Raw genomic sequence first — 57,115 nt, 5'->3', positions numbered from 1 at the left:
GCATTGATCACATCAGCATGGGTGGTGTGCATGCCATGCGGGAAACCCGGGTAAATCTTTAATGTACTGTTTTGCAGTAACTCATCCTGTAATAAGGCGGCGGCTTTGTAGGGCACCACCTGATCGTCATCTCCCTGTAATACCAGCGTCGGCACGGTGATGGCTTTTAAATCTTCGGTCTGATCGGTTTCAGAGAAGGCTTTGATTCCGTCGTAATGGGCTTTGGCACTGCCGATCATCCCCTGACGCCACCAGTTTTGAATCGTTCCCTGGGAAACCTCAGCACCCGCACGGTTGAAGCCATAGAAAGGGCCGGAAGCCACATCAAGGTAGAATTGGGCGCGATTCGCCGCCAGCGCGGCGCGGAAGCCATCGAACACCTCCAGCGGGGTGCCGTCAGGATTATTGGCCGTTTTCAGCATTAACGGCGGGACGGCACTGATCAACACGGCCTTGGCAACACGCCCCTGCGGCTGACCATATTGGGCAACATAGCGGGCGACCTGACCACCGCCCGTCGAGTGGCCAATATGTACGGCATGATGCAGATCGAGATGTTCCGCTACCGCTGATGCATCTGCCGCGTAATGGTCCATGTCATGTCCTTCACTGACCTGGTCCGAACGGCCGTGACCACGACGATCGATTGCAATGACCCGAAAACCTTGCGCCAGAAAGAACAACATCTGGTTGTCCCAGTCATCTGCCGTTAACGGCCAACCGTGATGGAAAACAATCGGTTGCGCCTCTTTGGGTCCCCAGTCTTTAAAGAAAATATTCACGCCATCTTTTGTCGTTACAAATGCCATAGAACAGACTCCTCATTGATTGAAAAGCGACTTAAGGCCTGGGGAAGGTGCGTTATTTTCCCCCGCGAAAGTATAGTCAGAGAAGCCTGTTGTTGTGGGGCAATGCGCATGTCCCGGCGGCCTTAGTTGCCGTCTGGCTTAAGGCTTTTTCATTTTTTTATCAGTGAGTTATCAGGAAAGGGGCACGGCTCAATTTGTACACCGGCGATGCGGTGTTACCGGGTGTATTTCACCAGCTCAGCGCCAGGTTCGATATGATTCACATAGCGTTCGCTGTCGACTTTCCAGGTTGCTCCCGCTTCTTTCGACTGCATCACCACGCGGGCGGCAGCATCATCCAGCAGGGTACTCCGTGACGGAGCGCTTTCTGCGGTTGTGATCCACGAAAATAGCAGGGCAAGTGTGGCGATAAAAATATTGAACGATTTCATGATGAGTTCCTGTGCGATTAATCAGACATGCAGGCTTGGCTGCGATTGAACAAATTGTAGACACAGAGAGGCGCTAACAAAATAGCGGATGCCTGGCGAACTCCTTCAGATAATTTGAATGAAGAACCGATCATGATGGCGGCGCGATCAATTATATCTTCGTATAACTATCCCTCTGTATAACTTACTTTTTTCCCCACCCCCTCGGATAATTGATCCTCTTCTCAAGGGGGATAAATGAACATCAGAAGATTGGCGCTATTGGCACCGTGGGTTTTCATTGGCAGCCACGCATCCGGGGCTGAAATTTATAATAAAGACGGCAACAAATTAGACTTATATGGCCTCGTTTCCGGCTTGCATTATTTCAGTGATGATAAAAGTCAGGATGGGGACCAGTCGTATATGCGCGTGGGCTTCAAAGGTCAGACGCAAATTACTGACCAGCTTATCGGCTACGGACAATGGCAGAGCCAGTTCAACACCAATCAGGCTGAAAGTGAAAGCGATTCGATGTTCACCCGCCTGGGATTCGCCGGGCTTAAAGCCGGTAAATATGGCTCCTTTGACTATGGGCGCAACGTCGGCGTGTTATACGACGCACTCAGCCTGACCGACATGCAGCCTGAGTTTGATGCCCTGACTTACAATACCGATCAATTTATGTTCCGCCGTGGCAATAGTTTGGCGACCTACCGTAATAGCGGTTTCTTTGGTGCCGTTGAGGGACTGGATTTTACCCTGCAATATCAGGGGAAAAATGATGGCGGCGGAGAACCCGGTGCGCGTGATGTGCTGCGTCAGAATGGCGACGGCTACGGCATGTCGGTGGCCTGGGCGTTTGGTGATGGTTTTAAAGCGGTCGGTGCTTTCACCCATTCTGACCGTACCAGCGAACAAAACAGCAATTCCAGCGGGATTATGGGGCGGGGCGCACATGCCGAGGCTTACTCGGCCGCACTGAAATATGATGCGCATGGCCTGTATGTCGCCACCATGTACACCCAGGCGTATAACGCCTCACGCTTCGGATCGCGCAGCGGTTCTGACATTTATGGCTATGCCAACCAGTCACAAATCTTCGAAGTGTTTGCGCAATACACCTTTGATTCTGGCCTGGTGCCTTTTATTGCCTATAACCAGGCACGCGCCAGCGATCTCGGCCAGGCGGGCAATGGCAAGATGTATGGCAATCAGGATCTGGTGCGGTTTATCGATTTCGGTACCTCCTGGCTGTTCAATCAAAATATGCTCGCCTATGTCGACTACAAGCTGAACCTGATTGATAGCAGCGATTTCACGCGCGCCGCGGGGGTCTCGACGGACGATGTCCTCGCTGTCGGCCTGGTCTATCAGTTTTAACCTTAAGGAGAGAATGATGAAACTTGTCACATTGACTTGCAGCCTGCGTAGCGGTTCGGTGAATGCCGCCATTGCCAGCACCTTGCCGGAACTGGCCCCTGAAGGGGTGGTATTTGAAGCGCTGGGATCGCCAGGCGAATTCCCGCATTACAGCATGGACACCGAACTGGCCGGTTTCCCGACGGCGGTGGTTGCCATGGCTGAACAGATCAAGCAGGCCGATGGTTTGGTGATCATCACGCCGGAATACAACCACTCGATACCGGGCTTGCTGAAAAACGCGCTCGACTGGCTGTCACGGGTTAATCCCCAACCACTCGCCGGGAAACCGGTGCTGATTCAGTCTGCTTCGCCGGGCAAATTAGGCGGGGTACGCGCGCAGATCCATCTGCGACAAATTCTCGGCTATTTCGATGCCAGGGTATTGAACAAACCTGAAGCCATGATCGGTGATGTGGGTCATAAGGTGATCGACGGTGTGCTGGTGGATGAAGACACCAAACGCTTTTTATCGCGCCAACTGGTGGCCTTTACCGAGTTTGTCGGACACTGATCTTCCTCTGTTCCGGGTTATGTTGGTGCATAACCCGGGATTTCCTGCCCCATATTGGTTCAATCTCGCCTCCGCTGTTCAACACTGTCGTCTCTTTTTAACACGAAAAATCAGACGTTATAAAATTGGCACGTTTAGTGCTTATACATTGTTGAACAAACAACACCAGAGGCTCCACTATGAAAACGATGTTACGCATGGCCTGTCTTGCCGCACCTGTGTTTTTCAGCGTGGCCCAGGCCGCCACCCTTGTGCCAGGCAGCCTGACCATTGGCTCTGATCTGACCTATCCGCCGTACAACTTTCTCAAACAGGATAAACCTGCAGGCTTTGACGCCGAGTTTATTGACCTGATCGCCTCATCCATGAAGCTCAAGCCGGTGGTGAAGGACACCCGTTTTGCCAGCCTGATTCTGGGACTGAAAAGCAACAAATTTGACGTGGTCGCTTCCACACTTTATGTCACGCCAGAGCGCGCGCAGCAGGTGGATTTCCTGCCTTATATGAAAACCGGTGGCTCGTTGCTGGTGACCGCCAGCGCCAGCTTTGCCCCACAAACACCGGAAGACCTGTGCGGCAAGCGGGTGGCATCGATTAAAGGGGGAGCGTGGATCGCCCGCTTAAATAAGGTGTCTGTCGATTACTGCCAGCCGAAAGGATTGGGCGCGATCTCTGTACGTGAATTCCCAACCTCGCCGGAAGCCACTCAGGCGCTGTTGTCTGCGGCTGTGGATGTGCAATACGAAGATGCTGCGGTAGCCAAAGCCACCGTCGAGAAAACCGGACAACGTTTGAAAATCTCTTCGCATCAGATGATTTATCCGGTAGTGGTCGGCTTGGCGGTAAATAAAGACAATCCGCAGCTGTTAAGTGAACTGAAAGCCTCATTTGCGCAGAAGGTGAGTGACGGCAGTTACCAGGCGCTGTTGCAAAAATACAACCTGCAAATGCCGGATGCCGAAGAAAGTGCCAAAGCATTGGCAGGCACGCTGTAACACGGGTTAGCACGGGAGGAAAAGCATGCAATTTGACTGGCCTTACCTGATAAGTTTATTTCACTACGCAGACTTCTGGCGGGCCAGTTGGCTGGTGGTACAACTCAGTGTGCTGACCTGGTTAGGCGGAATCGTACTGGGCCTGGGCGTAGCGCTGGCTAAACAGTCGCGTAATGCGGTGCTGCGCAACGCGGCGACCTGCTATATCTGGCTGTTTCGCAGTTTGCCGCTACTGGTGCTGCTGATTTTTATCTTTAACCTGCCACAAATTTTCCCGGCGACCAGCGGCATGCTTTCCAATCCGTTCGCCGCCGGTCTGCTGGCGCTCATCATCAGTGAAACCGCCTATATTGCCGAGATTCACCGTGGCGGCTTGCTATCGGTGCAGCGTGGACAGTTTGAAGCAGGCAGGGCGTTAGGACTCAACACTGCCCAGATTCGCTTGAGCATCATCATCCCACAGGCATTGCGCATCTCACTGCCCACGCTGGTGAATGAGTTTATCACCATCGTGAAAATGACCTCGCTGGTGTCGGTGATCTCGCTGTCGGAAATTCTGATGGTGGGCGAGCGTCTGTACACCGACAACTTCAAGGTGATGGAAACCCTGCTGGCGGTGGCCTGTTACTACGTGCTGATTGTCACCCTGTTTGAACGTCTTTTTGGCTGGCTGGAACGGCGCTGGGATGTGCAAAATCGCACGCCGACACCTTTCGATGCTGACCAGGCGCGGGCCAGTTTACCGCCGCCGTTGACGCAGACACGTAAAAGCCATAGCGCGTCCGCCAAACCCATTCTGCAATTGACTGGCCTGAGCAAAGCCTTTGATGGTAAGCCGGTGCTACGCGATATCAATCTCAGCGTCCAACCCGGTGAAGTGATCTCGATTATTGGCCCTTCCGGCTCAGGCAAAACCACGCTGATCCGCATGGTCAATGGCCTGGAGAAGATGGATCAGGGCAGCGTTGAACTCCTTGGTCAGGAATTTATCCGCGCCGGGCAACGTGAGAATGCGTTGCCTTATCGGGCACAGATCACCCGGCTGGGTATGGTCTTTCAAGGCTTTAATCTGTTCCCGCACAAAACGGTGTTAGAGAACCTGCTGTTAGCTCCGCGTCTGCACAATCTCGATAGCCGGGCGGATCTGTATCAACGCAGCCTGGCGATGCTGGATAAAGTCGGCATGCTCGAACATGCCACCAAGTATCCGCATCAGCTATCCGGCGGACAGCAACAGCGGGTCGCGATTGCCCGTACCCTGGTGATGAAACCGGCGGTGGTGTTATTTGATGAACCCACTTCCGCACTGGACCCTGAGCGTGTCAGTGAAGTGTTGCAGGTGATTGAAAAGCTGGCAGAGGAGGGGATTACCATGCTGATCGTCACCCACGAGATGAAGTTTGCTTTTGCCATTTCCGATCGTGTGGTGTTTATGGAGCAAGGGCGCATTGAAATTGATGCCTCACCGGCTGAAATTCGCCAAATGCGCGATCACCGAATTTTCCGCTTTATTGACGATATGGCCACGGCCTGAGGGAAACGCATGAAAGGTTCCGCAGGAGAAAATCGCACCTTAACGATTGAAATTCCTGAACATCTTGATTTATCCGGCTTGCCTGCATTTGAGCGGATCTCGATTTTGCTGCGCGAAAATATTATCAGCGGCAACCTGGTCGCCGGACAAGCCTTGGCGGAGATCGAACTGGCGGCGTTATGTGATAGCTCACGTAACACGCTACGCGAAGCACTGCGTTTTTTACACGGTGAAGGGCTGGTGAATTATCACCAGAATCGCGGGGTGTTTGTGCGTCAGCTCGATAAACGCGATGTACGGGACATCTTCAAAGCGCGTCGCCACCTGGAAGTGCTGGCGCTGACGGTTAATAGCCCGATCAGCGATTTTCATCTGGCACGTATGGCGCAACATCTGGATAACGCCGCGCAAGCGGCAGCAAATGAGGCGTGGCGGAGCGTGGGTACGCATAGCCTGCGTTTTCATCAGAGCATCGTGCAGATGCTGGGCTGCGCCCGGTTTAATGATTTCTTTAGCGTGCTACTGGCGCAGTTACGTCTGCTGTTTTGCAGCGGTGCCGGGGAGCGTGATTTTCAGCTGCCGTGGATAGCGCGCGATCGCGAAATCCTCGCCTTGCTGAACCAGCAACAAACTGAAGCGGCATGTGGTGCGCTGATTGATTACCTCGATTACTCGGAGCGGCAACTGACCGCCGCCTTTAGTCATCCTATTTCTTATGGAGAATCATACTGATGTCGAATTATCCTGCTGCTTATCAGAGCACATCCGGCTCTGCGTTGGATGTTGATCGCACTTTCTATCAGGCGTTGGCCGAAGGGCCACGCGAGTTGACGGCATCCCACCTGATCCCCATCCGCACCGGTTTTGCCTGGGAAGTCCCGGCCGGACATCTGTTCCGTATCACCACGCCGGAAGGCCCGCAGGTAGGGGATTTGAACATCTGGAACCGCCGCGATCCGCGCGAAAGAATGTGGGTTTCCCGCACCCGTCAGCTGCAACGTGCACATCTATCGACCTATGATCGCCTGTGGTCCAATTTGCCGTTTATTCGTCCTATGGCAACCATTACCGCAGATTCGCTGGCCGATTACGGTATCGATAGCGATGGTGGGCGCGTGCACGATCTGCTGGGAACACGCTGCGATCCGTATGTGAACAAGCTGCTAACTGGCGAAGATTTTGATTTCCATTGCCATTCCAATCTGGTGCGTGCGGTGCAGCCGTGGGGGCTAACGGAGTTTGATGTTCACGATGTGATGAACGTTTTCCAATGCACCGGCCTGAATGATGATGACCAGTATTTTATGAAAGCCTGTCCGGCGAAAAAAGGTGATTACCTTGAGTTCTTCGCTGAGATTGATTTGCTGTGCGCGCTGTCAACCTGTCCGGGAGGCGATCTGTCGTTACCCATGTGGGGCGATGAAGCAGAGGACACGCTGAAGGTTTGCCGTCCGTTGGGCGTGGAAATCTATAAACCGCAGGCAGAGTTACTGGCAAACTGGACACCGTCAGTGTCACCGGATTACCGTGGCAATCATGGGATGCAATTGAAGCCGGTGAGTTGGTAATTGTCCCGGAAGAAGAACCAGCGCTTGAAGCTGGTTCTTTAACATAACTCAGATTTCTGGCCCGATGATAAAATACGATTGATGGCGCATAATGTATATTATGTTAAATAACATGCCCGGCTAACCCCACAATACCATCCCCTCCGGTAGCGGCGCGATTTATCGCGCGGTTCTGACGCCGGTGCTGAGAAACCTGCGCGATAAATCGCGCCGCTACTCGCCGCAAGTTCTCAACACTTCTGCTGATTTGTTAACCTAACAATGTTTGCATCAATAAGTTCAAAGCATCACGCTTTTGAGACTCATCATCTGGCTGCAGCAATAGATTCATTGTTTGATCGTTCAATTTTAGGTCAAAAAGTTCGATTCCCAACCAGCCTGATGACCAAAAATCTATAGTTCCAATTTTGTTCTTCCCTTCAAATTCAACACGCTCAAGATCTCCAAGATCGCCATTGCTGAAAGAACTATACTGAAGTTCATAGTTATCAAGTAGTGGAGCAAATTCATTTCTAAAAGCAACCATCTTCATGCTCAAACTCCAGCTATTTCTGATCAACAACCGTGCTGCTAGCGGCATTAGGCAATAAACTCCCCCTACTCCCCATCCCAACCCGCGTGCTTTAGCACGTTGTTATCCGCCGCCGCTACGTGAAAACTCACCGCCATTCCCCCCGCGCGTCTCGCAGAATTCACGTAGCGACGTCTGTGTTTTAACGGCATGACGATACATCGTTATGATTCTGCCGTTGCATCAAAAATGACGTACAACTTCCGCATTGGTGTGTCCATCACCCAAGTCCCCTGGGTATTGGCGGCGAAAAAAAAAGTATCACCCGGTTTAAAGGTTAAGGTGGCTTCGCCATCAGGCGTGAAGCTGCCAATACCTTCGAGGAAATGCATAATTTCCGCCTGTTTCACGCCACGACGATAACTGCCAGCGGTGCAGGCAAAGATACCGCTGTCGATATCTTCCTTGCCGGGAATCACCGTCTGCAAGCCGGAGAGTTGAATAGCATCGGTGCCAGGTACCCCTGCAACGCTGCCCCAATCTTCTAACGATTTAATCGATGCCGGTTGCGCTAATTTTTGCACTTTCATGTTAAAAACCACCTCGCTTTCATATTGTTAGGCTCCATCCAGCATAAGCAATACGTCAGATCGTTGAGGTGAGTTTTAACGCGTCAGAAGAAACTTTTAGCGGTATTTTCGCGCAGGTTTAGCAGAAACTGTTGTCTGATAAACAAGCCATTGCCGCCTGGCGATGGCTTGTTCCTGTAGTTACAGCGAAGAGATCACATCAGTACGTAAGTTGATGATGTGCTTACGAATCGAGGCGAGGCTTTTTTCCCGGTCGCCTTCACGCATGGCATTCAGCAGATCAAGATGCTCGGCATGATTCTCCTGCTGTCGGTGCAGTGGGCTGTGCAGGCGAAACAGACGAACATTAACACGCAGCCCCTTCAGAACCTGTGCCAACACCAAGTTACCGCTGGCTTCGGCGATGGTGTTATGCAGCTTTTCATCGAAGCGCCAATAAAGATGTTCCTGTTCGGTTTCGCTGGCAATCAGTTCCTGCAACTCTTTAATCAGGCTATCGAGGGTTGCAGCACCGATTTTATCCAGCGCTTTACCCACCGCTTCCACCTCCAACACCTCACGCAGTGCCATGGTATCCAGGTACTCTTTGATATCGATGGTGCGCACGGTGTAGGAACGGGCACCCCGCCTTTCCAGCAGATTTTCACCGGCCAGTCGCACCAGTGCCTCGCGCATTGGCGTGCGCGATACCTGTAACTCTTCCGCCAGGCGCGACTCCAGCATTTCACTGCTGCCGGGGATCTTGCGCTCAAGAATTAGCTCTTTCAGCAATGCATAGACCTGTTCAGACAGACTGGCTGATTTCATATACAACGGCTTCGCAGCCATAATCGCAGCAAGAGTGTGATCCTGATAGTCAGTCATCTTCACGCGGTTCCCAGGAGTAAAATTGGTTGTGAGTTTACCGGATTATCCTCTCGCAGGGAAAGGCACAGCACAGGGCAGAAACGTCCCGCTGCCGGTACGGCCCTGATACTCGCCGTCAGACCAGACTGTTTCCCCGCGCGAAAGCGTGATGGCGGGCCACGCCTGCACCCGTTTGCCCTCATACGGGGTATGATCGGCATTGGTGTGCAACTCGCTGTGAGTAATGGTTTTATCGAGATCGGTATCCCAAATCACCAGATCCGCATCGGAACCAGGAGCAATGCTACCTTTCTGCGGATAAAGACCGTAGAGTTTTGCCGGGGCGGTGGCCGTCAAATCAACAAAACGCTGCGGCGAGATGCGATTTTGCAGTACCCCTTCACTCATCAACAGCGGCAAACGCGTTTCCAGCCCGGCAATGCCGTTCGGCACCAGGTCGAAAGAGGCATTGTCGCCGTGCAGTTTCTTGCCGCGCGGATCATCAAAATTAAACGGACAATGATCCGAGGAAAAAATGGTAAAGGTGCCATTGGCTAAGGCATTCCACACGGCATTCTGGCTATCGGTATCACGCGGCGGCGGGCTGCAAATACATTTCGCGCCATGGAAACTGTCATCAATACCCAAGTCTTCGGCGGTGAGAAACAGATACTGCGGACAGGTTTCGGAGAAAATATTGATCCCCTGCCCGCGCGCCCAATAAATCTGTTCAATGGCGGCGCGGCTGGAGACATGTACCAACAAGATCGGCACATCAACCAACTCTGCCAGCGAAATCGCGCGATGCGTGGCTTCGCGCTCACCAATCGGTGAATGTGCCAAGGCGTGATAGCGCGGAGCGGTTTTACCCTGCTTTTTCAGCCGTTCGGTCAGCCAACTGATGCAATCATCATTCTCGGCGTGAATCATGGATATCGCACCCGCCTCACGTGCGGCTTCCAGCACATTGAGGATGTGATGATCGGTCAATTTTAACGCATCGTAAGTCATGTAGATCTTAAACGAGGTATAACCCTGCTGAATCACCTCGGGGATCTCGTCAATCACCGCCTGGCTGGCATCGGTAATAATGACGTGAAACGCGTAGTCGATACAGGCTTTGCCCTCGGCGCGCTGATGGTAAGCGGCGATCGCCTCCTTCAGGCTCTGCCCCTTAAATTGCATGGCAAACGGAATGACGGTGGTGGTGCCACCACAGGCAGCCGACCGGGTGCCACTGATAAAGTCATCCGCGCCTACCGAGCCATCGGTCGAGGGTTGATCGAGATGGCAATGGGCATCGACCCCTCCCGGCGTCACCATACGGCCCTCTGCATCGATCACCTGCTGCGCCAGCGCCGCATCCAGCTCGGCAGCAATCACACTGATGCGGCCATTATTAATACCAATATCACCACGATAGCGCTCAGATGCCGTCACGATGTCGGCATTTTTCACAATTAAATCATAGGATTTCATGGCTGCGTCTCCCTGGTATACGCGCTGGACACTTCTTTAAAGCTCGGCTGCGCCGGTTCGCTGGTGTGTGTGGCACTCTGGTAGGCTTTGGCGTAATGACGCTCGATCTTGCGCTGAATAAAGTCCCACAGCGTAGTGAGCAGCAGGTAATAAGTGGCGGCCACCATAAACAGCTCCAGTACCATGAACTGTTCCTGCATCAGGATCTGCGTGCGGCGTAATAACTCCTCGACCGAAATCACCGAGGCAATCGAGGTGGTTTTCAATAATCCGTTAAAGCTATTGCCCAGTGACGGCAGGATTAAACGCATGGTTTGCGGGAAAATCACATAACGCGCCACATTGAGATGATTGAAGCCGAGCGCTTTGGCAGCATTGATTTGCCCTTTCGGCAACGCCTGCACGCCACCGCGAATGATTTCTGCCAGATAGGCGGCCTCATTCAGCACCAACCCCATCACCACCGCTTCAATTACGGTAAAGCGGATGCCGATTTGTGGCAGGCCGGTATAGATGATAATCAACTGCACCAGTAATGGCGTGCCGCGAAAAACCCAGATATAAGCCCGTGCGATCTGATTAATCCAGGACCAGGGCGAGAGCCGGGCAAAGGCCAGTAAGATTCCCAGTACCAGCCCGCCAGCCATACCCGCCAGGGTTAACAGGACGGTATTCACCGCCCCCATAAAAATGAAATAGTTGGTGAGATAATGGAAGTACCCTTCCCAGCTCCAGCCCTGAATCATAATGAAATTTCCTTTACTTAAGAGTTGGGACCCTGAACACTAAAGGTTCCGGTGATCATCTTCGCGCCATACTTATTGAACAGCGCAGGCAAACTGCCATCGGCGTTCATCTGGTTCAGCACTTTGGCAGTGGCATCAGCCAGATGAGCATCTTTAAAGGCAATCGCCACCGGCGTCGGTTCAAGGCCAGAAATCACCTGTTTAAACATCCCTTTGTGCTGATAATCTGCTGCGACCGCATCAATACTGATCACCGCACTCACCTGCTGTGCACGTAAAGCCTGGAAGGCGACGGTGAAGTTATCAAAGGTATGGATATCAACCGGTTTGAGGCCTTTGGCCTCCAGCTCTTTGCTGATCTTACGGATGGTGGTCTCTTCAAAACCGCCGATTTCCACCCCAATACTTTTGCCCGCCAGATCCTCGACTTTCTGAATCTTGCCGCTGTCGGAAGGGACGACAGAGACGCTGATGGCCTGGCTTTCATACGGGATCATGTACATCATTTTGGCGCGCGCCGGGGTGAAGAAAATGCCGGTGTTGATCATGTCCCAGCGGCCACCTTGCAGACCGGGCACCATCGCGGAGAATTCGATGCGGGTATAGTCAGGTTTCAGGCACAGGCGTTTGGCAATTTCTTCGCCCAACTCGATACGCATCCCTTTTAATTGCCCTTCACCGTCAACATATTGCAGCGGTGGCAGTGTCGGGTTGGTAGACATTTTTAACTCACCTGCCGTCACCAGCGTTGCGCCTTGCACCGGGGTACAGGCGGCAAAGCTGGTCTGTGCCAACAGGCTACCGGTCAGAAGAGACGCAGCCGCTATCAAGGTTAATTTCGCGTTCATTTACATTCTCCGAATAAATAAAGATCAGGCCGGTTATCAGTGCTTGAAGCTGTTCAGCACGTTGAGTTTTTCTAATTCATGACGCAGCACTTGCTCTAAATCACTGGCGAGCGGCAGGCGCGGCGCGCGGGGGATGCCCACCTCCAGGCCCATCATCGCCAGACCCGCTTTGCTGGCCGCGACGTAATGTGGCCCGCCAACGGCACGCACCACGGGTAAGATTTTGTGATACAGCGCCAGCGCTTCATTGCGGTCGAGGCGATCGGATGCGGCTTCAAACATTTGCGCGCATTGCGCCGGTAACAGGTTTGAAGCCACCGCCACCCAGCCGCAGGCACCCAGCCAGAAGGATTCGTAACCGAGAATGCCAGCAAACACGTTCATACGGTCGCCGCACAGCTCGATGATGTCGCGCACGCGGGTTACCTCAAGGGTGGACTCCTTGATATAGCTAACGGTGTCGATCTGCGATAAACGCGCCACAGTTTTCGGCAGCAGGTCGACGTTGGCGGTGGCCGGGTTGTTGTAAATCATGATCGGAATCGAGATAGCCTCACCGACGGCACGATAATGGGCAAACAACTCGTCTTCATTCGGGCAGCTGTAAAACGGAGGGATGATCATCACGCCATCCGCGCCCATCGCTTCGGCTTCTTTACTTAACTCAACACATTCCGGCGTCCATTCCGCACCGGTTCCCATCAGCACCGGGACACGCCCTCTTGCGGTGCGAATCACCGTTTCGGTGACCAGTTGTCGCTCTTCACGCGTCATGGATAAAAATTCACCGGTACTACCCAGCGGGATAAGCCCATGAATTCCCTGTTCAATTTGCCAGTCGACTAATTTTTCCAGGGCTGGCACGTCAATTGCTAAACCATCCTGAGTGAAAGGGGTAATCAACACCGTATAAGTACCGCGAAACGCTGCCATATTGAGTTCCTTAAGAAAATACTTGATGCATACCGTTTGTATACCGTATACATACTGTATACACAAGCGTTGCTGGATCACAAGCGTTATGGAACTCAAATCACCAAATATCACCCCTGCGGGCGACAGCCTGACCATCTGGTTCGATGGCAAAGCCGTACCGGCACTGCCTGACGAAACCATTGCTGCCGCCCTTGCGCGGCAAAATATTGTGGCGATCCGCGAGGAGACACCGGGCGTAAAACGCGGCTTATGGTGTGGCATGGGTGCGTGCTACGAATGCGTGGTGCAGGTGGATGGCAAAGCATCACAACGTAGCTGCATGACGCTGGTGCAGGACGGTATGCAGGTGCAGAGCCAACGCGCCACTCAGCCCCCTTCAGCATCATTAGCGCCGCCACCGCACAACATCGCCCCGGAAACGCGCGAGTGTGATCTCCTGGTGTTGGGGGCCGGACCTGCCGGACTCTCCGCCGCACGCATCGCCGCCAGCGCAGGCGCAACGGTGCTGGTGATTGATGAACGCCCGCAAAGTGGCGGCCAGTTTTTTAAACCGCTGGCACCCTCCCATACCTTGCATGGCAAAGCGCCGCAGCAGTGGCGCGATGGCGAGAAGTTGCTCATCGCGACGCAGGCCGCCGGGGTGGAGATTCTGCAACAGGCCACGGTGTGGGCCGCCTTCTCCGCGCAGGAAATCGGGGTGATCTGGCGCGACCAGTCGTTATTAATTCGTCCTAAACAACTGATCATCGCCACCGGTGCCTATGAGCGTCCGGTCCCTTTTCCCGGCTGGACCTTGCCCGGCGTGATGACCACCGGCGCAGGCCAAACGCTGGCAAAAGCCTATCGGGTGATCCCGGGCGAAAACGTGGTGGTGAGTGGCAACGGGCCGCTCAATTTACAATTTGCCGCCGAGCTGGTTGCCAGCGAGGGTAAGGTGGTTGAGGTGCTGGAACGCGCCGCGAAACCCGGTATTCGCTTGTTACGCCAAATCCTGACCATGAGCAAACTGGCCCCCGAGTTATTGCTGAAGGGCCAGCACTACCTTGCTGTCCTGAAGAAAAACCGTGTGCCGGTCAGTTGGGGCTATGAAGTGATCGCTGCTCACGGGCAGGAACGCCTCGAACGCATCACCGTGATGCAGGTGGATGCAGCCGGGCAACGCATTCCCGGCTCCAGTCGCGAGATCCCATGCGATGTGCTCTGCCTGGGGCACGGTTTTATCCCCGCCACCGATTTAGCGCGCTCCCTGGGGTGTGAGCTGCAACTCGCCACCACGCCTTTCAGTACGCCGCTGATCAAAACCGATGAAGACGGTGCAACCAGCCTGCCAGGCGTGTACGTGGTGGGCGATGGTGCACGGCTGGGTGGTTCGCAGATTGCCCAGACGCGCGGTCAATTGGCTGGTTACCGCGCCCTCAGCGCGCTGGGGAAAACGGTCAGCGACAGCGATATCCGTCAGTTAAAAAAGCAACTTGCCCGAGCGACATCATTCCAACAAGCGCTGTGGCAGGTTTATCAGGCCCCCCCGGTCAGTCTGCAAACGCAGCCGGATGACACGGTAATTTGCCGTTGTGAAAACATCACCCTCGGCAGCTTGCGCAGTGCTATCCGCCAGGGCATCGATACTCCGGCGGCGCTGAAACGGAACCTGCGTGCCGGGATGGGGTTATGCCAGGGGCGGACCTGTGCCGGGATGGTGGCGCAGTTAGTCAGCGAAATGACGGGCCGTCACCAGCATACCGCTGGATTCTATGCCCCACGCTTCCCGGTACGACCGGTGCCCATTGCTGCCCTGACCTTTGAGAAACAGGAATGGGGCGGACACAAACCGGCCATTACCCCGAACCTGGCGCGCCCGGTCGAAAACGCCGTTTTAGCGCTGCAAAAAACCGAGGTGCTGGTGATCGGCGGTGGCGTGATGGGCAACTGTCTCGGCTATTACCTTGCCGCTGGCGGTGCAGATACCCTGGTAGTAGAGCGTGACGACATCAATTTACAAGCCTCCGGTGCCAACGCGGGGAGCCTGCATGTCCAACTGCTGTCATTTGATTTTGGTGCCAAGGCCGAGCAAGGCGGTGGCCCGGCCGCTCAAACGCTGCCACTCGGGCCGCTGTCGGTGCGGCTCTGGCAGGAACTGGAAACGGCAAGCGGCGAGTCGCTGGAGATCAAAATTACGGGCGGGCTGATGGTGGCCGAAACCGAGCAAGAGATGCGCTTCCTCGAGCAAAAGATCGCGCTGGAGCGCCGCTATGGCATCGACGCTACCCTGCTCGATGCCGCTGAACTGGCGCGGCTTTCCCCTCACCTGTCCCCGCAGCTGATCGGTGCTGAATTTTGTCCGATGGAGGGCAAAATCAACCCGCTGCGCGCCACTTACGTGGTGAACAAACTGGCGCGCGCTCAGGGAGCACGCTTCCAGCGCGGTACCGATGTGATGGCGATTGAACGGCTGCCGCACGGTGGCTATCGGGTGCAGACCAGTCGTGGCGTGATTGAAGCGCAGCGCGTGATAAACGCTGCCGGAGCCTGGGCGGCCAAAGTGGGTGAAATGGTCGGTATCAACGTGCCGGTGAAAGGTGCGCCGCTGCAAATGATCGTCACCGAGCGCGCCGTGCCACTGGTGGATCATCTGATTGCCCACGCCGGACGTCATCTCAGCCTGAAGCAGACCGCCCACGGTAGTTTATTAATCGGCGGTGGCTGGAGCGCACAATTTAACCCGGCCATGCGCCTGAATCAGCCCTCACGCGACAGTATTGAAGGCAACTTATGGGTTGCCAATCGCGTGCTGCCCGCCCTGAGCGGCCTGCACATGGTGCGCAGCTGGGCTGGGATGAATATCAATATCGATGGTGCCCCGATCATCGGTGACGTTCCCGGTCTGCCCGGTTTTTACAACGCCGTCACCTCTAACGGTTACACCCTGTCGCCGGTGGTAGCTCACAGTCTGGCGCAGTTAATTTTGCGCGGCAGCAGCGACATCGATCTGTCGCCTTTCCACCTTTCCCGTTTCGATAATCACAGGACCGCAGTCAATGAGTAAACAACGTGTCGCCACATGGATTGAAAGCCACTTCGCCCAACAGGTCGCCATGCTACAACGTCTGGTGCAGACGCCTTCCGATAATCCGCCGGGCGATTGCACCCCACATGCGCTGGTGACCGCGCAGTTGCTGCGTGACGCCGGGCTGGAGGTCGAGGCGTATAGCGTGCCGGATGAGGTGGTGCAGGCCGCGGGCATGCGCAGCGCCACTAACCTGATCGTGCGTCATTGTTTTGGTCCCGGGCCGACGGTGGCGTTGAATGCTCATGGTGACGTGGTGCCACCGGGCGGCGGCTGGAGCAAGGATCCTTATGGGGCCGAGATCGAAAACGGCTGGCTGTATGGTCGCGGCGCGGCGGTGTCAAAATCGGATATCACCACCTACGCCTATGCTCTGCTGGCGTTGATTCACAGCGGTGCGGCGTTAAACGGCACCGTTGAATTGCATATTACCTATGATGAAGAGACCGGCGGTGCTACCGGACCCGGCTGGTTGCTGGATCAGGGCATCAGCAAACCCGATTACGCAGTGTGCGCGGCACTGAGCTACTTTGTCGTCACCGCGCACAATGGTTGTCTGCATCTGGAAATTGCCGTGCGCGGGAAGTCCGCCCATGCCGCCTTCCCGGCCAGTGGCTGTGACGCCATTGAGGCCGGTAACCGCTTAATGACCGCGTTGTATCACTATCGCGATACGCTGGCGCAGAAACATTCTGCGGTGGTCGGTATCGACTCTCCCACGCTGGTGATTGGCCTGGTTGCCGGTGGCATCAATACCAACGTGGTGGCCGATAATCTGGTGATCCGTCTCGATCGCCGCATTATCCCGGAAGAACAGCCGGAAGCGGTCGAAGAGGAGTTGATGGCGCTGATTCGTGAGGTTGAACAGCAGCTCACTGGTATCACCTGTGATGTGAAACGTATTTTACTGGCACGTCCGTTCACCTCATCGCCCGCCAGTATCGAACTGGCGGAAATTTTCAGCCAGCAGGCCGCCGCCATCTTGCAGGAACCGATCCCGTTGGTGGGCCTGCCGCTGTATACCGATGCCCGCTTGTACAGTGCCGCAGGCATTCCGACCATTATGTACGGTGCCGGCCCCCGCAGTTTCCTTGAGGCTAACGGCCATCGCGCGGATGAACGCGTACACCTGGATGATTTACATCGCGCCACGCAGATTGTGGCAAATAGCCTGTTAACCCTTTTGCAGGAGAAATCTGCATGATCGCCATTGATAATCTGTCGAAATATTATGGTCAGCTACCGGTGCTGAAAAACTGCACGCTGAATATTAAGAAAGGCGAAGTGGTGGTGATTTGCGGCCCATCCGGCTCCGGCAAATCGACTTTAATTAAATGCATCAATGCGCTGGAACCGTTTCAGCGTGGCGAAATAAATGTTGATGGCATGAAATTAAGTGATAAAAAAACCAATCTCACCACCTTACGTCAACAGGTCGGTATGGTGTTTCAGTCGTTCGAGCTGTTTCCGCATATGACGGTGATGGATAATTTGCTGGTGCCGCAGATGCGGATTTTAAAACGCAATCGTGTTGAGGCATTAAGCAAAGCGCAGGAGTTATTGCAGCGCGTCGGGCTGGAACGCCATGGCCACAAATACCCGGCACAGCTTTCGGGCGGGCAACAGCAACGTGTGGCGATTGCCCGCGCGCTGGCGATGAACCCGAAAGTGATGCTGTTCGATGAGCCAACCTCGGCGCTGGACCCGGAGATGGTCGCCGAAGTGCTGGCGGTGATGGCGGAGCTGGCAGCGGAAGGCATGACCATGTGTTGTGTCACCCACGAACTGGGGTTTGCGCGTAAGATTGCCGATCGCGTTATCTTTATGGATGGCGGCGAAATTATTGAAGATGCCGAGGCAGAAACCTTCTTCACCGCACCGGCCTCGCCGCGTGCGCGGAACTTCCTCGATCAGATCATCCAACATTAATCAGCACAAGGAGCAACATGAAAGCACGCCACTTGCAGGAAAACTCGGTACGGTACTTTCTTGAAGTGGTGCGCTGCGGCTCGCTGAGCCTGGCGGCACAGAAACTGAACGTCGCTGCGTCAGCGATCAGTCGCCAGATCAGTGGACTGGAGGACCGACTGGGGGAAACCCTGTTCGAACGCCGCAAGGAAGGGATGATCCCCACCGCCGCCGGTGAACTGCTGGCGGCGTGGGCGATCCGCACACAGCTGGAAAGTGAGAAAGTGCTGCACGAACTGGCGGAACTGAACGGGTTACGTAAGGGTGAAGTGCGTATCGACAGCTCTGCGGGTTTTAGCGTCGATTTTTTGCCGATGATGATCGCATCTTTTCGCCGTCACTATCCCAATATCCACTTTCGCCTGCATGTCACCCATGCCGAAGAGGTGGTACGACGGCTGCGCGAGGGAGAAAGCGATCTCGGACTGACCTTCAGCCAGATCCCGGAAGAGAATATCCATGTCGCCTGGCGGTTGCAGTCACGGCTGGTGGCGGTGATGCCGCCGGATCATGTGCTGGCTAAGCGCAGCGGTCTGCAATTGTCGCAGCTCAGCGGCTATCCGCTGGGGCTACCGGAACGTCCGATTATGTTGCGCCGCCTGTTCGATGCCTGTTGTAGCCGTCTGGGCATCAGCATCTCCCCGGTGTTTGTCACCAACTCCATCAGCGCCCTGCTGGCCTTTGTGCGTTATGAACAGGGCGTGGTGGTGGCTTCTGAAATGACCGTGCGTGAGTATATTCGTGCCCACAATCTGTGTGCCGTTCCGCTGGTGGGCCAGGATCTGCACGGTATCAATATTGAACTCAATACCCTCGCGGGACGCAGTTTACCCAAAGCGGTGACGGCGTTTATCGATCATTTTATTCGTGAAATGGACGCTTCGCCGTTTATTTCTGCCGTCACATCATAACCTCACCTTATTACTGATGCGCCTGAAGTGGGCTAGTTAAACCTTTAAGGATAACCATAGCTTATCAATGGGTTATCTTTGCCTTTTTGATATCACTGACGTGAAAAAGTTGAAATGGTGATAACCCTGAACGCATGGCAGGATGAATTTCCGTTGCGAAATTCAATTCACCGGTAATTAAGGAACAGCCATGCGAGATTCATCGTTCTACCGGCATTGGGTGGTTATTTTGCTGTATATCGCCTGGTGTATTGCTTTTATCGATCGCGTTGTTTTGAGTATGGGCGCACCGGCGCTCTCCGCTGAAATGCACCTCAGCCCGTCCGAGTTGGGTTTGGTATTAAGCGTGTTCTATTTTGGCTTCTGGTTGATGCAACTGCCGGGCGGCTGGCTGGCCGATCGTTATGGTGCCAAGGTGGTGGTGATTATGGCGATTGGCTTCTGGTCATTGTTCACCCTGCTGACCGGGCTGGCCTGGTCGCTGGCCTCGCTGCTGGTGATTCGCCTGCTGTTTGGTCTGGGTGAAGGAGCCTTTCCCTCAGCCGCCATCAAGAACGCGGCGGAAAACTACCACGCGGAACAGAAACCCAAAATCACCTCGCTGCTGGTCTCATCAAATTACATCGGCAGTATGATCGCCCCGTTGTTGATTGCCCCACTGCTGCTGCATTTCCACTGGCGTCACACCTTTATGCTGATTGGGATTTTGGGATTGGTGTTTGTCCTGATATACAGCCTGACAGTCCGTAACACCCCGGTCAGCGATAGCCAGCAACGTCAACGTATCAACCTGAGCGACGTCAAAAGCGTGATGAAGCATCCGCTGTTATGGAAAATCGCGGCGGTGTGGTTTGGCCTCAGTCTGATCAATAAAGGTCTCGACTCGTGGATGCCGGTTTATCTGATGACGGAACGCCACCTTGATCTCAAAGCCGTCGGTATCTTGTTGCCGATCCCCTATCTGATGGCGGGCATCGCTACCGCCATCGGCGGTTGGGTGATGGTGAAATTCTTTAATGGCCGCGAGAACCTGATGCTGCTGTTCAGCGCATTATTTACCGCCATTGCCATCGGCTGCATGTACCGCGCCGAAACCCTCACTGGGGTGATCGTCGCGCAGGCGTTTACCTATTTCTTTAAATCGTTTGTGCTGGCGATTGCTGTGGCGCTGCCCACCAAAATTCTGGCCCCGCGCATGGTCGGTTCGGGCATTGGGGTGATCAACTTCGGCGGCCAGGCAGCCGGATTTATCGCACCGCTGGCGATCGGCCTGATGGTGCAACATTTCAGCTTCGGGTCGGCCTTCCTGTTCCTGATGGGCGCGGCGCTGTTCTCAACGCTGATGAGTCTGACAATCCGTACCGAGAAAACCAATACCCAAGTCATCGTGCCGGCTCCATAGCGGCGTAATATAAAGGAACTGACGATGGAAACGTTATGTGACCTCCCGGCGAGCGAAGCCCGTCGATTGATTGGGGACAAAAGCATTGCCCCCAGTGAGTTACTTGAAAGCTGCATCACCCGTATTGAACAGGTCAATCCGGCCATCAATGCCATGGTCGCCTGTGATTTTGCTGCCGCGCGTGCCAACGCGCAGGCGCAGGATAAGGCTGTTCTGCGCGGCGAACCGCTTGGCCCGTTGCACGGTTTACCGCTCGGCGTCAAAGATATGATTGATGCGGCGGGTCTTCCCACCACCTTTGGCAGCGTGGCGAAACGCCATAATCTCGCGCAACAGGATGAACGTCTGGTGGCGGTGCTGCGCGCCGCCGGAGCCAATGTGGTGGGCAAAACCAACGTCCCCGAATGGGGTGCGGGCGGCAACTCACGCAACGCGGTGTATGGCACCACCGGCAACCCGTTCGATACCACCCGTTCGGCAGCAGGATCATCCGGCGGCTCAGCCGCTGCGCTGGCCTGTGGCATGGTATCGCTGGCCACCGGTTCCGATACCGGCGGATCACTGCGCAATCCGGCGGCGTTTAATGGTGTGGTGGGCTTCCGGCCCACGGCGGGATTGATCCCGGCGGAAAAACGCGGCTGTGCCTGGTTGCAAATCTCCACCCTTGGGCCGATGGGGCGCACGGTGGATGATGCCGCGCTGATGTTGAGCGTTATGCAGGGAGCAGACGCCCGCGATCCGCTTTCCCACGTGGTGCCGGGACGTCAGTTGCGCCAGCCGCAGGAGTTTTTCCCGCTGCCAACGACCGATTTGTCGTCATTGCGTCTCGCCTGGAGCAGCGATTTTGGCTTCGCGCCCACCGAACAGGGCGTGGCAGACAGTTTTCGCCAAAAACTCACCCATATCACCCCGTTATTTGCCCGGGCCGAACAGGCGACACCCGATTGTCAGGGGGCAAATGAAGCGTTCGAAACGCTGCGCTCGCTGCTGTTTCTCACCGGTACCCGTGAGTTGTATCAGCAGAACCCTCACCAGGTGGGCGAGAATGTCCGGATGAACATTGAGGAAGGCTTGCGCTACAGTGCTCTGGACATTGCCCATGGTCTGGATCTGCAAACCCAGCTATATCGCCGTTGGGAAGCCTTTTTCCACGACTATGATTATATGGTGTCACCGGCAGTCACCATCAGTCCGCGCCCGTGGACCGAACTGTATCCGCGCGAAATCAATGGGCAGCCAACCCGAACCTACTATCACTGGCTGGCGTTGGCCTATGTCACCTCGCTGGCCGGACTGCCCTCCCTCTCCTTACCGCTAGGCAAGGATGCACAGGGCATGCCGTTTGGTTTACAGATCATCGGCAAACGCGGTGATGACAGCGGCGTGCTGCGCGTGGCAAAAGCACTGGAACAGAAATTTCAGCGAACCAGCCAGCTGGCGCGGCCAGTGCCGGACATTGCTGCATTGCGGCAGGCCGCGCCTATTGCCAGCATGGCGGATTTTTATCTCCCTTTAGGTCAGTAAACGAGGATCGTATGAATTTACCTTTTTCCAAAGTCCGCCTGGTCGGCGACCAGGTGTGGTTATCCGGCGTGATCGGTTTCGAAGCCGATGGCTCGCTGGCGGCGGAAGTCAGTCGCCAGACTGACCGCGTCATGGCGACCATCGAAGCCACTTTGCAAGAACAAGGCTGTACCCTGGCAGATATCTTCTCCTGTACCGTTTATCTGACCGACGCGGACCTGTTCGCTCCCTTTAACCTGGCTTACGCGAAGTGGTTTAGCGATCCGTTACCGGTGCGCACCACGGTACTGGCGGGGTTAGTGTTGCAGGAAGCCCTGCTGGAAATGACTGTGGTGGCGCAGAAACCCAAAACGGAGTGAGTCGATGGCCCATGATGTGTTAGTGCTGGGCGCGGGGATGGTCGGCGTTAGCTGTGCCCTGCACCTGCAACAGCGCGGCTACGATGTCGCGCTGCTGGACCGGCGCGATCCCGGCGAAGAAACGTCTTACGGCAACGCGGGGATTATCCAGCGCGAAGCGGTGCATCCTTACGCCTTCCCGCGTGATATCAAAACCTTGTTTAGCGTGGCGGGCAATCGCCGTCTTGATGTGCGTTATCATCCGCGCGCCATCCCGGCGCTGGCCGCGCCGCTGCTGCGCTACTACGCGCGTTCGGCACCCCAGGCCTATGCCCCGATTGCGGCGGCTTACGCCTCACTGATCGCGTTATCCATCGACACCCATGAGGCATTGCTTGCTGCCGCAAACGCCCGACATTTGTTGGGCGAACGCGGCTGGTTAATGCTCTTTCGCACTGATAAACAGCGCGATGCCGCGTTTCACGATGCTGACAAGCTGCTGGCGCTGGGGGTCAACCATCGCAAACTGGATGCGACCCAATTGCGTGCCACCGAACCCGCCCTGCGGGCTGATCTGAGTGGCGCGGTCTACTGGAGCGACCCGCTGACGGTGCGCGATCCGGGCGCGCTGGTGCAAGCCTATGCGGCCTTGTTATTTGCTCGTGGTGCCGCCTGGCATCAGGGCAATGCACAGACGTTGCAGCCGACCGCTGACGGGGGCTGGCAGGTACAAAACCAGCATGGTGAAGCCGTGAAAGCGCGTCAGGTGGTGGTGGCGCTCGGTCCCTGGAGTCCGCAGTTAACCGGCGATTTTGGCTATCGCCCCCCGTTATTCGTGAAGCGCGGTTACCATCAGCACTTCCAGCCGGTTGCCGGAGCCACTCCGCGTCACTGGATGCTGGATGAAGAACGCGGATATCTGGTGGCACCGATGGCGCGTGGGCTGCGTATCACCACCGGCGCGGAACTGGCACATATCGATGCGCCCGCTACCCCCCATCAGCTCAAGGCCGTCACACAGGTGGCGCGCCAACTGATCGCGCTGGGCGATCCGGTTGAAGCACAACCCTGGAAAGGGGCGCGTCCCTGTATGCCGGACATGAAACCGGTGATTGGTGCCGTGCCGGGTCAGACTGGCATGTGGTGTGCCTTTGGTCATGGTCATCAGGGGTTCACCCTCGGCCCGGCTACCGGGATGTTGCTGGCAGAAATGATGCATGGCGAACGCAGCAGCATTGCGATGGAGCCATTTAGCCCGGCAAGGCGTTTTTGATCACACGCGTCACATCCCTTTCAGCAATTCGCGCAAAATATTCCTGACCCCGGCCACCGCCGGGTCTCTCAGGCTGTCAGTACGCCAGGTCAACTCAATGGGATATTCGGGTAAGGCAACCGGACAGCGGAAGAGCTGCAAATCAAACATCGCCGCCATTGCCTGAGCGGCATGGCTGGGTAACGTCACAATCGAACGCGAACCTTTGATCAGATAAGGCACCGCCGAAAAGTGGGTCGCCGCCGCTTCAACCGTGCGTTTCAGGCCCAGCTCAGCCAGCACTTCATCAACGATCCCCACCACGCCCCCCGAAGAGATCAGAATATGTTGCAGTTGGGTGTAGTCACTCAGCGTCAATTCACCCGCTGGCGGAGTAAAGTCGAGCAAACAGGCGTAACCACTCACCCCCACTAACTCTTTACTCAGCGCCGCCGAATGACCACTGCCAGCGGTCACGGCCAAATCAACCATGCGGTTCATCAACATTCCGCTGACGATGCGGCTGTGAATTTGCCGGAAAATCAGCCGCAAGCCGGGATATGCCAGTGCGACACGGTTGATCAGCGGGCGTGCCAGGGCAATTTCATACTCGTCAGACCAGCCCAGCACCAGCGTTCGGCCATCAAATTCCGCCCGCTCACGCTGCGCCAGCGCCAGGCTCTGGCGGCAACGATTTAGCGCTTCGCTGACGATGGGTTTTAACTCCTCGGCGCGGCGGCTGGGACGCAACCCCCGCCCGGTGCGATCAAACAGGTGATCGCCATAAATTTTCCGCAGCCGGCCCAGCGCAGCACTGACGGCAGACTGGGTGATCCCCAGACGCAGTGCGGCCCGGCTGGCGCTGCCCTCTTCATACAGGGCTTCGAATACTTTGAACAGATTCAGGTCAAGCGACTCGATATTAATTTGGTTCATATCTGTTAGTCGGTAAGCAGGATTGATTCATAGTACTACACCAAGGTATATCTTGGCTTTATTTCCCCGCTCACAGGTAATTGGCCATGACAACCTCAACCGTGGCGGTGCTACAAATTGGCTCCGCTCCTGAAGGTAAAGCACAGACGTTAGACAAAATTTTGTCTTACGAATCCCAGATTATCGCCAGCCAGGCGCGCCTGGTGGTGATGCCTGAAGCCTTGCTCGGTGGCTACCCCAAAGGGGAAACCTTCGGCACACAACTGGGCTACCGCCTGCCGCAAGGACGTGAAACCTGGGCGGAATATTTTGCCAACGCCATCGATGTGCCGGGTCAAGAGACCGAGGCGCTGGCCGCACTGGCACATCGCACCCAGGCCGCGTTGGTGATCGGTGTGATTGAACGTGAAGGCAGTACCCTGTATTGCAGCGCGTTGTTTTTTGAACCTGAAAGCGGTCTGGTGGCAAAACATCGCAAGCTGATGCCAACCGGCACCGAACGCCTGATTTGGGGCCAGGGGGATGGTTCCACCTTGCCGGTAGTGGATAGCCAGGCCGGACGCCTTGGTGCCGCCATTTGCTGGGAAAACCATATGCCGCTGCTGCGTACTGCCATGTACGCTAAAGAGGTGCAAATCTGGTGTGCCCCCACGGTTGATGAACGTGATGTGTGGCAGGCATCGATGCGCCACATCGCCCACGAAGGGCGTTGTTTTGTGTTGAGCGCCTGCCAGTTGCAGCCGTCACCCGCCGAACTGGGAATTGAGATTCCGGGCTGGGACAGCCAACGTCCGCTGATCCAGGGGGGAAGCGTCATTATTGGTCCGTTGGGCGATGTCCTGGCTGGCCCGTTACGTGGCAGCGAAGGATTACTCACCGCCCAAATCGACACCGATGAACTGATTCGCGCCCGCTATGACTTTGACGTGGTCGGCCATTACGCCCGCCCGGATGTGTTCTCGTTAGCGGTTGATCAAAAACCAAAAAAAACCGTAATGTTTCAATAAATTATACTGAACCGTAGTGGCGCGATTTATCGCGCCATTTCGTGCTCGATGCCGGAAAAACCTGCGCGATAAATCGCGCCGCTACGCAAGGTGCGGGCTACCATTCTCCGCTATAAACTGCTCGACAGCCGTATGTACCGCCGCACGTAACGGCAGCGCCTGATCCACCTTGTATTGGTACAGCATCCGCATAAAGGTCATGACCATAATTTCCGGGCTGCGGCATTTCAGTTCCCCGCGCAACATGGCGGCATTGATCAGCCACATCACCTGCTCCTTAGCTTCGGGCAGCAACCGGGCATGGCACTGTGCCGCCAAAATCAATCTGACCCCTAACCCGATAAGCCGCTTGCGCAGCGGCAGACGCGCATAGCGTAGCGGCAACGCAATCCGGCTGACTACCCCGCTATCGGTGCTGATCGCGATCGCCGCTTGCCATACCCCCCGACTTTCATCACTGACGATTGCCTGGTGCATTCCTCATTCCCCCCACAGAAACCTGGCGCAACATCCGCTTGACAGAAATAGCATAAATCAAGATAACTATACCGTACAGTTTAATTATGATGTTTTTTTACTTAACCTGACTTTGGGAGAATCACGTGAAGAAATCAGTAGTGGGCATCGGTGCAGGCTTGGCCGCGTTGTTGTTACTGGCGGGATGTGCGAGCACAGCGCCGGTGAAATATTCCGGGCTGGCGTCGTCTTCACGTCTGACTGCTAACGCGGACGATGATCATGACAGAATTCCCTGGCGCTACAGCACGCCAGTGGACTGGAAAAAGTACGGACAGATCATTATCGAGCCGGTAAGTATTTATCCGGGCAGTGATGGTCAGTTTAATGATATGGACCTGGCAGACCGCCAACATCTCGCGGATTATATGCAGAAAAAATTTACTGAGGCATTAAGCAAGCGTTTCCAGAGCACCACCACGCCCGCACCGGGTGCCTTACGCGTCAAACTGACGCTAACCGGCGCAGATACCACGACCCAGGTCGCCGGGACCATCACTAAATTCGACCTGGCTGGCGGCCCCTATAATATTGTGCAGTCCATTCGCGGCGGACGCGGCATGCTGAGTGGTTACGTCAACTATGCGGTGGAAATTCATGATGCTGCGAGCAATACCTTGCTGCTGGCTTATGTTGCGGAACAATATCCCAACGCGATGAACATTGGAGCCACCTTCGGATCCTTGAGTGCCGCCGAAACCGGTATTGATAAAGGCGCGGAAGAACTGCTGAAGAAGTTGCAATAACCTGCCAACGAAAGGCGGCGCGCGGTAACGCGCCGCTTTTGTTACTTACGCCTGCTCACGGCCAATACGGCGGTTAACCTCGGCGCGCAGTTGCAATAATTTCTCGGCATCGGCTGGCCACGCTTTAAAGGTAATACGCATCCCCATCACGTCATCAACCAGCGCCTCCACTGCGGCTCGGCCTTGCAACGACTCCAGACATTGTAAGGCGCGTAAATCCTGCATCGCTTCCAGTAATACCTTGAGGCGGATCGAAGGCAGCGGCGTGAAGTCTTTTCCGGGATAAACGAGGAAAGGATCGCCTGCCGGGAAGGCCTGCAAACCGTCGGTAACCGCAAAAGGATCTATCGCCTCACGTGACAGCTCACTGTTGTAGAAGTTAAATCCCCAATGCAGGAACCCTTCAATGCGGTACAACCACAGCTGCACCCCAAGGATGCGGTTACGCACCGACGGTTGCGCCATAAAACGGTTAGCCACATCGAGATATTGCGCACAGCAATAATAGGTCCACTGACCGGGCACCTGATTTTCCAGGAAGGGTTCAAGGTGGTCAGACGCCGTCACCGGTTTTTCCACCAGGCCGAGGCGGTAAAAATCGTAATCGGATAAGGCATCCAGCGTGCGATAGCCAGCAATTAATGGCCGGAGCAAATCGCTGGCTTTACGGTAATTCTCCAGATGCTGTTCATTAGGCTCATCGGAAATATGGAACCACACCCGATCGCGCAACCCCTGCTGATCAAACCAGGCGGTCAGTTGCGGCAGGAAGGTGCTCAGGAAGTGCCGCCACTGCGGCCCAAAGGCATCGGTATGCCAGCCAAACCGCGCTTCCCGGCGACCATCCGGCAGTTGTACCGCAATGTGCGGCGCATGTGCGGCCCCCCATTGGGTGAAAAAATGGGCGATCTCAAAATCGCGGATGCCCTCTTGGCGGCATAAATCCACCCAGCGCGCCAGCCGCTCAAAGCCAAAGCGATAGCCACCCTGCCCGTCATCAAACACGTCAATCAACTGCACCTCGGTGCGCACTGTGCCGCGTGCGGTATCGAGCGGTGGAGTGAACAGCGGCGTCAACATCATATTGACGCCATGCGCGACAGCGCTTTGCACAAATTGGCGCACCGCCTGCCAGTACTCGTCACTGAACACCGTCAGTTGATAGTAATCCGCCAGGCAATCGGTATGAATCCATTCGGTATGGTACAGCTGCTGCACGGGTAAGCTGGCAGGCAACACCGTCACAACCAGTGTGGCCTCACTCATCACGCTGCCTTCTGCCTCGTCGTGTAAGCGTAGCGTCAGTGGATGCTCGCCCGGCGGTAAACCTTCCGCTGGCGGCGTCAGACAAAGCCACAATGCGCCCTGATAGTTACAGGTGACTTGTACGGTCGGCGCAGTGAGCGGCATCAACAAATCGGGAAACAGGCCCGGCTCCGTCGTCAGATAATGGTCATCCACGGTGTTGTAGCAGGGTAAATGTCCGGGCACCGAGGTGACCTGATAAACCTGCAACCACGGCAGCAGCTCTCCCTCGACGGACCACTGCAAGGTCCGGCGGGTTTTGCGTTCCTGCGACGGCAGAAAATATTGTGCCTGAAACGAGAACGTTTCATTGGTCAGCATGCTGGCCGTCGTCAGTTGTTTTACTTCAGTAATTGTTTTTTGATGGAACATTTTTTCCAGCGACGAAGTCAGCCGCAGATGTAACGCCATGGTTCATCCCTTTCAGAGTCAGAAGTTGGGCAATTTAATAGCACGCATGCGGGAAAGAAAAAATAGAAAAAAAAGGTAATAAGAAAATAAGATGACGCAGCTCGCAAAACATAATATTTTCCTGCCGATAGCGAAAGCCACGCAGAAATAAAGTAATGAGTGCGGTTTTAATTACATTTATTTACGGCCTGTGAATCTTCCTGGATGTGCAGAAAAAAAGCCTTGCTAATTAGATCATTACCGTCGCCGCAACCTTTCGCTTCGTTCTTTTTGTGACGAAAGAGGAGGCAAAAACCGCGCAAAAACCTTTCGATTTCGAAAGATCGAAAGGAAAATCACATCTCTCACTTACACTTTTTCGTTGTTGACAGTCAGATTACGGATGGTTTACAAAATCATTTATCAACACCGGGTCTTTCCAGCGAAATACTTCTTATTGATGAGGGTTGTGTCATGCTGTCTGCTAAAAACAATAAGTCTCACGTCAGGCCAGTAATTTCCGGAATTGCATTAGCTGTCGCACTTTTAATTCCTGCACTCAGTCACGCAGCAGATAAAATAACCTTGCGTTATGCAATTTGGGATCGTAATCAACTTCCTGCGGAAGAAAAAATTGCGCAATCATTTGAGAAAGCCAACCCGGATATCAATATTGATATTGAAGTGGTGCCGGCATCTCAGTATTTCGTCAAACTGGATTCCGCTGTCGCGGGCGGCGTGGCACCGGATATCTTCTGGGTCAACATGCCTTACTTTATCCAGTATGCGCAGAACCACGTGCTGGCCCCACTCAACGGCTACCTGAACGATAAATCTGTCGATCTGAACAACATCGTTGCCAGTTCGGTGAAAGCCTATCAGTTTGACGGTAACCAGTTGGCGATTCCGCGTGATGTGGATGCCATCGCCGTCTGGTACAACAAAAAACTGTTTGATCAGGCCGGGGTCAGTTATCCGAAAAAAGGCTGGACCTGGGATGATCTGAAAACCACCGCCACCGCGCTGAAAGCCAAACTGAACGGTGATGCCTTCCCGCTGTATATGGACCTGAGCAATGACGGTCAGGAAAGCTATCTGAACCTGCTGTATCAGAAAGGCGTCCATATTGTGCCGACCAACGGCCAACCCACCGATATCGCCAGCGATAACGCCATTTGGGTGTATCAGCAACTGCAACAAATGATGAAAGGTGGCTTGCTGCCGACCGCCAACCAGATGAGCGAACTGAAAACCGACTCGGTGTTCACGTCCAACCGCGCTGCGATGGTGTACGCCGGTTCCTGGCAGGCGGCACCCTTCGCCAGCAACCCGCAGATTAACGATCATATCGGCGTGATCGAAATGCCGCGCATCGATAAAGAAGCGGGTGTGGCACACAGCCTGGGCTTCGCCCTGTATGCCAACGGTAAGCATAAAGATGCCGCCTGGCGCTATGTCTCCTTTATGGCGCAAAAATCCTCGCAGGAGGAGCTGGCCGCTGCGGTGATCCCAGCCAACAAACAGGCGATGCCAGCATGGGCCGCGAACGTTAAGCAAGTTGACGTCACCGCTTATCTTAATGCCCTGGATCACGCCACGGCTTACCCGACGGCAGGTACCAATACACCGAAGTGGCAAAATATGTGGATCAGCAGCCTGAAGAAGATATTTATGGGCGCAGATGCCAAAGAAGAGATGGATAAATCGGTGAAGAAAATTAGCCGGGTGATGGAAAAGTAATATTTACCACGCGGGGATGATCGTATCCCCGCCCTGTTCCCGCTATCGGAGCCGATAAAGATGGAAAATATCTCTCCCGTCGCCGTAAATCTTCCTGCGGTTAAAACGGTAAAAAATGTCAGCAGTCTGGAACGTGCCGAGCGTTTCTGGGGCTGGATTATGATCGCGCCATTGGTTATCGGCTTACTGGTTTTTTATTTCATTCCCTTTCTCCAAACGTTGTTTTACAGCTTTACCGATCTCAATCAGTTTATGAACTGGACTGAAGTGAGCCTGGATAATTATCGTGACCTGTTCAGCGATGATGATTTTTACACCGCCGCTCTGAATACCCTGTTCTATGTGGTGGTGTGTGTGCCGGTCAGCCTGGCGCTATCGTTGTTGCTGGCGATCGGCCTGAATCAACCGATTCGCGGCAAGACACTGTTCCGTACCCTGCTGTTCCTGCCCGCTATCACCATGCCTGCGGCGGTGGCGATGGTGTGGCAATGGCTGTTCAACGGCGATTTTGGCCTGGTAAACCATTTGCTGGGATTTATTGGTCTGCCCTCTGTTGACTGGCTGTCCGATCCCAAAGTGGTCCATCTCAGCGTGTCAATTATTATCATCTGGTCATCACTGGCGTTAAAAATCATCATTCTGCTGGCCGGGTTACAGAATATTCCTCGCCAGGTGTATGAAGCCGCCGATATTGATGGCATTGGCACCCTACGCCGCTTCTTCTTTATTACCTTGCCGCTGATGTTGCCCACGTTATTTTTCGTTTCAATTATGAGTTTTATCGAAGTCCTGCAAATCTTCGACGTGATTTTTCTCATGTTCGACCGTTCGATGATTGAAAGCGATGCCATGACGGTGACCTTCCTGTTTTATAAATACGCGTTTTATTTACAGGAAAAAGGCTATGCCTCCGCGATTGCCGTGGTGCTATTTGTCGTCACCCTGGTGATTAGCCTGGTGCAGATGTTTATTGGTAAAAAAATTAAGGTGACCTGAGGAAGCCCGCCATGAGCACATTAACCCAATCCGAAGAGCTGGCGTGGTTTCGCCGACAACATCAGGAAAAGCTGCGCCGTCTGACGGTGTATATCCTGATGACGCTGGCCAGCCTGATCTCATTGGTACCCTTTATCTGGATGCTGCTGACCTCGTTAAAAACGCAGCCGGAAAGCATTCAGATTCCGCTGGCGATCCTGCCCGCGCATCCTTCGATGCAGGCTTATCACCGCATATTAACGGAGATCCCGTTCACCACTTTTTACATCAACTCGTTTCTCTACACCTTTTTTACCGTGACGCTGCAAATGCTGATTGCCGCCATGGCAGCCTACGGTTTCTCGCGTTTGACATTTCGCGGGCGCGATACGGTGTTTATGTTGTGCGTCTCGATTTTGATGGTGCCCGCGCAAGCATTTCTCATCCCACAGTTTCTGATTGTGCAGAAACTCGGTTTAGTGAACACCCTGAGCGGTCTGATCCTGCCGGGCATCTTCAGTATTTACGCCACCTTCCTGCTGCGGCAGTTCTTCCTCGGCGTCCCGCGTGAACTGGAAGAAGCCGCGTTGCTCGATGGCTACAACCACTTCACCATTTTCTGGCGCATTCTGCTGCCGCTGATTCGACCGGGTTTAATCGCCTGCACCATCATCAATGGCCTGTGGGCGTGGAACAACCTGATGTGGCCACTGATCGTCAACACCAGCGTCAATAAACTCACGCTGCCCGTCGGCCTCGCGTCCCTGGCCAGTCGCGCCGGGGTGCCCTACCCAATGCTGATGGCCGGTGCCTTGATGGCGGTATTGCCGATGTTGATTTTATTCATCTTTTTCCAGCGCTATTTCATTCAGGGCATCGCCAGCGCCGGTGTGAAAGGCTAATTCACCACTCAGAGGAAGCAGCTATGTCTGGTATTCAATTACATGATGTGAAGAAAATTTATCCCAACGGCTTCCAGGCGCTGCACGGTATTGAGCTGTCGATTCAGGAAGGCGAATTTATGGTGTTTGTCGGGCCATCGGGCTGCGCCAAATCGACGCTGCTGCGCATGATTGCCGGACTGGAAAGCATCAGTGCCGGTGAAATCGTGATCCAGAACCGCTGCGTCAATCAGGTCTTACCCAAGGATCGCGAAGTGGCGATGGTGTTCCAGAACTACGCGCTTTACCCACATATGACGGTATACAAAAACATGGCGTTTAGTCTGCAAGGGAAAATGCCGCGTGAAGAGATCGACCGTCGGGTACGTGAAGCGGCAGAGAATCTGGAGATCAGTCACTTGCTGGAACGCAAACCGGGCCAGTTATCCGGCGGCCAGTGTCAACGCGTCGCACTGGGCCGCGCCATTGTGCGCCGTCCTCGCGTGTTTTTGTTTGATGAGCCACTGTCCAATCTGGATGCCAAACTGCGCGTCTCGATGCGCCTGCAACTGATCAATCTGCACCAGCAACTGAAAGCGGAAGGATTGCCCTCCACCATGGTTTACGTCACGCACGATCAGGTGGAAGCGATGACGATGGGCGACCGCATCTGCGTCCTGGATCGAGGGGTGATCCAACAGGTCGATAAGCCGGTCACCCTCTATCATCAGCCGGCAAACAAATTTGTGGCTGCGTTTATCGGCAGCCCGGCTATGAACTTGCATGATGTAACTATTATGCGTAACGCAGGCATGTTAGCGCTCTCGTTTGGCGATGCCGGGCAACTCTCGCTGCCAGCCAGTGTCGCCGATCGCCTCAACGGCTATAGCGAGGAGCAGATTTGCCTGGGTATTCGCCCGGAACATGTGGTGATCACCACGGCCGATGCGCCCGCCGCGCTACCGGCGACAGTGCAGACGGTGGAACATATGGGCAATGAAGAGATCGTCCATTGTGATGTCGCGGGTCGCCACTTTGTGGCGCGCTTCCCCTCTTCGCCCGGCTGGTCTCTGCAACCCGGTGAGCGCATTGCTCTGCAACTGATGCTGGACCACGCGCATTTGTTTGATATCAACCACGGGCGTGTGCTGCGCCCGGCGACACGCTGAGGGCGGGATAACACCGATGCGCTACGGATTTGATATCGGCGGCACAAAGATTGAGATCGCCGCCTGGGATGACAGGATGCAACAACTGTTTCGCCAACGGGTGCCCACCCCCGGCGAGGATTACGCCGCCTTTCTGCATTGCCTGGTGAAGCTCACCCAGGAGGCGGATCAGCAATTTGGTGGCAAAGGCAAAGTAGGTATTGGCTTGCCGGGTATCACCGATCCGCGAACACAGCAGCAACTGGCGGCCAACGTCCCCTGCCTGAACGGACGCAACCTGAAGCGCGATATCGAAACACTGCTCAATCGGCCAGTGGTGATCGGCAATGACTGCCACTGCTTTGCCCTGTCTGAAGCCCACGCACCACAAACGCAGGACTATCGGGTGGTATTTGGTGCCATCATCGGCACCGGGGCCGGTGGTGGCCTGGTGGTCGATAAACAGCTGTTTCGCGGTAAACACGGGCTGGCCGGTGAATGGGGACATTTGCCGGTGCCTGGGCGGCTGTTCCAGCGTTATGCACTGCCCTCGTTTCGCTGCAATTGTGGCCTGAGCGATTGCTATGAACGCTATGTCTCCGGTCGTGGTTTGTTGGCACTGAGTCAGCACTTTGGCCACCCGGCCAGTGACCTGCCGCAACTGATGCACAGCTATCGTCGCGCCGATGCGCTGGCGCAACAGATATTCCATACTTTTATCGCGGTGCTTGCCAGCGCGCTGGCCGGGCTACAACTGCTGCTGGATATTGATGCCTTTGTGCTGGGCGGCGGCTTATCCAATATTCCTGAAATCTATCCGCTGCTGCCCGCGGCCATGCGCGAAAATTTATTTACCCTGTGCCCACCGGCAGCGATTTTGGCCCCGGTGTTTGGTGACAGCAGCGGCGTCCGCGGTGCTGCCCTCCTCAACGATGCTGAAAGAGAGTCCCTATGATCAATACCGAGCAACGCCGTGAATCGATTATTGAGCAGTTGAGGCGCGAAGGTGTGGTGCGGGTGGAAGATCTCAGCACCCTGTACAACGTCAGCTCCGTTACCATCCGCAACGATTTGCGCTGGCTGGAAAAAAGCGGCTGTGCCATTCGTGGCTATGGCGGTGCCCAGTTGAATCGCCAGTTTGTCTTTGACCGCCCGCTGGAAGACAAAGGCAAAATTAATCGCGACGTCAAATTCGCTATCGCCAAAGCGGCCGCTGGCCTGATTAACGATGGGGAGGCGGTGATTATCGATTCCGGCTCGACCACCAGTCTGATGACCAAGCATCTGGAGAGCAAAAAAGACCTGGTGGTGATGACCAATGCCATCAACATTGCGTATGAACTGGCCAGCCGCGAAAACATTCATCTGATGGTGCTGGGCGGCAACGTGCGCAGCGCTTCCTGGTCCATTGACGGCCCGACCGCCGAGCAACATATCCGTCAGTACCGTTTCGACAAACTGTTTCTCGGCGTTGATGGTTTCGACCTCGCCTCCGGCATCACCACGCCACAATTGGGCGAAGCCCAGATTAACCGGGCGATGTGCGACGTCTCACGTGAAATCATCGCCGTGGCCGACTCCAGCAAGTTTGGCCGCACCAGTTTCTGTCTGATCCGCGAAGTGGAACGCATTCACCGGCTGGTCACAGACAGCGCCATATCCGAACAATACGTGCGCGCCCTGGAAAAAATGGGCGTCGACATCATTATCGCCGATCGCTAAAACGCGGGAGAACGTCATGAAAGTGGGCATTATTGGATTAGGATTCCGTCTCGGTTACCTCGGGCATGTATTCAGCAGCCTGTCACCCGACTTCACCATCGTCGGGTATGTCGACCCGGCTCCTGCCGGTCTGGCAACGCTGCAACAACATGGCATCGCTGCCGGTCAAGCTTATGACACGCCAGAGGCATTGCTGGCAGCACATCAAATCGACTTGCTGATGATAGGATCACCCAACCATCTGCATCTGGAGCATATCCGTATCGGCCTGGCCGCAGGCGTAAAGGTGTTCTGCGAAAAACCGGTGGTCGCCAGCATGGAGCAAAGTTACCAGTTGGCGGAACTGCTGGCTCAATATGGTCAGGAGCAGTTGTTGATCGGCCTGGTACTGCGCTACGCACCGATGTACCGCGATGTGATGCAGGCACGGCAGTCAGGCGCGTTGGGCAACATCGTGTCGGTGGAAGCCTCGGAACATATCTATCCTTACCACGGTGCGTTTTTCATGCGCGACTGGCGTCGTTACTCACGCTATTCCGGCAGTTTTATGCTGGAGAAATGCTGCCACGACCTCGACCTCTACAATAGTCTGATCGGTTCACGTCCGATGCGCGTTGCCAGCTTCGGTGGCCGCCGCAACTTTGTGCCGGAAAACGATCCCCGCCAGCAAGGCGTGGACGATATGTCACTGTTCCACCAAAAACCCTCGGGCTGGCTGGGTGATGACAAAGTGTTCGACAGCGACGGCGACATTGTCGACCATCAGGTCGCCATTGTTGAATACGCCAACGGCGTCGCACTGAATTTCCACACCAATCTCAACGCGCCGGACCAGTTCCGCCGCTTCTGCATTATGGGATCGCGCGGCCAGGCGGAAGGTGATTTTATTCGCGGCTTCCTGTGGGTGCACGATGTGATGAGCGGCAACAAAACCGTGGATAAGTCCTACGCGACCCGTACCGCGTTGTCGCAACATTATGGTGCCGATGAACAGATGGCGCAGCAAGTGATGGATCATGTCCTGCGTGGTGGCCCGCTGCCGGTGTCGCCGCAAGATGCCATCGAAGCAGGCATTCTGGCACTGGCGATGGATGAGGCACGCGAACAGCGTAAGTTGGTCGATCTGGCACCGGTATGGGAGAAACTCGACCGTTTGCTGACCGCGCCGCAGCCAGCGTAACGGGTGACGCGGGCAAACACCTGCCCGCGTGCTTTACTGGCTGACCAGCACCACGTCAACCCCGGCTTTGCGCAGCCCTTCGAGGCTGTTTTGCGGGATGCTGTCATCGGTGATGATCATATGGATACGTTGCGTATCGATGATTTTATGCAGGCTGGAGCGGTTAAATTTGCTGGAATCCGTCACCACGATGATACGTTCCGCCACTTCGCACATGCGGCGATTCAGACGTGCTTCGTCTTCATTATGGGTACTGATGCCGCGCTCCAGGTCGATGGCATCGACGCCGAGGAACAACAGATCAAAATGGTAATTCTGTAACGAATGATCGGCCTGGTCGCCATAAAATGACAGCGACTGACGGCGTAAATGACCGCCGGTCATCAGCACCTCGACCCCTTCTGCTTCAACCAGCGCGTTGGCCACGTTCATTCCATTGGTCATGGCGATCACATTCTGATGCTGGCGCATGTGGCGAGCGATCTCAAAGGTGGTGGTGCCGGAATCGAGAATCACCCGATGGCCCGGTTTAATCAGCTCGGCGGCGACGCTGGCAATGCTGCGCTTTGCTGACACATTCAATGCGCTCTTATCTTTGACCGAAGGTTCTACCGCTGCCACACCGTTATCGCAGATCAGTGCGCCACCATACACCCGCACCGCGATGCCTTGCTTCTCCAGAAACGCCAGGTCATTACGGATGGTCACGGTAGAGACGCCGTACAAGGCGGCCAGGTCATTCACCTGCACGCTGCCGTGCTGACGTAGTTTTTGAATGATCTGCTCACGGCGCTCGCTGGTCGCCGCCACGCTTTTTTCCAGTGGGTTATCGGAATGCTGCATCAGGTTTGCCTGCCTGTCTGATCTTTCGTTTTATTTCGATTGCGCTATTAACACCTTTCTTTCAGTGAAATGCAACCTCTGTTAGCGCAACAACAAGCCAGAATAGCTTACGGCCTTGCGTTATCTTTTTCTTGCCTTCTCCTCATCGCGTCTGATAGCTTTCATTTTGTTTTCATACGTCGCTACCCGCCACACAACGAAAGACTATGAAAGGTTGATGGGTGGCATCTGACCCTGTGGAGCCTAAAATGAAACTATTAACTGAAATCATCGAACGTCACCGCCAGGGTGAACAAAACGGCATCTTCTCCGTGTGTTCAGCCCATCCGTTGGTACTGGAAGCCGCGCTGTGCTTTGCCCGTGACCATCAGCAGCCACTGCTGGTCGAAGCCACCTCCAATCAGGTTGATCAGACCGGCGGATACACCGGGATGACCCCCGCAGGCTTCCGTGATTTTCTCTGGCAACTGGCGGATAGCTGCCAGTTCCCGCGCGATCAGCTGATTCTTGGCGGCGACCATCTTGGCCCGAACCGCTGGCAAAAAGAGCCTGCCGAGGTGGCGATGCAGCACGCCGAAGTACTGATTGCTCATTATGTACAGGCCGGGTTCAAGAAAATTCACCTCGATTGCAGCATGTCGTGCGCTGATGATCCGGTGCCGCTGACCGATGCGATCGTCGCTCAACGTGCCGCCCGGCTGGCCGCGATTGCCGAAGCCACCTGCCAGCAGCACTTTGGCTGTGCTGATTTGGTGTACGTGATTGGAACCGAAGTCCCGGTGCCAGGGGGGGCGCACGAAACCCTGACCGAATTAGCCGTCACCACGCCAGAAACCGCCCAGGCCACGCTGATGGCGCACCATCAGGCGTTTGAACAACAGGGATTATCCGCGCTCTGGCCGCGCATTATTGGCCTGGTGGTACAGCCCGGCGTTGAGTTTGACCACACCCATATCATTGATTATCAGCCGCAAAAAGCTCAGCAGTTGTGTCAGTGGGCAGAAACCGCCGGACGCCCGTTGTTCGAGGCCCACTCCACCGATTATCAAACCCCACAGGCGTTGCGGCAGTTGGTGATCGACCATTTCGCCATTCTTAAAGTCGGTCCAGCGCTGACTTTTGCGCTGCGTGAAGCGTTGTTCTCTCTGGCCTGTATTGAAGAAGAGCTGCTGAGTGCCAAAGCCTGCTCTCACCTGCGCACGGTGCTGGAAGGCGTGATGCTCGACAAACCGGATTACTGGCATAGCCATTATCACGGCGACAGCGCCACCCGCCGTCTGGCCCGTGGCTTTAGCTATTCAGACCGCGTGCGTTACTACTGGCCGGATGGCCAGATCGCCGAGGCATTCAAGGTGTTGATCCGCAATTTGGCCGATACCGCGCTGCCGTTACCGCTGATCAGCCAATATCTGCCGTTGCAGTACGGCAAAGTGCGTCAGGGCCAGTTGGCGGCAACGCCCCATGCCCTGTTGATTGACCATGTGCAGGACGTGTTGCAGCAATATCACCGCGCCTGCCAGCCAGCATAAGGAGGTCTACGGATGGAACAGATTATTCGCGCCCGGCGGCTGCTGTGTGAGAGTGGCTGGCGCGACGATCAGCAGATCCATATCCTCGCTGGCCGTATCACCGCGATTCAACCGATCGCCATCGGCGATCGACGGCGCGATGCCGAATGGCTATGCCCCGCTTATATTGATACCCATGTGCACGGTGGCGCTGGCGTTGATGTGATGGATGACGATCCTGCGGCACTGACGACCCTGGCACAGCACAAAGCACGCGAAGGCGTGGGAGCCTGGCTGGCGACCACGGTCACCGCGCCGCTGCCGGAGATTATCGCGGCGCTCCAGCGCATTGCCGCTTATCCCCACGATGCCAGCGGGGCGCAATTGTTGGGTAGCTATCTGGAAGGGCCGTGGTTCACGCCAGAAAACCGCGGCGCGCATCTGCCGGAGTGGTTTCGCGAACTGGCGCTGGCGGAGATTGATCAGCTCATCGAAGCGGCCCAAGGCACACTGCGCATGGTGGCGCTGGCCCCGGAAAAGCCTGATGCACTGACGGCTATCCGCCATCTGAAAGCACGAGGGATTCGCGTGATGCTGGGTCACAGTGCCGCCAGTTACGCCCTGACGCAACGCGCGCTGGATGCCGGTGCCGATGGGTTGGTGCACTGCTTCAATGGCATGAGTGGTTTGCATCATCGCGAACCCGGCATGGTTGGGGCCGGGCTGAGTGATACCCGCGCCTGGCTGGAAGTGATCGCCGATGGGCATCATGTACACCCGGCGGTATTGCGTATCACCTGTCAGTGCGCCGCGCAACGCATCATCCTGATCACCGATGCCATGCGGGCCGCAGGCATGCCCGATGGTCTGTACGCCATTTGCGGCCACAATGTCGAGATGCGTGCTGGGGTGGTACGCAGCGCGGCAGGTGGTCTGGCTGGGAGCACCCTGGCTCTGGATGCGGCGGTGCGCAATATGGTCAACCATGGCGGAGTGAGTAGCCAACAGGCGATTGAGATGGCCAGCCTGCATCCGGCCCGTCTGCTGGGCATCGCACATCAGCTTGGCACGCTTGCGCCAGGGAAACAGGCCAATATTCTGGCGTTGGATAATCAATTGATTCCGCAGCAACTCTGGGTAAAAGGTCTGGCTCAGCAATAAAGGTGCGCGGCTATTAATGAGAAAGCACATTATTAGCCGCATATTTTTAAGTCTGTAGCGATAGCATTGATAGCTCATTTTGACCTGAAATTCGCGGGCATTTAAAATAAAATGGCTTTCCGCTTCGACTGACAGACTTATTGAAATCTATGACCATGCATAACATGCTAACCCTTGCCGTTGCTGCCTTCTGTTCGCTTTTATTGACCAATGGAATCGCCGCATTTCGTACTATCGTCAACGCCACGCACGAAGAAAAGCGTGAAAAAATTCAGATCGGTCAAATGCATATGACCATGCGTCGATATATGACGGGCGAAGGCGTCGGCTATATTTTGACATCCGCAGTCACCATTATGGGTTGGTTATTGTTTATTACCGGTTAATCAATACAAAAATATTATGGTGATATTGTTATCACCGGGTTAAATATAATAATTTATTATCTCCCTTTTCCCTGCCTGCTAATTATTCCCTTTCCATCCGGCGATGCGCGATAACTCGCGCCGCTGCCGTTATTGCTCGTACCAATCTGCGTGGCGTGATTTTTCACGCGGTTTCTTCACGTCCTCATCCCTATGACCTTTCGTTTTCTTCCCTTTTGCTGTTGTGCTTTCACTTTCTTTCTTGTAGATTGCATTATCAGTTGAAATAACAAAAGCACTGCAAAAAGAAAGATAGTGAAACCATCAGGTTGACTTTCTGTCACGGCTTAATCTTAAGGATAGTGTTATGAATGAAACCCTTGCGGCCAACACATCGGGCACTCAAACCTGGACCGAAGAAGAGATTCGCCAGCAACCGACCAGTTGGATGACCGCCCTGCGCCATCTCGACAGCCAGCGCGCAGAGCTGGATGACTGGCTGACCTCCTTCTATGCGCAGCCTGGCGGGAAAATTATTCTCACCGGTGCCGGTTCGTCAGCGTTTATCGGCGACATTATTGCGCCCTGCCTGGCGCGGCAGCTCAACGCCAATGTGGTGGCTATCCCCACCACCGACCTGGTCACCAACCCGATGGATTATTTTCACGCCGGGCAGCCTTTGCTGCTGGTGTCGTTTGCCCGTTCCGGCAACAGCCCGGAAAGCGTGGCTGCGGTGCAGCTGGCCAACCAGTTTGTGACCCATTGTCGTCACCTGATTATCACCTGCAACGCCACCGGCGATTTGTATCGTTACGCCAGTGAGCATGACAACGCCCGGGCGCGCCTGATGCCTGCGGAAACCCACGATCGTGGCTTTGCCATGACCAGCAGCATCAGCACCATGATGCTCAGCTGCCTGGCGATTTTTGCGCCACAACTGTTCAACAGCCACAGCTTTGCCAGCGTGGCGGCATGTTGTGAACAAATCATTGCCAGCCACGGCGATTTTAGCCAGTCGGCGTTTGGTGATCTCGACTGGCGGCGCGTGGTGTATCTCGGCAGCGGTGGCTTGCAAGGTGCCGCACGCGAATCCGCGCTGAAAGTGCTGGAACTCACCGCCGGGCAACTGGCGGCCTTCTACGAGTCACCGGTCGGCTTTCGTCATGGTCCGAAATCTCTCGTCGATGATGAAACCCTGGTGGTGGTGTTTGTCTCCAGCCATCCCTACACCCGCCAATACGATCTCGATCTGCTGGCCGAGCTGCACCGCGAAAACATCGCATTGCGGGTGGTCGCCATTACCGATACGCCAGCCGCCGTGGTTGACGCCGGTCCGCATCTCTATCTGCCTGCCTCGCGGACCTTTAACGATATCGAACTGGCGTTCTGTTTCCTGGTTTACGCGCAGATCTTTGCCCTGACCGCCTCGCTGAAAGCGGGCATCACCCCGGACACCCCGTCTGCCAGTGGCACGGTCAACCGCGTGGTACAAGGCGTGGTGATCCATGCCTGGCCGGAGGCACGCTGATGGGCATCATCTCCACGAAATATTTGCTGTTAGATGCACAAAGCCACGGCTATGCCGTACCCGCGTTTAATATTCACAACGCGGAAACCATTCAGGCGATCCTGGATGTTTGCCGGGAGATGCAGTCACCGGTGATTCTGGCGGGCACCCCGGGAACCTTTAAACATATCGCGTTTCAGGAGATCTTCGCCCTGTGTCAGGCCTATTCCCGCAGCTATGGCCTGCCGCTGGCGCTGCATCTTGACCACCATGAGTCGCTGGCCGATATCAGCAACAAAGTCCATGCCGGGGTGCGCAGCGCGATGATTGACGGCAGTCATGTGCCCTTTGCCGATAATGTCCAACTGACGCGTGAAGTGGTCAACTTCTGCCATCGCCATGATTGCAGCGTTGAAGCTGAGCTGGGTCGTCTGGGCGGCGTGGAAGATGATATGGCGGTCAGTGACGAAAGCGCGTTTCTGACCGATCCCGACGAAGCGCTGGAATTTGTCAATCAAACCGGCGTTGACAGTCTGGCAGTGGCGATTGGCACGGCACACGGCTTGTATCCCCATACGCCGAAGATTGACTTTGAGCGGCTGGCGAAGATCCAGCAGCGCGTCACTGTCCCGCTGGTGTTGCACGGGGCCAGCGATGTGCCGGATGCGTATGTACGCCGTGCCATCAGTTTAGGCGTGTGCAAAGTCAATGTGGCAACCGAGCTGAAAATTGCGTTTGCCGGGGCAGTGAAAAACTGGTTCGGTGAGAACCCGCAGGGTAACGATCCGCGTTATTACTTGCGGGTGGGTATGGACGCGATGAAAGCCGTGGTGCGCGATAAGATCCTGGTGTGTGGATCGGCGGACCGCTTGCAGTAATCGCCAAGGCCGCCAGTCCTGGCGGCCTACGGTTATCAGAAATCCACGGTCATCGACAGTTTCAGGGTACGCGGGTCGCCCTGTGTCAGGTAGCCATCGCTGGCAGATGCCCAGTAGTTTTCGTTGGTGACGTTCTCCACGGTGGCGCGCCACACGATATTGTTCTTCGGCAGTTGCATATCGTAGCGCACCCCCAGATCCAGACGTGTCCAGCCGTCCACTTTCAGGGTGTTGGCTTCGTCAGCATATTGCGAACCGGTGCGGATTACGCGTCCGGTCGCCGTCACGCCCTGCAAGCCCGGAATATCCCATTCCCCACCCAGCACCAGCTGATAACGGGGTACGCCAATCGCGTCTTTGCCATCATAGGTGCCGTCCTGAGTTTTGGTCAGTTCCGGGTCCATCCAGGTCGCGCTACCATTGAGACGCACGCCGTACATCGGTTCGCCAAACAGGCTCAGTTCCAGACCACGGTTACGTTCTTCGCCGTAGTTACCATATTCATACTGATCGGTGCCGCTGCTGTTGCCAAGGTAACGATAGGTCGCCACCGGTTTGCGGATCTCAAACAGCGCAATTGAACCGGCGATACGGCCATAATCAGCTTTCACCCCGACTTCATTTTGTTTGGAGGTTTCGATACCGGTGACCTGCCCGCCGTTCACCACCGTACCGCTGCCATAGCTGCTGCTGGCGGTCTCACCGGCCTGCAACGCTTCAATATGGTTGGCGTAGAAGGAGATGTTTTGCCACGGTTTCAACACCAGACCAAAGGCCGGGGTGACTTTCATCTGACTAAAATTGGCGGACTGTACCCCATCGTAATCGTAGTTGGTCACGTTAACCGACTGACGACGCAGCGCGGTGATCAGCTGTACGCGATCATCCAGCATCGACATGGTATCAGCCAATGACACGCCGCTGTTGAAGGTACGGCTGGTGACGCGCGGGTCATCCATATGGCCGCCGGTGTAGGCCACATCGGTTGGCTCATCAACATAGCTTGGATCGTAGATATTGGTGCTGATGCTGGCGGAAGACATCGCATACGAGCTACGAATGCGACTCCAGGTGCTGGAGTAACCGAGGTTGATGCTGTGGTTCACAAAGCCGGTATCAAACTTGCCGCGAATCCCTGCCTGGCTTGACAGACCGTCGGAGAAGTACGGCACGCGCATCTGACCCATAGTCGCGTCGCCGTTGCTGTCATTAACGGTTGGTGAGGAGTAAGAGCCGTATTCATGGGTGTGGTTGCCACCAAAGCCACCGTACAGCGTCCAGTTATCGCTGAGATCATATTCGCTCTTCAGCATGGCAAACTGACTGCTGGTGTCGGTAAAGGCCCATTTCTGGCCGTAGTTGGTGGTGGCCGACGGCGCTTTGGGAATGCTGGTCATGCCGCTGGTGTACACCACCGAACGCGCACCGTGCACCGTCTGCTTCTCCGCACCGGCATCCAGTGAAGCACGGAAGCGATCGCCATGATAATCCAGACCGATGGTGCCCAGCGTCAGGCGGCGTTTCTGGTAATCCACCGCCGTTTCCCCTTCACGATGCACCGCATTGACGCGAATCCCCCACTGATCGTTGTCACCGAAGCGACGGGCAATATCCACCGCTCCGCCTACCTGCGATTTGGAGGTGTAGTCGAGGGAGACGCGGGTCAGCGGCTCGCTCCCGGCACGTTTGGGTTCGAGGTTGATGGTGCCACCCACGCCGGTACCGCCCGGTGGGACACCGTTGAGAAACGCACTGGCACCCTTCAGGATATCCACGCGGTCAGCCAGTTCGACAGGCATAAACTGACGCGGTAATACGCCATACAGGCCACCGAACGAGATATCTTCGCTGGCTAACTCAAAACCGCGAATCTTATAGATCTCCTGGGTGTTGCCGTAACCGTAACCGGTCGCAACCGAGGCATCGTTACGCACCACATCGCTCACGGATCGTGCCTGCTGATCCTGAATCGCTTTACTGGTATAGCCAACGATGCTGAACGGTACGTTCATCGCACTTTGCTCGCCCAGGATCCCGAGACGTCCGCCGTTGGCCACCTGTCCGTCGAGATAAGCGGGCACCAGTGCATCACCACCCGGATTGAAGCGGCTCACCGGAGTAGCAGTGACGGTCAGGGTGTTTTCCTCGGTGTTTTTTTGCGCGGTGACCTTTTTTGCCGGAATCACCTGCGCCGTGGTGTCAGCCGCCTGAGCGCTGTGTAGCGCAAGGTTGCAACAGACACTGATCATCACCGCCAGGCTGCTGGGCGCAGGGAACTTTTTGCCGCGCAAAAGAACAGGTTTATTATTCATGAATAAAGTAATCACTGGTGTCAAAAAAGAGGAATGATAATGAGAGTGATTAGCTTTATTTTCCGTCGCGATTGCGTAATTTCTGCGTAATTTTTTCGCGAGCAGGTATGACCGAATGGTTCAGCATGCCCCGTAGCGGCGCGATTTATCGCGCACAGAATTGTGCGATAAATCGCGCCGCTACGGGAGGGGTTTTAATTCAACACGTTACTGCCCATAGTAGGCATTCGCACCGTGCTTCCTGAGAAAGTGTTTATCCAGCAAATCCTGCTGCATATGTTTAATCCCCGGCGTCAGCTGGCGCGAAAAAATCCCCATATAAGCAATCTCTTCCAGTACCACGGCATTATGCACCGCGTTGTCGGCGTCTTTGCCCCAGGCAAAGGGGCCATGGGCATTGACCAATACTGCCGGAATCGCTGTCGGGCTGATGCCGCGCGAGCGGAAGGTTTCAATAATCACCTGTCCGGTGTGGTATTCATATTCATCGACGATCTCCTGCTCGGTCATCAGCCGGGTACAGGGGATGGTGCCGTAGAAATAATCGGCATGGGTCGTTCCCCAGGCAGGCAGGTCTTGCCCTGCCTGTGACCAAATGGTGGCATGGCGCGAATGGGTATGCACAATGCCGCCGATATCGGCAAATGCGCGATACAGCGCCAGATGGGTAGCGGTATCCGAGGATGGCTTTTTACTGCCTTCAACGATGCGACCGCTTTCCAGCTCCACCACCACGATATCCTCCACCGTCATGCCGTCGTACTCTACGCCGGAAGGTTTGATCGCCACCAGGCCGTTGGCACGATCGATGGCGCTGACGTTGCCCCAGGTAAAGGTGACCAGTTGATGGCGCGGTAACGCCAGGTTGGCTTCCAGCACCTGTTGTTTCAAGGTTAATAAGCTCACAGTAATCCCCCTTCCTGCATTTTTTGTTCAATCCAGCGCCGTGCCTGCACGATCTCCGCGACCGGCTCTTCGGCTTTTTCAGTCCACATCTCAATCAGAAACGCCCCGCGATAATTCAGCTGCTTGAGCGTGCGGAATACGCTGACGAAATCGACGCAGCCCGTACCAAACGGCACATCGCGGAATTGCCCCGGCGAGCTGGCGGTAACCGGTTGGGTGTCTTTCAGATGGATGGCGGCGATGCGATCAATCCCCAGCGCCAGCTCGGCGGCGACGTCATTGCCCCAGGCGCTAAGGTTGCCGACATCGGGATAGACGGAGAACCACGGCGACGCCTGCTGCTGCTCCCACACCTTCCATTTGCTGATGGCATTGATAAATTCGGTGTCCATGATTTCCACGGCCAGCATCACCTGCGCAGCGGCAGCACGATCCACCGCGCGCGATAGCCCCTCGGCAAAACGCGCTACCGTACCTTCGTCGTGGGGTTCGTAGTAGACGTCATAGCCCGCCAGTTGAATGGTGCGGATACCCACGTCCTTCGCCAGTTGAATCGCCCGATCCATCAGATCATCGGCGCGCTGACGCGTCTCAGCGTCGTGGCTGCCGAACGGAAAGCGCCGATGGCCGGACAGGCACATTGACGGAATGCTGACGCCGGTTTCAATCATCGCGTTGACCAGCGACAGACGTTGTTCTTTGCTCCAGTCCAGTCTGGCGAGCCGTTGGTCGGTTTCATCGACTGACATCTCGACAAAATCGAAACCACAGGCTTTCGCCAGCGCCAGTCGCTCCGGCCAGGTGAGGTGGGCGGGCAACGCTTTTTCATAGATTCCCAGTGGATGCTGGCGTTTCATGCGGTTCCCCAGATGTTGGCAATGGCCTGATGAAATTGGTGTGCGGTGGTGATTCCAGTGACACTGTCACTCAATGCGCGCCCGGCGATAAACGCCTTGACGTCAATATTGCGAAACTGCGGCAGTTCATCCGGGGTGATGCCTCCGGTGATCGACAGCGCAAAACCCATATCGGATAACGCCTGCATGGCCGCGAGATCCTGCTGACTCCACTGCTGGCCGCTGGCTTGCGCGTCGCGTCCCCGATGGTAGATGGCCTGCGTCAGTCCCAGGCTGCGCCACTGGCGGGCATCTTCCAGCGTCCAGTGACCAAACAGCTCGATCTGAATATCGCCCTGGTAGCTGCGCGCCACGTCCAGTGCGGTGGCAAAGGTCGCCAGCGGTGCGGCGCAGATCACCGTCATCCAGTTCGCCCCGGCGTCAAACGCCATGCGGGCCAGCGTGGCACCGGCATCGGCGACTTTAAAATCGGCCACCAGGGTTTTCGCCGGATGCTGTTGACGCAGACGACGCACCGCGTCAATCCCGGCGCTGAAACACAAAATGGTACCAGCCTCAATGATGTCGACTTCTTGATGTAGCTGCTGCGCGGTACTGAGCGCGGCATCAAGGTCGGTGTGGTCCAGTGCTAACTGGAGCAACGGAAGACTCATGGGTTCACTCCTTGTGTAGCCGCCAGTGCGTTGACCAGTTGCTGATAACGTTGATATTTCTGCTGATAGCGGGCGTGCCTGGCGTTGTCCGGCTGCCAGGTAACAATGTCGGGATTAAGTGCCTGCTGCGCCTGTTGTAGCGAGGCATACGCGCCGGTGCCGGTGAGTGCGACCAGCGCCGCCCCCAGGCAACCGCTTTCGGCAATTTGTGGCACCTCGACCGGCAAACCACTGGCATCGGCCAGCATCTGCATCCAGGGAGCGGAACGGGTCGGTCCTCCACTCAGACGCAACGCGTGGGCCTGCGGGAAACGCTGACGCATACGGTTGAGATGGGTCAGATGTGAAAACACCACCCCTTCATAAATCGCCTGTACCAGGTGCGCACGGCTATGGCCCGCCTGCATGCCGACGAAACTGCCGTGCAGATCGGCCCCGGCATTGCAACCATAGAGGAACGGCAGAAACAGCAGCGAACTGCTGGCGGCGGGCAGAGAGGCCACCCAGTCGTTCAGTTGCTGGTAATCCTCGATGCCCCATTGTTGGCAGAACCATTCAAGATTGGCGGCTGAAGTCGGGCTGGCGTCATGGATAATGAACTGGTCGTCGATGGCGTAGCGGCCATAGACAAACGGGTAATCCGCCTCGGTGATGATGCGATCAGTAATGCCGCTGGTGACCGACCAGGTCCCCATCACCGCATTCAGCCGGGTTTCGTCATGTAACCCGGCGCACAAGGCGGTGGACACCACATCAAACAACCCGCCGACTACCGGCGTCCCTTCCCGCAGCCCACACATTGCCGCCGCCTGCGCCGTGACGTATCCAGCCACCTCGGTGGGGCCGATAATCGGCGGCAGAGCCGGGACGATCTCGCTGATGCCTAAGCTTTCCGCCAATCTGGCCGACCAGCCGCCGCTTTGCATGTCATACAAATTGGATTCGGAGATATTGGTCTCTTCGCAGGCCAGCGCCCCGGTCAGGCAAAAACGCAGGTAATCATGGGCCATCAGCACGCTGCCGATCGCGGCGTAGCGCTGTGGCTCCTGTTGTTTGATCCAGCGCAGCAACGACACCGGATGACCCGTCCACAGCGTCTGACGCGTTTGCGGATAGAGCTGCTGCGGCATACCGTCGCGTTGCCACTGCTGTACCAGCGTCAATGCGCGCCGATCCGAGGAGAGGATGCCATTGCCCAGTGGCTGGCCCTGTTTATCCAGCAGGAATAGCCCTTTGCCCTGGGCGGAGATCCCGACCCCCGCCACTTGCGCGGCCTGCTGACCGCTTTGTTGCAGCACCGCGCGAATAACCGCCGCCGCCTGCTGCCACAGCTGGCTCATGTCCCGTTCTGCCCAGCCTGGCTGTGGCACCAACACCGGCAGGTTTTGCCGTGCAACTGCCAGTTCACGCCCCTGCGCATCATACAGCCCGGCTTTGATAAAGGTGCCGCCACAGTCCAGTCCTAACCAGCTGTTCATGCTGCCTCCCCTTTCGCCGAGTCGCAGCGCGCCGGCAGGGTCAGCGCCAGCACGGAAGCAATCGCCAGCGAGATCGCCAGGCTGTAAACCCCGGCATCCTTGCTGTATTCGGCAATCAGCACACCCACCATATAAGGGCCGCAGAAACCACCCAGGTTGCCCAGCGCATTGATCAGACCGCGCGCGCCACCGGCCACTTCAGCATTAAACAGACGCGGAGGAATACTCCAGAACACGCCCGCAGCCGACTGGATAAACACCCCGCAACCCACCAGGGCGGCATACGACCACCAGATATGCGCCTGCAATAGCACCGACAGCGCCATACACAGGGCAAAGCCAGCCAGCGGCAGTGCCACAAAGATCTTCCGGCGGCCGCTGGCATCGGACAGCGCTGAGAACAGAAACATGCCGAAAATCGCCCCGACATACGGCAGAATCGCCAGCATCCCTACCTTCTCGGCGTTGCCGTTGGTCAGCCCTTTAAGAATGGTCGGCAGCCATAGGGTGTAGCCATAAATGCCGGTCTGGTAGAAGAAGTTCACGAGGATCAGACGCCACATCACCGGCTCCCGCATCACCCGACTCAGCGAGGCTTTGCGCGTGTTCTGACCTTTGATCATCAGCTGCTCATCATGCAGGGTCTTGATCAGATACTGCTTCTCGGCTGGCGAGATCCAGCGGGCTTCCTGTGGACGGTTGCTGATGGTGAACAGCCACAGCGCCATCACAAACACCGACAGCACCCCTTCAACAAAGAACAGCATGCGCCAGTCCCAGTTGGTGATGATCCAACCTGACAGCGGAGCAGTAATAATTCCGGCAATGGGGACAAACATAATGACGATGGCGTTGGCACGGCCACGTTCTTTATCCGGGAACCAGTTGCCGATCATGGTCAGCACCACCGGCAACATGCCACCTTCCGCCACCCCGAGAGCAAAGCGCAGCGCCAGTAACTGATACTGGCTGGTGGCTAAACCGGTGAGGATGGAGATCACCGCCCATGCCAGCAACGACCAACCAATAAAACGCTTGCCGTTGCCGTACACCGCCAGCTTGCCGCCCGGCACTTGCAGGAACAGATAACCGATAAAGAAGATGCCTCCGGCTAAGCCGGCCATCGAGGCGCTGATGCCCAGTTCCGCATCCATCCCACCCGGCATGGCAAAGGCAATGTTGACGCGGTCCATATAGGAGATGATGCAGGTGATCAAAATCGGCGGAATGATGCGCAGCCAGCGCAGTGCCGGTACGCCTTCACGGGTCAATGCTGTCGATGTCAGACTCATGCTATCCCCTCCAGAGCGGTTGTCGGGATCTTCACCACCACTTTACGGATCGCCGCTGGCAGCTCCGGCGCGCAGTTTGGACGGTGAATATCCTGCGGGAAGAACACTGCAAAGGTGCCTGGCACCATACGTATCAGGGTTTCATCGGTGGCATGCTGGTAAAAAATGATGTCGCGTTCGGCGTTATACGGCTGATGCACCGCCAGGCTGGCGGGGTGATTCGCCACGCCAATCACCTCCGCGCCCGACACCAGATATTGCACATCGATATGGTGGCGGTGCGCTTCGGGATAGTTTTCCCTCGCCGGTGCGGTGTGCAAATCCAGTACCTGCACCTGCCAACCGGTGGCACTGTCGACATAACGTCCGGCCGCGATGTTTGCCAGGTCATGGCTGGCGAGATACGCAATGGCACGAGCGATGGCGGGTGGATAGTGATGTGCGTCGGTGTTCGCGATATGTCCGGTAATCATAGGGTTATCCTCCGTTACAACGCCTGGATGCGCGCCCAGACACGTTCATCCACCGGGATGCCAAGACGCTGGTTTTCTTCGCGCAGCAGCGGGAAACGTTCACCCGGCAGACGCACCGCCTGTTGGCTATCGGCACGCTCGGCACCGGTAATTGAGGCGCGAATACGTTGCAACTTGTGGTCGCGGGTCGCACCGTCAATCAGGCGATCAACATCGATGGCGATAAACACCTGCGAAATACCAAATTCGTCACCGTTGTCTTCGGTCACCTCGGTGACCGACGCGCCGTTAGAGAGCAGCGTGGCGAGCATATCCAGCACCACCGACAGCGCAGAGCCTTTCCAGTAACCCATGGGTAAAATGCGGCGGTTGTTTTCGATGGTGGCGGGGTCGCGGGTGTAGTTGCCGTCGTTATCAAAACCGCCATCGACCGGCAGGGTTTTGCCCGCCAGACGGTTCACTTCCAGCATGCCGTAGGAAAACATCGACATCGACATATCCACCATGGTGATGGGTTCACCCGGCACCGCAACAATCAACGGGTTGGTGCCGATAGCACAGTTTTTTGCGCCCCACGGCGGCATCACCGCAATCGAGTTGGTCCAGCAGATGCCGACATACCCCTTCTCGGCCGCCTGCCAGCCATAGCTCCCACCGCGCATCCAGTGGTTAGCATTGCGCAAGGCCACCAGGCCGATACCATGATCGGTCGCCAGTTCGATGGCGCGATCCATCATGCTGCGCGCGGTGATATTGCCGATGGCGCGTTGCGCATCCCACTGTTCGATAGCGCCCAGTGACAACACTTTGCTGGCGCTGGCAGCGGGCACGATATGTCCGGCATCCAGTTGCTGAATAAATCGGGGAAAACGATTCACGCCGTGGGAATAGACGCCATTCAGGCTGGTTTCGGCAAACATGGCGGCACAGGCGGTAGCCTTCTCCTCTGGTACCTTGCGACTCAGTAAGACACGCAGGAATTCTTCATATAACTGCTGATAGCTGATTCTCATAACGGCAACTGTCTCCCCAGCGCTACGCTTTATATTTCATATGTTGGAATGTCGTTCCAAATAAATCGTATGGCGAAAGCAAAGGCGAGTCAAAGAAATGGCAGGAAAATTTATCGTTAAAAATCAATCAAATAAAACTTTGATCGACTTTTGTGATCGGCCGCAAATCGGCCAGATTTCAGGCGTGGGGAAGCCGGGACAGAGGAACCTGCCCCGATCGGTAGCGGCGCGATTTATCGCTCCGTTACAAACGCACCCGATACAACGACGTGGTGGCGGTGATATACAGTTCGTTACCGTGCGGGCCACCCAGCGTACAGTTGGATACCCGCTCCGGTAGCGGGATTTTGCCGCGCGTCCGCCCACTGCTGTCGAAGATAATCACCCCGTCGGCGCAGCTACAGTAAATATCGCCGTTTTCTGCGACACAGAAACCGTCAGGAAAACCCGGTGCGACCTCGGCAAAAAATTGCCCCGCCACCAGTTCACGTCCCTCCACCCTGTAGACCCGCAATTGACGGCGGCCCAGCGTGGGGAAATCCACGATCGACATATCGGCGACATACATCAGGCTTTCGTCGGGCGAAAACGCCAGACCGTTGGGACGCTGCAAATCGCTGGCGGCAATGCTGAGCTGCCCGCTGACCGGATCGAAGCAGTACAGGTAACAACCGATCACCTGGCTGTGCGCGTGATACCCTTCCTCATCATTGATGATCCCGTAGGGCGGATCGGTAAACCAGATGGTGCCGTCAGAACGCACCACCACATCATTCGGTGAGTTAAAGCGTTTGCCCTCTACTTTATCGACCAACAGCGTCACGCTACCGTCATGTTCGGTGCGGCTGATGCCGCGCCGACCATGTTCACAGCTCACCACCCGCCCTTCACCGTCACGCGCGTTGCCATTGGCAAAGTTGGCGCTGGCACGCCACAGGCTGAGTTCGCCGTTGCGCTGCCAGCGAAACATCCGGTTGCCTTTGACATCGCTGAACACCACCGCATCTTGCTGTGGCAGCCATACCGGGCCTTCGGCCCAGATAGCGGGAGAACAGAGTTTTTCCAACTGCATCACTGTACGCCCCAGATGGTTTTGTAGTGCCCCTGATAGTTGTTCGCCGGGTCATAGTTGTTTTCCGGGCCACCGTCATTGGCGATATTGTCTTTGGTAATCAGATGCGCCGGAGTGACATAACCGGAAGAAGGTTGCCCGGCAAAGGCGCGGTTGAACTCATCGAGCAATTGCCAGCCGTGCAGCTTAAGCGGCTCGGCCACCGTCGCAATCTGGCTGTCGCCATTGCGGATGCGCTGGAATGCCGAAATGGAACCGTCACCGGCAGAAATATTGAATGGCGCATTGCTGCCCCCTTTACCCGCGGTTTTCAGCGCCGGGGCCATAAAGTCAAAATAGAGATCGTTGATCGACAACGCATACTGGAAATGATCGCCATACTTCTGCAACAGGCTGAAGGTCATGGAGGGCATACGGTTGGCGGTATCTGCCAGCGGTGTATCGATAAATTCCACCACCTTGCAGCCGCTGCATTTCTCAATCTCTTGCTTCATGGTGTTGGCCTTGTCCAGCGCGATTTGATACAGCGAGTCAGTGAAGATCAACACCTGCGCCTTACCCCCGGATTTCACCACGGCATATTGCGCCGCCAGCCGTGCGACATCATTCGAATCGGAGGTGATATTGTCCGTCACGCCATATTTCGCAATCGGTCCCGGCTGTGGTTCGGCATGCCAGGCCATTAACACGATGTTTTGTTCTTTGGCTTTCTTTAGCGGAATTTTTGCCACGTTCGGGTTCCAGCCACCAATCACGATGCCATCCGGGCGCTGGGCAATCGCCTGATTCAGCGCAGCGAGTTGGTCCTTCACCGACCCGCCACCATCGAGGGTTTCCAGTTTCCAGCCTGCCACCTTCGCCGCTTCACTCATCCCCTGCTGCACCCCCTGCACGCCGCCGTTTTTCATGTCTGAGGCGATAAAGATGATCTTTTTGTTCGGTTGCAGTTTAGGGCCAGTGGTCGGCCCATCCCAGTTGCTGGAGCTGGCGGTGGCTTTCGCCACTGCCGCCGTGGCCTGATCCAGGTAGCTGTCAGCCTGTGCGGAAGCGGAGGCCACCAGCATGGCGGCCAGGGTGAGACTCAATGCCTGATTTTTCATAATGAATTCCCTGGTGTAATGGTTTTTTGTTTATGGTCAGGTGCAGAGGTGGGTGCGCTCTGACTGCGCACCACGGCTTTTTGGTTCAGCATGCGGCGACGCTGGGCGTAACCGGCAAGCGTAATCGACAACAACAACGTGGCCCCGTTGAACAACGGCTCAACCCAGAAATCGCCACCGAATTGCTGGATACCGGCGATACCGATGGCAAGGATGGCGATCCCCACCACCGTGCCCCAGACGTTAACCCGTCCCGGGCGGATCGTGGTGCTCCCGAGGAAGGCCCCCACCAGCGCAGGTAACAGATAATCCATCCCGACGCTGGCCTGGCCCACGCCCTGTTCAGCCGCAATCAGCACACCGCTGAAACCGGTGAGCACGCTGGAAGCGATAAAGGTGCCGATGATGTATTTATTCACCGCAATGCCGTTGAGACGGGCGGCCGTTGGGTTCCCCCCCACCGCGTACATACAGCGGCCCAACGGGGTATGTTCCGTGATCAGCCACAGCACCAGCGCGACGATCAGCACATAAAACGCGCCGATGGGGATGCCAAACAGTTCGGTATGATGCAGTGCGCTGAAGGCGTCCGGCAGATCGCCCACGATTTGCCGACCGCCGGAGTGCCACAGTGCCACGGCGTACAGCACGGTGCCGGAACCCAGCGTCGCAACGAAGCTGTCGATATCGGCCAGCGCTACCAGGATACCGTTCAGCAAGCCATACAGCGCCGAGATCACCAGCACCGTCAATACCGCCATCTGCCACGAGAAGCCGTACTCCACCTGGAGGGTAATCGCGAGGATATGCCACAGCACAATGCCGAAACCGACGTTCAGGTCGATCTTACCGACGATCATCGGCAAGGTCGCCGCCAGCGCCAGCAGCGCAATTTTTGCCTTACTGGCGAGGATCGCCTGTAGGGTCAGCATGGTGGCGAACGATGGCGACAGCAGCGAGAACAACAGGGTTAACACCACACATAACAGCAGCAGGCCGTAGCGGGTCATAATCTGCATCGACCAGGGGGCGAAGCCGTGCTGCGCAAGGCTGACCCGCTGCTCCAGTGCGGTGGATTTTACGGATGTTTTCGACATGATTTTTCTCCTGCCTTCCTTTTCAGACGGTGGTTAATGGGGCAGCGCTGCTGGCAGAGGCCAGCTCCAGCAAACCGGCAAAGGTCACCTGTTCATTTTTTAATTCACCCACCACCTGACCACGGTTAAACACCAGTGCGCGGTTACAGATGTGGGCAATCTCTTCGAGGTCATTGGAAATCACCAGTACCGCCACGCCATCGACCAGCGCTTTATTCAGCAGGTGATAGATTTCTTCGCGCGCGCCGACATCGACGCCAGCAGTGGGATCTTCCAGAATCAGCAGCGGCGCATTGAGATGCATCCAGCGCGCCATCACCACCTTCTGTTGGTTACCGCCAGATAAGGCGCTGATGTCGAGATTGACGTCTTTGGGACGGACATCGAACAGCTGCACTTTCCACCAGCTGGCCCCGATTTCGGCGCGACGTCCGTAGCGAGACAGCAACCGATGGCCGCTGGCACAGGGATTGAGAAACAGGTTCTCGCGCACGCTCATCGACATCACCAGACTTTCACCGGTACGATCGCCCGCGACCAGCGACACACCCGCCGCCATCGCCTGATCGGGAGCCTGCGGTCGATAAGCCTGATCACGAAAGCGGATGCTGCCAGCGGTGGCCTGGCGCAGACCAAACAACAGGCGGCCTATCTCCTCTTGCCCGGCACCGCGTAATCCGGCCAACGCCAGCATTTCGCCCGCTTGCAGGCTGAAGCTGACCGGCCCGACTTCATCAATGCAGAGTTGATCCAACACCAACACCGGTTTGCTCGCTGCCGGTAGCGGTTGACGTTGATTGCCCTCCAGCGCTTCGCCAACGATCATCTCCACCAGATCGCGTAGCTGGTAATCGGCGGTGTTGCCCTCTGCGACGCGCTTACCATCACGCATCACACAGATGCGATCGGCGATTTCGATCACTTCGTCAAGGCGGTGAGTAACGTAAATCATGCCGACCTTGCGACTTTTCAGTCGGTTGATCACCTCAAACAGGTGACGCACATCATTGGCCGGTAACGAGGCGGTAGGTTCATCCAGCACCAGCACTTCGGCGTTGACCGCCACCGCACGCGCAATCGCCAGCAGCGATTTCTCGGTACGTGACAATTCAAACACCCGGGCATCCGGGTCCAGCATGATGCCAACATCGATCAGGGCGGCACGCGAACGTTCGCGCACCGCTCGCCAGTCAATCAAGCCGAGACGACGGGTGAAGCCCATCACCAGCGCCATATTTTCAGCCACCGTCATCCATTCGATCAGCCCGAGATCCTGATGGATAAAGGCGATCGGCTGCCGGGTCGCGGTTTTCAGACTGGCGGCAGAGGCGATGCTGGCGTCATGAAAGCGGATATCGCCCTCATCACGGTTGTACACCCCGGCCAGCACTTTGATCAGCGTGGATTTTCCAGCACCGTTTTCTCCCAGCAGGGCAACCACCTCGCCGGGAAAGACTTCAAGACTGACATCGTTGACGGCGGGATTACCGCCAAAGCGTTTGGTGATATGGCTCAGAGTAAGAACCGGTGTTCCCGGGCTATGCTGCATTACCGCCTCCTGCAAACTCCTGGTGAGCATCAACAGCGGCGACAGCATGAAAACACCGCTAAATTTCAACATGCGAAATACGATTCCAAAAAATACTATTCCTGGCGCGCCGGAAAAGCAAAGAAGTGGTGAGGATATATTTTGTTTTAAAACAGTTAGTTATAATTAATGTTGTGGATTTGTGATGCATCACTCACTTCCACAACGGGTGGATTTTCACCAAAAGTCACACTAAACCTGGCGAAAGATTCCCAGGCTGAAGTGCATGGGGTAACATCTGGCGACTGCTCTTTTATCGGAGTGGGAAAACTAAGAGGAAGCGTGGATGGTGGTTAAAGTAGCGAAAGCGAAGGAAGAGAAGAGTGACAAGCCACTGGGAACGCAGAGCTTGTTTCGTGGGCTGCAACTGATTGAATTATTGAGCAACTACCCAAACGGTTGCCCGCTGGCCCATCTTTCTGAGTTATCCGGGATGAACAAAAGTACCGTGCATCGCCTGTTGCAGGGGTTGCACAGCAGCGGCTATGTCACCCAGGCCCCCTCGCCTGGCAGTTACCGTTTAACCACCAAGTTTATCTCTGTCGGACAGAAGGCGCTCTCCTCCCTTAACATCATCCATGTTGCCGCCCCGCATCTGGAAAGGCTGAATCTGGAAGTCGGCGAAACGGTGAACTTCTCCAGTCGCGAAGATGATCACGTCATCCTGATTTATAAGCTGGAGCCGACCACCGGGATGATGCGTACCCGCGCCTATATCGGTCAGCACATGCCGCTGTACTGTTCGGCAATGGGTAAGATTTTTATGGCCTGGGGCAGCGAAGAGTACCCGGCCCACTAC

At 55.8% G+C, this 57,115-nt stretch carries 54 protein-coding genes (2 of these 54 running past the window's edge); 29 read left to right on the top strand and 25 right to left on the bottom strand.

Going from position 1 to position 57,115, the window contains the following annotated elements; translation table 11 throughout:
- Both PAT9B_RS09770 and PAT9B_RS09765 read right to left on the bottom strand, forming a co-directional pair.
- On the bottom strand, window positions 1–809 hold the 5' portion of the coding sequence (locus PAT9B_RS09770; protein WP_013509097.1) for an alpha/beta fold hydrolase. The gene continues 28 nt to the left of window position 1, outside the view; 809 of the gene's 837 nt are visible here — the first part of the coding sequence; its start codon is at window positions 807–809; the stop codon falls past the left edge of the window.
- 215 nt (window positions 810–1,024) lie between these two features.
- Window positions 1,025–1,240 carry a hypothetical protein gene (locus tag PAT9B_RS09765; protein WP_013509096.1) on the bottom strand — a complete coding sequence of 72 codons (216 nt, stop codon included), beginning with the start codon at window positions 1,238–1,240 and terminating at the stop codon, window positions 1,025–1,027.
- Between the two features lie 237 nt (window positions 1,241–1,477).
- Here PAT9B_RS09765 and PAT9B_RS09760 point away from each other — a divergent pair, with 237 nt between their 5' ends.
- The 6 genes from PAT9B_RS09760 (at window position 1,478) to PAT9B_RS09735 (ending at window position 7,252) form a co-directional block, all read left to right on the top strand.
- A complete protein-coding gene (locus tag PAT9B_RS09760) occupies window positions 1,478–2,602 on the top strand; it encodes a porin OmpC (RefSeq protein WP_013509095.1) in 1,125 nt (374 codons plus the stop codon).
- Window positions 2,603–2,618: 16 nt separating this feature from the next.
- The gene (locus tag PAT9B_RS09755; RefSeq protein ID WP_013509094.1) at window positions 2,619–3,155 is read left to right on the top strand and encodes an NADPH-dependent FMN reductase; all 537 of its coding nucleotides are present in this window, start codon (window positions 2,619–2,621) and stop codon (window positions 3,153–3,155) included.
- A 179-nt stretch (window positions 3,156–3,334) separates the two neighbouring features.
- Window positions 3,335–4,150 (top strand): ABC transporter substrate-binding protein, encoded by an 816-nt coding sequence (locus PAT9B_RS09750; protein ID WP_013509093.1) that lies wholly within the window; start codon window positions 3,335–3,337, stop codon window positions 4,148–4,150.
- Between the two features lie 25 nt (window positions 4,151–4,175).
- Window positions 4,176–5,684, top strand: coding sequence for an amino acid ABC transporter permease/ATP-binding protein (locus tag PAT9B_RS09745; protein ID WP_013509092.1), 1,509 nt, complete (start codon window positions 4,176–4,178; stop codon window positions 5,682–5,684).
- Window positions 5,685–5,693: 9 nt separating this feature from the next.
- Window positions 5,694–6,416, top strand: coding sequence for a GntR family transcriptional regulator (locus tag PAT9B_RS09740; RefSeq protein ID WP_013509091.1), 723 nt, complete (start codon window positions 5,694–5,696; stop codon window positions 6,414–6,416).
- Window positions 6,416–7,252: a DUF1989 domain-containing protein gene (locus tag PAT9B_RS09735; RefSeq protein ID WP_013509090.1), complete on the top strand. Its 837-nt coding sequence runs from the start codon at window positions 6,416–6,418 to the stop codon at window positions 7,250–7,252. The genes PAT9B_RS09740 and PAT9B_RS09735 overlap by 1 nt, the downstream gene beginning before the upstream one ends.
- Before the next feature lie 250 nt (window positions 7,253–7,502).
- On the opposite strand, the gene PAT9B_RS09730 is transcribed toward PAT9B_RS09735, so the two are convergent.
- From PAT9B_RS09730 to PAT9B_RS09700, 7 genes are all read right to left on the bottom strand, one after another.
- Window positions 7,503–7,784 carry a hypothetical protein gene (locus PAT9B_RS09730; protein WP_013509089.1) on the bottom strand — a complete coding sequence of 94 codons (282 nt, stop codon included), beginning with the start codon at window positions 7,782–7,784 and terminating at the stop codon, window positions 7,503–7,505.
- A 203-nt stretch (window positions 7,785–7,987) separates the two neighbouring features.
- Window positions 7,988–8,353 carry a cupin domain-containing protein gene (locus PAT9B_RS09725; RefSeq protein ID WP_013509088.1) on the bottom strand — a complete coding sequence of 122 codons (366 nt, stop codon included), beginning with the start codon at window positions 8,351–8,353 and terminating at the stop codon, window positions 7,988–7,990.
- A gap of 180 nt (window positions 8,354–8,533) precedes the next feature.
- The gene (locus tag PAT9B_RS09720) at window positions 8,534–9,217 is read right to left on the bottom strand and encodes a GntR family transcriptional regulator (protein ID WP_013509087.1); all 684 of its coding nucleotides are present in this window, start codon (window positions 9,215–9,217) and stop codon (window positions 8,534–8,536) included.
- Between the two features lie 45 nt (window positions 9,218–9,262).
- Window positions 9,263–10,678, bottom strand: coding sequence for a dihydropyrimidinase (gene hydA / locus PAT9B_RS09715; protein ID WP_013509086.1), 1,416 nt, complete (start codon window positions 10,676–10,678; stop codon window positions 9,263–9,265).
- Entirely contained in the window at window positions 10,675–11,424 is a 750-nt protein-coding gene (locus PAT9B_RS09710; RefSeq protein ID WP_013509085.1) for an amino acid ABC transporter permease, read from the bottom strand. The genes hydA and PAT9B_RS09710 overlap by 4 nt, the downstream gene beginning before the upstream one ends.
- A gap of 17 nt (window positions 11,425–11,441) precedes the next feature.
- Complete coding sequence (locus PAT9B_RS09705; RefSeq protein WP_013509084.1) at window positions 11,442–12,272, bottom strand: ABC transporter substrate-binding protein; 831 nt, start codon at window positions 12,270–12,272, stop codon at window positions 11,442–11,444.
- A gap of 36 nt (window positions 12,273–12,308) precedes the next feature.
- On the bottom strand, window positions 12,309–13,205 hold the full coding sequence (locus PAT9B_RS09700; RefSeq protein WP_013509083.1) for a dihydrodipicolinate synthase family protein: 897 nt from the start codon (window positions 13,203–13,205) through the stop codon (window positions 12,309–12,311).
- Between the two features lie 88 nt (window positions 13,206–13,293).
- Between PAT9B_RS09700 and PAT9B_RS09695 the strand changes: the two genes are divergently transcribed.
- The 8 genes from PAT9B_RS09695 (at window position 13,294) to PAT9B_RS09660 (ending at window position 23,688) form a co-directional block, all read left to right on the top strand.
- Window positions 13,294–16,251, top strand: coding sequence for an FAD-dependent oxidoreductase (locus tag PAT9B_RS09695; RefSeq protein ID WP_013509082.1), 2,958 nt, complete (start codon window positions 13,294–13,296; stop codon window positions 16,249–16,251).
- A complete protein-coding gene (locus PAT9B_RS09690) occupies window positions 16,244–17,476 on the top strand; it encodes a M20/M25/M40 family metallo-hydrolase (RefSeq protein ID WP_013509081.1) in 1,233 nt (410 codons plus the stop codon). Before PAT9B_RS09695 ends, PAT9B_RS09690 begins: the two co-directional genes overlap by 8 nt.
- On the top strand, window positions 17,473–18,201 hold the full coding sequence (locus PAT9B_RS09685) for an amino acid ABC transporter ATP-binding protein (protein WP_013509080.1): 729 nt from the start codon (window positions 17,473–17,475) through the stop codon (window positions 18,199–18,201). The genes PAT9B_RS09690 and PAT9B_RS09685 overlap by 4 nt, the downstream gene beginning before the upstream one ends.
- Window positions 18,202–18,218: 17 nt before the next feature.
- The gene (locus PAT9B_RS09680) at window positions 18,219–19,151 is read left to right on the top strand and encodes a LysR family transcriptional regulator (RefSeq protein ID WP_013509079.1); all 933 of its coding nucleotides are present in this window, start codon (window positions 18,219–18,221) and stop codon (window positions 19,149–19,151) included.
- Window positions 19,152–19,341: 190 nt separating this feature from the next.
- Window positions 19,342–20,553, top strand: a complete 1,212-nt coding sequence (locus tag PAT9B_RS09675; RefSeq protein ID WP_013509078.1) for an MFS transporter — start codon at window positions 19,342–19,344, stop codon at window positions 20,551–20,553.
- Between the two features lie 24 nt (window positions 20,554–20,577).
- A complete protein-coding gene (locus PAT9B_RS09670) occupies window positions 20,578–22,077 on the top strand; it encodes an amidase (RefSeq protein WP_013509077.1) in 1,500 nt (499 codons plus the stop codon).
- Between the two features lie 11 nt (window positions 22,078–22,088).
- Entirely contained in the window at window positions 22,089–22,436 is a 348-nt protein-coding gene (locus PAT9B_RS09665; protein WP_013509076.1) for a RidA family protein, read from the top strand.
- Between the two features lie 4 nt (window positions 22,437–22,440).
- A complete protein-coding gene (locus tag PAT9B_RS09660; protein ID WP_013509075.1) occupies window positions 22,441–23,688 on the top strand; it encodes an FAD-binding oxidoreductase in 1,248 nt (415 codons plus the stop codon).
- Window positions 23,689–23,697: 9 nt separating this feature from the next.
- On the opposite strand, the gene PAT9B_RS09655 is transcribed toward PAT9B_RS09660, so the two are convergent.
- Window positions 23,698–24,603 carry a LysR family transcriptional regulator gene (locus PAT9B_RS09655; protein WP_013509074.1) on the bottom strand — a complete coding sequence of 302 codons (906 nt, stop codon included), beginning with the start codon at window positions 24,601–24,603 and terminating at the stop codon, window positions 23,698–23,700.
- A gap of 86 nt (window positions 24,604–24,689) precedes the next feature.
- On the opposite strand from PAT9B_RS09655, the gene PAT9B_RS09650 reads away from it, so the two are divergent.
- Window positions 24,690–25,610, top strand: a complete 921-nt coding sequence (locus PAT9B_RS09650) for a carbon-nitrogen hydrolase family protein (RefSeq protein ID WP_013509073.1) — start codon at window positions 24,690–24,692, stop codon at window positions 25,608–25,610.
- A gap of 81 nt (window positions 25,611–25,691) precedes the next feature.
- On the opposite strand, the gene PAT9B_RS09645 is transcribed toward PAT9B_RS09650, so the two are convergent.
- Window positions 25,692–26,087 carry a hypothetical protein gene (locus PAT9B_RS09645; RefSeq protein WP_013509072.1) on the bottom strand — a complete coding sequence of 132 codons (396 nt, stop codon included), beginning with the start codon at window positions 26,085–26,087 and terminating at the stop codon, window positions 25,692–25,694.
- Window positions 26,088–26,212: 125 nt separating this feature from the next.
- Here PAT9B_RS09645 and PAT9B_RS09640 point away from each other — a divergent pair, with 125 nt between their 5' ends.
- Window positions 26,213–26,872 (top strand): DUF3313 domain-containing protein, encoded by a 660-nt coding sequence (locus tag PAT9B_RS09640; protein ID WP_013509071.1) that lies wholly within the window; start codon window positions 26,213–26,215, stop codon window positions 26,870–26,872.
- 45 nt (window positions 26,873–26,917) lie between these two features.
- Here the strand turns inward: PAT9B_RS09640 and PAT9B_RS09635 are convergent, their stop codons facing one another.
- The gene (locus PAT9B_RS09635) at window positions 26,918–28,588 is read right to left on the bottom strand and encodes a DUF4091 domain-containing protein (RefSeq protein WP_013509070.1); all 1,671 of its coding nucleotides are present in this window, start codon (window positions 28,586–28,588) and stop codon (window positions 26,918–26,920) included.
- Window positions 28,589–29,041: 453 nt separating this feature from the next.
- Here PAT9B_RS09635 and PAT9B_RS09630 point away from each other — a divergent pair, with 453 nt between their 5' ends.
- The 7 genes from PAT9B_RS09630 to PAT9B_RS09600 all read left to right on the top strand — a co-directional run bounded on the left by PAT9B_RS09630 (window position 29,042) and on the right by PAT9B_RS09600 (window position 36,213).
- On the top strand, window positions 29,042–30,307 hold the full coding sequence (locus tag PAT9B_RS09630) for a sugar ABC transporter substrate-binding protein (RefSeq protein ID WP_013509069.1): 1,266 nt from the start codon (window positions 29,042–29,044) through the stop codon (window positions 30,305–30,307).
- 60 nt (window positions 30,308–30,367) lie between these two features.
- Window positions 30,368–31,303 carry a carbohydrate ABC transporter permease gene (locus PAT9B_RS09625; RefSeq protein ID WP_013509068.1) on the top strand — a complete coding sequence of 312 codons (936 nt, stop codon included), beginning with the start codon at window positions 30,368–30,370 and terminating at the stop codon, window positions 31,301–31,303.
- Window positions 31,304–31,401: 98 nt separating this feature from the next.
- The gene (locus tag PAT9B_RS09620) at window positions 31,402–32,184 is read left to right on the top strand and encodes a carbohydrate ABC transporter permease (protein ID WP_049792206.1); all 783 of its coding nucleotides are present in this window, start codon (window positions 31,402–31,404) and stop codon (window positions 32,182–32,184) included.
- A gap of 23 nt (window positions 32,185–32,207) precedes the next feature.
- Window positions 32,208–33,332 (top strand): ABC transporter ATP-binding protein, encoded by a 1,125-nt coding sequence (locus tag PAT9B_RS09615; RefSeq protein ID WP_013509066.1) that lies wholly within the window; start codon window positions 32,208–32,210, stop codon window positions 33,330–33,332.
- A 16-nt stretch (window positions 33,333–33,348) separates the two neighbouring features.
- Window positions 33,349–34,266: an ROK family protein gene (locus PAT9B_RS09610; RefSeq protein ID WP_013509065.1), complete on the top strand. Its 918-nt coding sequence runs from the start codon at window positions 33,349–33,351 to the stop codon at window positions 34,264–34,266.
- Window positions 34,263–35,033, top strand: coding sequence for a transcriptional repressor AgaR (gene agaR, locus PAT9B_RS09605; RefSeq protein WP_013509064.1), 771 nt, complete (start codon window positions 34,263–34,265; stop codon window positions 35,031–35,033). The genes PAT9B_RS09610 and agaR overlap by 4 nt, the downstream gene beginning before the upstream one ends.
- Before the next feature lie 16 nt (window positions 35,034–35,049).
- A complete protein-coding gene (locus tag PAT9B_RS09600; protein ID WP_013509063.1) occupies window positions 35,050–36,213 on the top strand; it encodes a Gfo/Idh/MocA family protein in 1,164 nt (387 codons plus the stop codon).
- A 33-nt stretch (window positions 36,214–36,246) separates the two neighbouring features.
- Here the strand turns inward: PAT9B_RS09600 and PAT9B_RS09595 are convergent, their stop codons facing one another.
- A complete protein-coding gene (locus PAT9B_RS09595) occupies window positions 36,247–37,056 on the bottom strand; it encodes a DeoR family transcriptional regulator (RefSeq protein WP_013509062.1) in 810 nt (269 codons plus the stop codon).
- Window positions 37,057–37,304: 248 nt separating this feature from the next.
- Between PAT9B_RS09595 and kbaZ the strand changes: the two genes are divergently transcribed.
- The 5 genes from kbaZ to kbaY all read left to right on the top strand — a co-directional run bounded on the left by kbaZ (window position 37,305) and on the right by kbaY (window position 42,475).
- The gene (gene kbaZ / locus PAT9B_RS09590) at window positions 37,305–38,585 is read left to right on the top strand and encodes a tagatose-bisphosphate aldolase subunit KbaZ (protein ID WP_013509061.1); all 1,281 of its coding nucleotides are present in this window, start codon (window positions 37,305–37,307) and stop codon (window positions 38,583–38,585) included.
- 12 nt (window positions 38,586–38,597) lie between these two features.
- Window positions 38,598–39,725: an N-acetylglucosamine-6-phosphate deacetylase gene (gene nagA / locus PAT9B_RS09585; protein WP_013509060.1), complete on the top strand. Its 1,128-nt coding sequence runs from the start codon at window positions 38,598–38,600 to the stop codon at window positions 39,723–39,725.
- 149 nt (window positions 39,726–39,874) lie between these two features.
- Window positions 39,875–40,111, top strand: coding sequence for a hypothetical protein (locus tag PAT9B_RS09580; protein ID WP_013509059.1), 237 nt, complete (start codon window positions 39,875–39,877; stop codon window positions 40,109–40,111).
- Between the two features lie 346 nt (window positions 40,112–40,457).
- Window positions 40,458–41,618, top strand: coding sequence for an SIS domain-containing protein (locus tag PAT9B_RS09575; protein WP_013509058.1), 1,161 nt, complete (start codon window positions 40,458–40,460; stop codon window positions 41,616–41,618).
- The gene (gene kbaY / locus PAT9B_RS09570) at window positions 41,618–42,475 is read left to right on the top strand and encodes a tagatose-bisphosphate aldolase subunit KbaY (RefSeq protein WP_013509057.1); all 858 of its coding nucleotides are present in this window, start codon (window positions 41,618–41,620) and stop codon (window positions 42,473–42,475) included. Before PAT9B_RS09575 ends, kbaY begins: the two co-directional genes overlap by 1 nt.
- Before the next feature lie 35 nt (window positions 42,476–42,510).
- Here kbaY and PAT9B_RS09565 read toward each other — a convergent pair whose 3' ends face one another.
- The 12 genes from PAT9B_RS09565 to PAT9B_RS09510 form a co-directional block, all read right to left on the bottom strand.
- On the bottom strand, window positions 42,511–44,787 hold the full coding sequence (locus PAT9B_RS09565) for a TonB-dependent siderophore receptor (RefSeq protein ID WP_013509056.1): 2,277 nt from the start codon (window positions 44,785–44,787) through the stop codon (window positions 42,511–42,513).
- A gap of 207 nt (window positions 44,788–44,994) precedes the next feature.
- On the bottom strand, window positions 44,995–45,693 hold the full coding sequence (gene araD / locus PAT9B_RS09560) for an L-ribulose-5-phosphate 4-epimerase (protein ID WP_013509055.1): 699 nt from the start codon (window positions 45,691–45,693) through the stop codon (window positions 44,995–44,997).
- Window positions 45,690–46,550 (bottom strand): L-ribulose-5-phosphate 3-epimerase, encoded by an 861-nt coding sequence (locus PAT9B_RS09555; protein ID WP_013509054.1) that lies wholly within the window; start codon window positions 46,548–46,550, stop codon window positions 45,690–45,692. Before PAT9B_RS09555 ends, araD begins: the two co-directional genes overlap by 4 nt.
- Window positions 46,547–47,203 (bottom strand): 3-keto-L-gulonate-6-phosphate decarboxylase UlaD, encoded by a 657-nt coding sequence (ulaD, locus tag PAT9B_RS09550; RefSeq protein WP_013509053.1) that lies wholly within the window; start codon window positions 47,201–47,203, stop codon window positions 46,547–46,549. Before ulaD ends, PAT9B_RS09555 begins: the two co-directional genes overlap by 4 nt.
- Complete coding sequence (locus PAT9B_RS09545) at window positions 47,200–48,681, bottom strand: FGGY-family carbohydrate kinase (RefSeq protein WP_013509052.1); 1,482 nt, start codon at window positions 48,679–48,681, stop codon at window positions 47,200–47,202. Before PAT9B_RS09545 ends, ulaD begins: the two co-directional genes overlap by 4 nt.
- On the bottom strand, window positions 48,678–49,973 hold the full coding sequence (locus PAT9B_RS09540; protein ID WP_013509051.1) for an MFS transporter: 1,296 nt from the start codon (window positions 49,971–49,973) through the stop codon (window positions 48,678–48,680). Before PAT9B_RS09540 ends, PAT9B_RS09545 begins: the two co-directional genes overlap by 4 nt.
- On the bottom strand, window positions 49,970–50,446 hold the full coding sequence (locus PAT9B_RS09535) for a YhcH/YjgK/YiaL family protein (RefSeq protein WP_013509050.1): 477 nt from the start codon (window positions 50,444–50,446) through the stop codon (window positions 49,970–49,972). The genes PAT9B_RS09540 and PAT9B_RS09535 overlap by 4 nt, the downstream gene beginning before the upstream one ends.
- A 14-nt stretch (window positions 50,447–50,460) precedes the next feature.
- Complete coding sequence (yiaK, locus tag PAT9B_RS09530; RefSeq protein ID WP_013509049.1) at window positions 50,461–51,459, bottom strand: 3-dehydro-L-gulonate 2-dehydrogenase; 999 nt, start codon at window positions 51,457–51,459, stop codon at window positions 50,461–50,463.
- A 244-nt stretch (window positions 51,460–51,703) separates the two neighbouring features.
- A complete protein-coding gene (locus tag PAT9B_RS09525; protein ID WP_013509048.1) occupies window positions 51,704–52,531 on the bottom strand; it encodes an SMP-30/gluconolactonase/LRE family protein in 828 nt (275 codons plus the stop codon).
- A complete protein-coding gene (locus PAT9B_RS09520; protein WP_013509047.1) occupies window positions 52,531–53,631 on the bottom strand; it encodes a substrate-binding domain-containing protein in 1,101 nt (366 codons plus the stop codon). Before PAT9B_RS09520 ends, PAT9B_RS09525 begins: the two co-directional genes overlap by 1 nt.
- Window positions 53,628–54,728 (bottom strand): ABC transporter permease, encoded by a 1,101-nt coding sequence (locus PAT9B_RS09515; protein ID WP_013509046.1) that lies wholly within the window; start codon window positions 54,726–54,728, stop codon window positions 53,628–53,630. Before PAT9B_RS09515 ends, PAT9B_RS09520 begins: the two co-directional genes overlap by 4 nt.
- Before the next feature lie 22 nt (window positions 54,729–54,750).
- The gene (locus tag PAT9B_RS09510) at window positions 54,751–56,277 is read right to left on the bottom strand and encodes a sugar ABC transporter ATP-binding protein (protein ID WP_041525946.1); all 1,527 of its coding nucleotides are present in this window, start codon (window positions 56,275–56,277) and stop codon (window positions 54,751–54,753) included.
- Between the two features lie 325 nt (window positions 56,278–56,602).
- Here PAT9B_RS09510 and PAT9B_RS09505 point away from each other — a divergent pair, with 325 nt between their 5' ends.
- A protein-coding gene (locus PAT9B_RS09505) for an IclR family transcriptional regulator (protein ID WP_013509044.1) crosses the window boundary here: on the top strand, window positions 56,603–57,115 show its 5' portion. Its footprint extends 324 nt past the window's final position; only the first 513 of its 837 coding nucleotides appear in the window; it begins with the start codon at window positions 56,603–56,605; its stop codon lies off the right edge, out of view.

Origin of the sequence: Pantoea sp. At-9b, assembly GCF_000175935.2 — a bacterium.
Taxonomy (GTDB): Bacteria; Pseudomonadota; Gammaproteobacteria; order Enterobacterales; family Enterobacteriaceae; genus Pantoea.
This window is presented reverse-complemented; position numbering and strand designations above follow the sequence as displayed.

What these genes read in the sequence shown, in the direction of transcription:
- PAT9B_RS09765 (WP_013509096.1), bottom strand. Translation starts at nt 1,240, where the DNA reads ATGAAATCGTTCAATATTTTTATCGCCACACTTGCCCTGCTATTTTCG.
- PAT9B_RS09760 (WP_013509095.1), top strand. Translation starts at nt 1,478, where the DNA reads ATGAACATCAGAAGATTGGCGCTATTGGCACCGTGGGTTTTCATTGGC.
- PAT9B_RS09755 (WP_013509094.1), top strand. Translation starts at nt 2,619, where the DNA reads ATGAAACTTGTCACATTGACTTGCAGCCTGCGTAGCGGTTCGGTGAAT.
- PAT9B_RS09750 (WP_013509093.1), top strand. Translation starts at nt 3,335, where the DNA reads ATGAAAACGATGTTACGCATGGCCTGTCTTGCCGCACCTGTGTTTTTC.
- PAT9B_RS09745 (WP_013509092.1), top strand. Translation starts at nt 4,176, where the DNA reads ATGCAATTTGACTGGCCTTACCTGATAAGTTTATTTCACTACGCAGAC.
- PAT9B_RS09740 (WP_013509091.1), top strand. Translation starts at nt 5,694, where the DNA reads ATGAAAGGTTCCGCAGGAGAAAATCGCACCTTAACGATTGAAATTCCT.
- PAT9B_RS09735 (WP_013509090.1), top strand. Translation starts at nt 6,416, where the DNA reads ATGTCGAATTATCCTGCTGCTTATCAGAGCACATCCGGCTCTGCGTTG.
- PAT9B_RS09730 (WP_013509089.1), bottom strand. Translation starts at nt 7,784, where the DNA reads ATGAAGATGGTTGCTTTTAGAAATGAATTTGCTCCACTACTTGATAAC.
- PAT9B_RS09725 (WP_013509088.1), bottom strand. Translation starts at nt 8,353, where the DNA reads ATGAAAGTGCAAAAATTAGCGCAACCGGCATCGATTAAATCGTTAGAA.
- PAT9B_RS09720 (WP_013509087.1), bottom strand. Translation starts at nt 9,217, where the DNA reads ATGACTGACTATCAGGATCACACTCTTGCTGCGATTATGGCTGCGAAG.
- hydA (WP_013509086.1), bottom strand. Translation starts at nt 10,678, where the DNA reads ATGAAATCCTATGATTTAATTGTGAAAAATGCCGACATCGTGACGGCA.
- PAT9B_RS09710 (WP_013509085.1), bottom strand. Translation starts at nt 11,424, where the DNA reads ATGATTCAGGGCTGGAGCTGGGAAGGGTACTTCCATTATCTCACCAAC.
- PAT9B_RS09705 (WP_013509084.1), bottom strand. Translation starts at nt 12,272, where the DNA reads ATGAACGCGAAATTAACCTTGATAGCGGCTGCGTCTCTTCTGACCGGT.
- PAT9B_RS09700 (WP_013509083.1), bottom strand. Translation starts at nt 13,205, where the DNA reads ATGGCAGCGTTTCGCGGTACTTATACGGTGTTGATTACCCCTTTCACT.
- PAT9B_RS09695 (WP_013509082.1), top strand. Translation starts at nt 13,294, where the DNA reads ATGGAACTCAAATCACCAAATATCACCCCTGCGGGCGACAGCCTGACC.
- PAT9B_RS09690 (WP_013509081.1), top strand. Translation starts at nt 16,244, where the DNA reads ATGAGTAAACAACGTGTCGCCACATGGATTGAAAGCCACTTCGCCCAA.
- PAT9B_RS09685 (WP_013509080.1), top strand. Translation starts at nt 17,473, where the DNA reads ATGATCGCCATTGATAATCTGTCGAAATATTATGGTCAGCTACCGGTG.
- PAT9B_RS09680 (WP_013509079.1), top strand. Translation starts at nt 18,219, where the DNA reads ATGAAAGCACGCCACTTGCAGGAAAACTCGGTACGGTACTTTCTTGAA.
- PAT9B_RS09675 (WP_013509078.1), top strand. Translation starts at nt 19,342, where the DNA reads ATGCGAGATTCATCGTTCTACCGGCATTGGGTGGTTATTTTGCTGTAT.
- PAT9B_RS09670 (WP_013509077.1), top strand. Translation starts at nt 20,578, where the DNA reads ATGGAAACGTTATGTGACCTCCCGGCGAGCGAAGCCCGTCGATTGATT.
- PAT9B_RS09665 (WP_013509076.1), top strand. Translation starts at nt 22,089, where the DNA reads ATGAATTTACCTTTTTCCAAAGTCCGCCTGGTCGGCGACCAGGTGTGG.
- PAT9B_RS09660 (WP_013509075.1), top strand. Translation starts at nt 22,441, where the DNA reads ATGGCCCATGATGTGTTAGTGCTGGGCGCGGGGATGGTCGGCGTTAGC.
- PAT9B_RS09655 (WP_013509074.1), bottom strand. Translation starts at nt 24,603, where the DNA reads ATGAACCAAATTAATATCGAGTCGCTTGACCTGAATCTGTTCAAAGTA.
- PAT9B_RS09650 (WP_013509073.1), top strand. Translation starts at nt 24,690, where the DNA reads ATGACAACCTCAACCGTGGCGGTGCTACAAATTGGCTCCGCTCCTGAA.
- PAT9B_RS09645 (WP_013509072.1), bottom strand. Translation starts at nt 26,087, where the DNA reads ATGCACCAGGCAATCGTCAGTGATGAAAGTCGGGGGGTATGGCAAGCG.
- PAT9B_RS09635 (WP_013509070.1), bottom strand. Translation starts at nt 28,588, where the DNA reads ATGGCGTTACATCTGCGGCTGACTTCGTCGCTGGAAAAAATGTTCCAT.
- PAT9B_RS09630 (WP_013509069.1), top strand. Translation starts at nt 29,042, where the DNA reads ATGCTGTCTGCTAAAAACAATAAGTCTCACGTCAGGCCAGTAATTTCC.
- PAT9B_RS09625 (WP_013509068.1), top strand. Translation starts at nt 30,368, where the DNA reads ATGGAAAATATCTCTCCCGTCGCCGTAAATCTTCCTGCGGTTAAAACG.
- PAT9B_RS09620 (WP_049792206.1), top strand. Translation starts at nt 31,402, where the DNA reads ATGACGCTGGCCAGCCTGATCTCATTGGTACCCTTTATCTGGATGCTG.
- PAT9B_RS09615 (WP_013509066.1), top strand. Translation starts at nt 32,208, where the DNA reads ATGTCTGGTATTCAATTACATGATGTGAAGAAAATTTATCCCAACGGC.
- PAT9B_RS09610 (WP_013509065.1), top strand. Translation starts at nt 33,349, where the DNA reads ATGCGCTACGGATTTGATATCGGCGGCACAAAGATTGAGATCGCCGCC.
- agaR (WP_013509064.1), top strand. Translation starts at nt 34,263, where the DNA reads ATGATCAATACCGAGCAACGCCGTGAATCGATTATTGAGCAGTTGAGG.
- PAT9B_RS09600 (WP_013509063.1), top strand. Translation starts at nt 35,050, where the DNA reads ATGAAAGTGGGCATTATTGGATTAGGATTCCGTCTCGGTTACCTCGGG.
- PAT9B_RS09595 (WP_013509062.1), bottom strand. Translation starts at nt 37,056, where the DNA reads ATGCAGCATTCCGATAACCCACTGGAAAAAAGCGTGGCGGCGACCAGC.
- kbaZ (WP_013509061.1), top strand. Translation starts at nt 37,305, where the DNA reads ATGAAACTATTAACTGAAATCATCGAACGTCACCGCCAGGGTGAACAA.
- nagA (WP_013509060.1), top strand. Translation starts at nt 38,598, where the DNA reads ATGGAACAGATTATTCGCGCCCGGCGGCTGCTGTGTGAGAGTGGCTGG.
- PAT9B_RS09580 (WP_013509059.1), top strand. Translation starts at nt 39,875, where the DNA reads ATGACCATGCATAACATGCTAACCCTTGCCGTTGCTGCCTTCTGTTCG.
- PAT9B_RS09575 (WP_013509058.1), top strand. Translation starts at nt 40,458, where the DNA reads ATGAATGAAACCCTTGCGGCCAACACATCGGGCACTCAAACCTGGACC.
- kbaY (WP_013509057.1), top strand. Translation starts at nt 41,618, where the DNA reads ATGGGCATCATCTCCACGAAATATTTGCTGTTAGATGCACAAAGCCAC.
- PAT9B_RS09565 (WP_013509056.1), bottom strand. Translation starts at nt 44,787, where the DNA reads ATGAATAATAAACCTGTTCTTTTGCGCGGCAAAAAGTTCCCTGCGCCC.
- PAT9B_RS09555 (WP_013509054.1), bottom strand. Translation starts at nt 46,550, where the DNA reads ATGAAACGCCAGCATCCACTGGGAATCTATGAAAAAGCGTTGCCCGCC.
- ulaD (WP_013509053.1), bottom strand. Translation starts at nt 47,203, where the DNA reads ATGAGTCTTCCGTTGCTCCAGTTAGCACTGGACCACACCGACCTTGAT.
- PAT9B_RS09545 (WP_013509052.1), bottom strand. Translation starts at nt 48,681, where the DNA reads ATGAACAGCTGGTTAGGACTGGACTGTGGCGGCACCTTTATCAAAGCC.
- PAT9B_RS09540 (WP_013509051.1), bottom strand. Translation starts at nt 49,973, where the DNA reads ATGAGTCTGACATCGACAGCATTGACCCGTGAAGGCGTACCGGCACTG.
- PAT9B_RS09535 (WP_013509050.1), bottom strand. Translation starts at nt 50,446, where the DNA reads ATGATTACCGGACATATCGCGAACACCGACGCACATCACTATCCACCC.
- yiaK (WP_013509049.1), bottom strand. Translation starts at nt 51,459, where the DNA reads ATGAGAATCAGCTATCAGCAGTTATATGAAGAATTCCTGCGTGTCTTA.
- PAT9B_RS09525 (WP_013509048.1), bottom strand. Translation starts at nt 52,531, where the DNA reads ATGCAGTTGGAAAAACTCTGTTCTCCCGCTATCTGGGCCGAAGGCCCG.
- PAT9B_RS09520 (WP_013509047.1), bottom strand. Translation starts at nt 53,631, where the DNA reads ATGAAAAATCAGGCATTGAGTCTCACCCTGGCCGCCATGCTGGTGGCC.
- PAT9B_RS09515 (WP_013509046.1), bottom strand. Translation starts at nt 54,728, where the DNA reads ATGTCGAAAACATCCGTAAAATCCACCGCACTGGAGCAGCGGGTCAGC.
- PAT9B_RS09510 (WP_041525946.1), bottom strand. Translation starts at nt 56,277, where the DNA reads ATGCAGCATAGCCCGGGAACACCGGTTCTTACTCTGAGCCATATCACC.